The 57671-nt window shown below is 49.4% G+C and carries 50 protein-coding genes, 1 tRNA gene and 1 pseudogene (1 of these 52 running past the window's edge); 47 read left to right on the top strand and 5 right to left on the bottom strand.

The features are described from left to right. The 10 genes and pseudogenes from PG862_RS02725 to PG862_RS02770 all read left to right on the top strand — a co-directional run. Positions 1–531, top strand: a pseudogene (locus PG862_RS02725) (aminopeptidase); the annotation flags it as partial. 518 nt (positions 532–1049) lie between these two features. After that, a complete protein-coding gene (locus PG862_RS02730; protein WP_118472903.1) occupies positions 1050–2066 on the top strand; it encodes an aminopeptidase in 1017 nt (338 codons plus the stop codon). A 518-nt stretch (positions 2067–2584) separates the two neighbouring features. Further along, on the top strand, positions 2585–3571 hold the full coding sequence (locus PG862_RS02735) for a LysR family transcriptional regulator (protein WP_106999740.1): 987 nt from the start codon (positions 2585–2587) through the stop codon (positions 3569–3571). Positions 3572–3871: 300 nt separating this feature from the next. Then, a complete protein-coding gene (gene ispH / locus PG862_RS02740; RefSeq protein WP_118467777.1) occupies positions 3872–4723 on the top strand; it encodes a 4-hydroxy-3-methylbut-2-enyl diphosphate reductase in 852 nt (283 codons plus the stop codon). Beyond that, positions 4704–5786: a 30S ribosomal protein S1 gene (gene rpsA, locus PG862_RS02745; RefSeq protein WP_022360427.1), complete on the top strand. Its 1083-nt coding sequence runs from the start codon at positions 4704–4706 to the stop codon at positions 5784–5786. Before ispH ends, rpsA begins: the two co-directional genes overlap by 20 nt. A 52-nt stretch (positions 5787–5838) precedes the next feature. After that, complete coding sequence (locus PG862_RS14350; protein WP_333490962.1) at positions 5839–5988, top strand: hypothetical protein; 150 nt, start codon at positions 5839–5841, stop codon at positions 5986–5988. 288 nt (positions 5989–6276) lie between these two features. Beyond that, positions 6277–6591, top strand: coding sequence for a PadR family transcriptional regulator (locus tag PG862_RS02755; RefSeq protein ID WP_022360428.1), 315 nt, complete (start codon positions 6277–6279; stop codon positions 6589–6591). Positions 6592–6604: 13 nt separating this feature from the next. After that, positions 6605–7426, top strand: coding sequence for an HAAS signaling domain-containing protein (locus tag PG862_RS02760; protein WP_270706417.1), 822 nt, complete (start codon positions 6605–6607; stop codon positions 7424–7426). 12 nt (positions 7427–7438) lie between these two features. Beyond that, positions 7439–7699, top strand: a complete 261-nt coding sequence (locus tag PG862_RS02765) for a hypothetical protein (RefSeq protein WP_270706421.1) — start codon at positions 7439–7441, stop codon at positions 7697–7699. Positions 7700–7753: 54 nt separating this feature from the next. Further along, complete coding sequence (locus PG862_RS02770; protein ID WP_106999744.1) at positions 7754–7948, top strand: small, acid-soluble spore protein, alpha/beta type; 195 nt, start codon at positions 7754–7756, stop codon at positions 7946–7948. 75 nt (positions 7949–8023) lie between these two features. Here PG862_RS02770 and PG862_RS02775 read toward each other — a convergent pair. Next, positions 8024–8106 (bottom strand) — tRNA-Leu (locus PG862_RS02775). Positions 8107–8313: 207 nt separating this feature from the next. Here PG862_RS02775 and PG862_RS02780 point away from each other — a divergent pair. The 7 genes from PG862_RS02780 (at position 8314) to PG862_RS02810 (ending at position 16226) form a co-directional block, all read left to right on the top strand. Continuing rightward, positions 8314–8652 (top strand): zf-HC2 domain-containing protein, encoded by a 339-nt coding sequence (locus PG862_RS02780; RefSeq protein WP_022360432.1) that lies wholly within the window; start codon positions 8314–8316, stop codon positions 8650–8652. 38 nt (positions 8653–8690) lie between these two features. After that, the gene (polA, locus tag PG862_RS02785; protein ID WP_118522357.1) at positions 8691–11363 is read left to right on the top strand and encodes a DNA polymerase I; all 2673 of its coding nucleotides are present in this window, start codon (positions 8691–8693) and stop codon (positions 11361–11363) included. 19 nt (positions 11364–11382) lie between these two features. Further along, the gene (coaE, locus tag PG862_RS02790) at positions 11383–11964 is read left to right on the top strand and encodes a dephospho-CoA kinase (protein ID WP_118637542.1); all 582 of its coding nucleotides are present in this window, start codon (positions 11383–11385) and stop codon (positions 11962–11964) included. A 7-nt stretch (positions 11965–11971) separates the two neighbouring features. Next, positions 11972–12769 (top strand): MBL fold metallo-hydrolase, encoded by a 798-nt coding sequence (locus tag PG862_RS02795; RefSeq protein WP_022360435.1) that lies wholly within the window; start codon positions 11972–11974, stop codon positions 12767–12769. Positions 12770–13133: 364 nt separating this feature from the next. Continuing rightward, entirely contained in the window at positions 13134–13406 is a 273-nt protein-coding gene (locus PG862_RS02800; protein ID WP_022360436.1) for an ACT domain-containing protein, read from the top strand. A gap of 30 nt (positions 13407–13436) precedes the next feature. Continuing rightward, entirely contained in the window at positions 13437–14801 is a 1365-nt protein-coding gene (locus PG862_RS02805) for a PFL family protein (protein WP_106999746.1), read from the top strand. 12 nt (positions 14802–14813) lie between these two features. Beyond that, a complete protein-coding gene (locus tag PG862_RS02810; RefSeq protein WP_270706423.1) occupies positions 14814–16226 on the top strand; it encodes a class I SAM-dependent methyltransferase in 1413 nt (470 codons plus the stop codon). A 44-nt stretch (positions 16227–16270) separates the two neighbouring features. Here the strand turns inward: PG862_RS02810 and PG862_RS02815 are convergent, their stop codons facing one another. Continuing rightward, complete coding sequence (locus tag PG862_RS02815; RefSeq protein WP_147353321.1) at positions 16271–17164, bottom strand: selenium metabolism-associated LysR family transcriptional regulator; 894 nt, start codon at positions 17162–17164, stop codon at positions 16271–16273. A gap of 341 nt (positions 17165–17505) precedes the next feature. Between PG862_RS02815 and yedE the strand changes: the two genes are divergently transcribed. Genes yedE through PG862_RS02830 form a run of 3 tightly spaced genes read left to right on the top strand, consistent with a single transcriptional unit; the run spans position 17506 to position 19164 of the window. Then, positions 17506–18654 (top strand): YedE family putative selenium transporter, encoded by a 1149-nt coding sequence (yedE, locus tag PG862_RS02820; protein ID WP_329750968.1) that lies wholly within the window; start codon positions 17506–17508, stop codon positions 18652–18654. A gap of 19 nt (positions 18655–18673) precedes the next feature. Beyond that, complete coding sequence (locus tag PG862_RS02825; RefSeq protein ID WP_270706424.1) at positions 18674–18895, top strand: sulfurtransferase TusA family protein; 222 nt, start codon at positions 18674–18676, stop codon at positions 18893–18895. Positions 18896–18924: 29 nt separating this feature from the next. After that, entirely contained in the window at positions 18925–19164 is a 240-nt protein-coding gene (locus PG862_RS02830) for a DUF3343 domain-containing protein (protein ID WP_242995693.1), read from the top strand. A gap of 223 nt (positions 19165–19387) precedes the next feature. Here PG862_RS02830 and udk read toward each other — a convergent pair whose 3' ends face one another. Together udk and PG862_RS02840 are read right to left on the bottom strand one after the other, a co-directional pair. Then, positions 19388–20023: a uridine kinase gene (udk, locus tag PG862_RS02835; RefSeq protein ID WP_270706426.1), complete on the bottom strand. Its 636-nt coding sequence runs from the start codon at positions 20021–20023 to the stop codon at positions 19388–19390. 218 nt (positions 20024–20241) lie between these two features. Further along, on the bottom strand, positions 20242–21660 hold the full coding sequence (locus tag PG862_RS02840; RefSeq protein WP_118481754.1) for a tRNA(Met) cytidine acetate ligase: 1419 nt from the start codon (positions 21658–21660) through the stop codon (positions 20242–20244). Positions 21661–21958: 298 nt separating this feature from the next. Here PG862_RS02840 and pta point away from each other — a divergent pair, with 298 nt between their 5' ends. The 15 genes from pta (at position 21959) to PG862_RS02915 (ending at position 40247) form a co-directional block, all read left to right on the top strand. Next, complete coding sequence (pta, locus tag PG862_RS02845; RefSeq protein WP_270706427.1) at positions 21959–22954, top strand: phosphate acetyltransferase; 996 nt, start codon at positions 21959–21961, stop codon at positions 22952–22954. Positions 22955–23185: 231 nt separating this feature from the next. Beyond that, positions 23186–24376 carry an acetate/propionate family kinase gene (locus PG862_RS02850; protein ID WP_022360442.1) on the top strand — a complete coding sequence of 397 codons (1191 nt, stop codon included), beginning with the start codon at positions 23186–23188 and terminating at the stop codon, positions 24374–24376. A 98-nt stretch (positions 24377–24474) separates the two neighbouring features. Then, entirely contained in the window at positions 24475–24993 is a 519-nt protein-coding gene (locus tag PG862_RS02855) for a YceD family protein (protein WP_022360443.1), read from the top strand. Between the two features lie 2 nt (positions 24994–24995). Further along, entirely contained in the window at positions 24996–25178 is a 183-nt protein-coding gene (gene rpmF / locus PG862_RS02860) for a 50S ribosomal protein L32 (protein ID WP_003499726.1), read from the top strand. A gap of 789 nt (positions 25179–25967) precedes the next feature. After that, entirely contained in the window at positions 25968–26969 is a 1002-nt protein-coding gene (locus PG862_RS02865; RefSeq protein WP_022360446.1) for a hypothetical protein, read from the top strand. Between the two features lie 408 nt (positions 26970–27377). Continuing rightward, the gene (locus tag PG862_RS02870; protein WP_118570521.1) at positions 27378–28730 is read left to right on the top strand and encodes an ArsB/NhaD family transporter; all 1353 of its coding nucleotides are present in this window, start codon (positions 27378–27380) and stop codon (positions 28728–28730) included. A gap of 12 nt (positions 28731–28742) precedes the next feature. After that, positions 28743–29357: a cytidylate kinase-like family protein gene (locus PG862_RS02875; RefSeq protein ID WP_106999766.1), complete on the top strand. Its 615-nt coding sequence runs from the start codon at positions 28743–28745 to the stop codon at positions 29355–29357. A gap of 326 nt (positions 29358–29683) precedes the next feature. Beyond that, a complete protein-coding gene (locus PG862_RS02880) occupies positions 29684–30550 on the top strand; it encodes a patatin-like phospholipase family protein (protein ID WP_106999767.1) in 867 nt (288 codons plus the stop codon). Between the two features lie 176 nt (positions 30551–30726). Next, the gene (gene plsX, locus PG862_RS02885) at positions 30727–31716 is read left to right on the top strand and encodes a phosphate acyltransferase PlsX (protein ID WP_270706430.1); all 990 of its coding nucleotides are present in this window, start codon (positions 30727–30729) and stop codon (positions 31714–31716) included. 101 nt (positions 31717–31817) lie between these two features. After that, a complete protein-coding gene (gene acpP, locus PG862_RS02890; RefSeq protein WP_106999769.1) occupies positions 31818–32048 on the top strand; it encodes an acyl carrier protein in 231 nt (76 codons plus the stop codon). A 185-nt stretch (positions 32049–32233) separates the two neighbouring features. After that, positions 32234–32926, top strand: a complete 693-nt coding sequence (rnc, locus tag PG862_RS02895; RefSeq protein WP_107000387.1) for a ribonuclease III — start codon at positions 32234–32236, stop codon at positions 32924–32926. A 2-nt stretch (positions 32927–32928) separates the two neighbouring features. Then, a complete protein-coding gene (gene smc / locus PG862_RS02900) occupies positions 32929–36510 on the top strand; it encodes a chromosome segregation protein SMC (protein ID WP_270706433.1) in 3582 nt (1193 codons plus the stop codon). 40 nt (positions 36511–36550) lie between these two features. Continuing rightward, positions 36551–37501, top strand: a complete 951-nt coding sequence (gene ftsY, locus PG862_RS02905) for a signal recognition particle-docking protein FtsY (RefSeq protein ID WP_270487052.1) — start codon at positions 36551–36553, stop codon at positions 37499–37501. Between the two features lie 166 nt (positions 37502–37667). Continuing rightward, positions 37668–38945: a threonine ammonia-lyase gene (gene ilvA, locus PG862_RS02910; RefSeq protein ID WP_270487053.1), complete on the top strand. Its 1278-nt coding sequence runs from the start codon at positions 37668–37670 to the stop codon at positions 38943–38945. 48 nt (positions 38946–38993) lie between these two features. Continuing rightward, positions 38994–40247 (top strand): chloride channel protein, encoded by a 1254-nt coding sequence (locus PG862_RS02915; protein WP_270706435.1) that lies wholly within the window; start codon positions 38994–38996, stop codon positions 40245–40247. A gap of 128 nt (positions 40248–40375) precedes the next feature. On the opposite strand, the gene PG862_RS02920 is transcribed toward PG862_RS02915, so the two are convergent. Then, complete coding sequence (locus PG862_RS02920; RefSeq protein WP_022360458.1) at positions 40376–40669, bottom strand: helix-turn-helix domain-containing protein; 294 nt, start codon at positions 40667–40669, stop codon at positions 40376–40378. Positions 40670–41197: 528 nt separating this feature from the next. Here PG862_RS02920 and pyrH point away from each other — a divergent pair. The 12 genes from pyrH to PG862_RS02980 form a co-directional block, all read left to right on the top strand. Next, positions 41198–41899, top strand: coding sequence for a UMP kinase (pyrH, locus tag PG862_RS02925; protein ID WP_106999774.1), 702 nt, complete (start codon positions 41198–41200; stop codon positions 41897–41899). Between the two features lie 13 nt (positions 41900–41912). Beyond that, complete coding sequence (frr, locus tag PG862_RS02930; RefSeq protein WP_022360460.1) at positions 41913–42467, top strand: ribosome recycling factor; 555 nt, start codon at positions 41913–41915, stop codon at positions 42465–42467. 125 nt (positions 42468–42592) lie between these two features. Then, entirely contained in the window at positions 42593–43318 is a 726-nt protein-coding gene (locus tag PG862_RS02935) for an isoprenyl transferase (RefSeq protein WP_106999775.1), read from the top strand. Between the two features lie 12 nt (positions 43319–43330). After that, positions 43331–44131: a phosphatidate cytidylyltransferase gene (locus PG862_RS02940; RefSeq protein ID WP_106999776.1), complete on the top strand. Its 801-nt coding sequence runs from the start codon at positions 43331–43333 to the stop codon at positions 44129–44131. A gap of 42 nt (positions 44132–44173) precedes the next feature. Continuing rightward, positions 44174–45316: a 1-deoxy-D-xylulose-5-phosphate reductoisomerase gene (locus PG862_RS02945; RefSeq protein ID WP_022360463.1), complete on the top strand. Its 1143-nt coding sequence runs from the start codon at positions 44174–44176 to the stop codon at positions 45314–45316. A gap of 1 nt (position 45317) precedes the next feature. Beyond that, positions 45318–46445: an RIP metalloprotease RseP gene (gene rseP, locus PG862_RS02950; RefSeq protein WP_106999777.1), complete on the top strand. Its 1128-nt coding sequence runs from the start codon at positions 45318–45320 to the stop codon at positions 46443–46445. Between the two features lie 228 nt (positions 46446–46673). After that, a complete protein-coding gene (gene ispG / locus PG862_RS02955) occupies positions 46674–47750 on the top strand; it encodes a flavodoxin-dependent (E)-4-hydroxy-3-methylbut-2-enyl-diphosphate synthase (RefSeq protein ID WP_117795284.1) in 1077 nt (358 codons plus the stop codon). A 4-nt stretch (positions 47751–47754) separates the two neighbouring features. Continuing rightward, positions 47755–52281 carry a PolC-type DNA polymerase III gene (locus PG862_RS02960; RefSeq protein WP_270706440.1) on the top strand — a complete coding sequence of 1509 codons (4527 nt, stop codon included), beginning with the start codon at positions 47755–47757 and terminating at the stop codon, positions 52279–52281. A 72-nt stretch (positions 52282–52353) separates the two neighbouring features. Next, positions 52354–53628, top strand: coding sequence for an O-acetylhomoserine aminocarboxypropyltransferase/cysteine synthase family protein (locus tag PG862_RS02965; protein WP_117795288.1), 1275 nt, complete (start codon positions 52354–52356; stop codon positions 53626–53628). Positions 53629–53891: 263 nt separating this feature from the next. Continuing rightward, a complete protein-coding gene (gene cls / locus PG862_RS02970; protein ID WP_333563184.1) occupies positions 53892–55433 on the top strand; it encodes a cardiolipin synthase in 1542 nt (513 codons plus the stop codon). Positions 55434–55539: 106 nt separating this feature from the next. Further along, complete coding sequence (locus PG862_RS02975) at positions 55540–56100, top strand: DNA-3-methyladenine glycosylase I (RefSeq protein WP_270706442.1); 561 nt, start codon at positions 55540–55542, stop codon at positions 56098–56100. A 188-nt stretch (positions 56101–56288) separates the two neighbouring features. Beyond that, a protein-coding gene (locus PG862_RS02980) for an ATP-binding protein (RefSeq protein WP_270706444.1) crosses the window boundary here: on the top strand, positions 56289–57671 show its 5' end (the start). 1797 nt of this gene lie beyond the right edge of the window; the window shows 1383 of its 3180 coding nt (coding positions 1–1383); it begins with the start codon at positions 56289–56291; its stop codon lies off the right edge, out of view.

Raw genomic sequence — 57671 nt, forward strand, 5'->3', positions numbered from 1 at the left:
CTGTACATGGAAATGAATCAGATGGAGCCGATCATCGAGTGTGGTATCGCGAGAAATCCGGGCGATGCAATGGCATGGTCTGACGGAGAGGTTTCCTTAGGACCGGTGATCGACACAACCCATGGCAAACTGGTAATTGATGGACCTATCTGCTACTATGGATGCCCGACCACACCGGTTGAGTTAAGAATTGAAAAAGGACGTATCGTAGAGGTAGTTGGCGGCGATCCGAAGATTTGTAAAGAAATCCGCCGTCAGATCGCAGAAGTTAAAGATTCCGACAACATCGCAGAGATCGGACTTGGACTTAATCCGGCTTGTATGTTTAACGGAGACTTCGAGGAAGAGAAGAAGGCAAGAGGAACCTGCCACATCGCAATGGGCAACGGATTCTACTATGGACAGCCTGCACGCTCGACCGTACATATCGACATGGTACAGTACAATCCGACCGTTATCTTCGACGAGGGAACACCAGAAGAGGTTCTGATTGTAAAAGACGGCAAGGTTGTTTGTTTGGGCGACAAATAAAACTATTGCATCCAACTAGACAGTTCACCCCAATTATAACCATATAAATATACCTTACTGTTTTGTATGACGCCAGGAATCCCCGTTCAGCCAGTGTATCGGCTGAACGGGGATTCTTGGTATTTTTAAGTCTGATTTGGATGTGAAGTACCGCCTCCCGAGCAAGAAAAACAGGTGACATTGAGCCGGTATGGAACTGCGGCTGGATGGCAAGCAAGCCGATGCAGGCGATTATCGTCCTGCTGTACGGCAGTACCGTATTCTACGCAATTTTCAGCGCACTGGGAATGCTTCCAGCAGGATGGTAAACCCCTTATCACGAAATATTTATAACATATTCGCAAATGGGTATATTTGTTTATAAGTGTGTGCGGGTTTGATAGTATATAGTCAAACCTCATGAGGAACAGAAAAAACTAAATAAACAGCTATGAAACAGAGAACAATGACAGGCAGATAGCTTAAATCGGCTGGATGCAGAGACTGTCAAATAATAACAAAAGCGAGGAGAATGAGTTATGAGTGATAACAGAATTATCGAATGTATGGAACGTGCACAGTATCTTCTTGGCAACCTGATGGCTGTTAAACCGGGCGAGGAAGTTTTGATTGTCGTTGACCCTCAGACCGATGAGAGAATGACCCAGGCGATGGCAGCAGCCGCTTTAAACTGCGGCGCTGAGTACGGCGTATACATGATGCCGATTCGTGGAAAAGACAAAGCAACCATCTTCCCGAAATCTCTGGAACTTGGCATGGATGCCTGCGATGTATTTGTCGGCATGACCACCGCATCCGGTGCAGCTATCTACAATAACCACCTGAAAGAGCTCATCAACCAGAAGAAACTTCGCGAGGTTTCTATCTGCTTAAGAAATATCGACAACTTCACACGAGGCGGCGCTCTGGCAGACTACGAAGCAGTTTACGCAGATGGCGAGAAACTGCAGGCTATCTGGAGAGGTCATAAGATGGCTCACATCACCACACCGGCTGGTACCGACCTGTACATGGAAATGAATCAGATGGAGCCGATCATCGAGTGCGGTATCGCGAGAAATCCGGGCGATGCAATGGCTTGGTCTGACGGCGAGGTTTCCTTAGGACCGGTGATCGACACAACCCATGGCAAACTGGTAATTGATGGACCTATCTGCTACTATGGATGCCCGACCACACCGGTTGAGTTAAGAATTGAAAAAGGACGTATCGTAGAGGTAGTTGGCGGCGATCCGAAGATTTGTAAAGAAATCCGCCGTCAGATCGCAGAAGTTAAAGATTCCGACAACATCGCAGAGATCGGACTTGGACTTAATCCGGCTTGTATGTTTAACGGAGACTTCGAGGAAGAGAAGAAGGCAAGAGGAACCTGCCACATCGCAATGGGCAACGGATTCTACTATGGACAGCCTGCACGCTCGACCGTACATATCGACATGGTACAGTACAATCCGACCGTTATCTTCGACGAGGGAACACCAGAAGAAGTTCTGATCGTAAAAGACGGCAAGGTTGTTTGTTTGGGCGACAAATAATATGGCTATATATTAAGAAATATCAAGAACGAATTGTCAATGAAAGACTGCACGAATTGCGGCTGTGATTTCCCCTTGAGCAGCCGCAATATAAAACATCAGGAATTTGTAAAAGCTTAGGAATTGAATAAACCTCCATATTAAAAATGGAAGCTGTGGACGCAGGTTAGCTGCCTTAGATGTGTAGAGCGCAGGCGTTCGCAGCTTCTTTTGAGTGCTGATTCACGCACCTGGAAGTTTTGTAAAATAAGCTGGATTCTGCCTGAAAACGGACGGAAAATACAGTTTATTTGTTTACAGATATAGAAATCTTATGATAAAATAATAACAATAAAAAATAACTGTTAGATATGGCGGTTATATTCGTTTATAGCAGATTTTAGCATAGAGATATGGGAAAGTGGATCAGCCATATTTAAGTGCAGAACCATGGCAGAATTCGTTACGGGTCATGTGTGCAAGAATCGTAACATCATTTAAGCAAAGCAGGATGGAAAATGGACAGGGGGAATTGACAAATGCTGAATGAAATGAAGTACGTGTATGAGGTTTACAAAGAAAAGAGTTTTTCCAAAGCGGCGAAGAAGCTTTTTATCAGCCAGCCAGCACTCAGCAACATGGTGCGGAAGGCAGAGAAAGAGATGGGAGCGCCGATTTTTGATCGCAGTACGATTCCGCTGACGGTGACGAAGGAGGGCGCGTATTACATCCGTACCGTTGAAAAGATTCTTTTTCTGGAACGGAATTTGGAACGGTATTTTCAAGATATTGCGGGGCTTCAGGGCGGCACGCTGGCGCTCGGCGGTGCATCTTATTTCTGCTCGTTTGTGTATCCGGATCTGATTGCCCGTTTTCAGACAAAATATCCGCAGGTTACGATTGACCTAACAGAAGGAAATACGCGGGAGCTGAAAGCGGGGTTGGAAAATGAGTCGCTGGATCTGGTGTTGGAGACGGCGATGGAGAAGGACGATACTTCGATCAAACGGTATTTATTCCGGAAGGAAAATCTGATTCTGGCAGTTCCGGAAAGTTTTCCGGTTAACCGGAAGCTGCAGCCATACCGACTGTCCAGGCAGGAGATTCTGTCCAAGTCCTTTTTAAAACCGGAGGTGGAGGCAGTTCCGTTAAAGGAATTTAAGGATGTGCCGTTTATCACGATGAAACCGGGCAATGATATGTATAAACGAGGCGCGAAAATGTGCCGCAACAGCGGTTTTACGATGAAAACTGTGATGATGGTGGATCAGGTGCTGACTTCTTTAAATATCGTCTCCAATGGGGTTGGAGCGATGTTTGTGCGTTCTGATATTGTACAGTGGCGTCCGGAGGACCCGAGGCTGGTCTATTATAAGATAGACGACCCGTTGTCTGAGCGGGAGATCACATTTTCGGTCAAGCGGGGGCGTTATGTGACGGCGGCGATGCGTGAGTTTATGCGTCTGGCAGGCATCCGGTCGGATGATCCGGACGCCGATCCGGCTGCCGGGAGGCAAAAGGAGTAACGGCAATTTCCGAAGACAGGGACTGAATGCGGCGTAAATTCCGGAATGTGGTTGCAAAATCAGTTAATCGTGTAAATTTTATATAATTTTACGTCGATTTAGACTTTACCAGCAGTCTAAAGTATGATAGACTATAACAATGAGGGTAAATGAGTTGCCGATTAAAGGCGGGAGTATTTCTATTCTGGAGAATTCGCGGGATGCTATGAGAGACAGGAGCAAAGGTGGATTTTATGAAGGAGACAGAGGGGATTTATTTATCCAAGACGATGAGGAATAGGAGGAATAGCGGGCAGGAACATGGAAATCACAGTTGCGAAGACGGCTGGCTTCTGCTTTGGCGTGAAGCGGGCAGTCGAGAAGGTATATGATCAGATAGCGACGGGGAAGAAGCCGATCTATACCTACGGTCCCATCATCCACAATGAAGAGGTGGTGCGGGATCTGGAAGAGAAGGGCGTACAGGTCATCAATTCGAAGGAGGAACTGGAAGCCCTGAAAGAAGGCGTGGTCGTCATCCGTTCCCACGGCGTAGGCAGGGAGATCTATGAACTCCTGGAACGCCAGGGACTGGAGCTTGTGGACGCGACCTGTCCATTTGTCAAAAAGATCCACAAGATTGTCCGGGAACAGTGCGAAGCCGGACGCCGCGTGATTATCGTGGGAAATGAGCACCACCCGGAGGTCGAGGGTATCAAAGGCTGGGGAAATGAGTATACTCTGGCAGTCGAGTCACTGGAGGAATTTGAAAATCTGGCACTCAGACCGGATGAAAAGCTCTGTATCGTGGCGCAGACGACATTTAACTACAATAAATTTCAAGATTTAGTTGAAAAAATTTCAAAAACGTATTATGATATACTTGTTTTAAATACGATTTGCAATGCAACACAGGAGAGACAGGTTGAGGCGAGGCAGATAGCTTCACAGGTTGATGTTATGATTGTGATTGGAGGCAAGAACAGTTCTAACACACAAAAGTTGTATGAGATTTGCCGCAGGGAATGTAAACACACTTACTACATTCAGACACTGGAAGATTTCAAGCCTGAGATAACAGGTACTGTGCGCAGCGTAGGTATTACAGCCGGGGCATCGACCCCAAATCAAATTATCGAGGAGGTTCATACTAATGTCAGAATTAAGTTTTGAACAAATGTTTGAAGAATCATCATTCAAGAGATTACGTACAGGAGAGGCTGTTACCGGTCAGGTTATCGGTGTCAAGGAAGACGAAATCATTCTCAGCATCGCTGGAAGCAAATCCGAAGGCATCATCACAAGAAGCGAATTCACCAATGAGCCGGGCGTAGATCTTAGAACCAAAGTTCAGGTTGGCGACGAACTGGAAGCAAAAGTTCTGAAAGTAAACGACGGAGAGGGCATGGCTGCTTTATCTTACAAGAGACTGGCTGCTGATAAGGGTCTGAAACGTCTGAAAGAAGCTTTCGAGAACAAGGAAGTTCTGAAAGAGAAAGTTACACAGGTTATGGAGAAAGGCCTCGTAGTAGAGGTTGAGGGAACCCGTGTATTCATTCCGGCAAGCATGGTTTCTGATACTTATGATAAAGACTTATCCAAGTACGCAGGTCAGGAGATTGAGTTCGTAGTTACCGAGTTCAATCCGAGCGGAAGAAGAAGCCGTATCATCGGCGACCGCAAGCAGATCCTGCTTGAGAAGAAAGCTGCTATGCAGAAAGAATTATTCGAGAAGATCGCTGTTGGTCAGACCGTAGAAGGTGTTGTTAAGAATGTAACTGATTTCGGTGCATTTATCGACCTTGGCGGCGCTGACGGTCTGCTTCACATCTCTGAGATGTCCTGGGGCAGAGTTGAGAATCCGAAGAAGGTTTTCAAAGTAGGCGATAAAGTAAAAGCTCTGATCAAAGATATCAACGGCGAGAAGATCGCTCTGAGCTTAAAGTTCCCGGAGAGCAATCCGTGGGCAAACGCAGCTGAGAAATATGCTGTAGGCAACGTAGTAGAAGGCAAGGTAGCACGTATGACTGATTTCGGCGCATTCGTTGAGCTGGAGCCAGGTGTAGATGCACTTCTTCACGTATCCCAGATTTCCAGAGAGCATGTTGACAAACCATCCGACGTACTGAGCGTAGGACAGGTTATCACTGCTAAGGTAGTTGATTTCAACGAGGCAGACCGCAAGATCAGCCTGAGCATGAAAGCTCTTGAGAATCAGGAAGCAGAAGAAAACTAATCAAACGGTTGACGCCAGTTTCTCATCGGACAGATAGTGCGTCAGACGGAGGATGAAAGAATCATCAGGCTGTCACTTCCACAGGAAGAATGTGGAGGTGGCAGCCGTTTTTGCGATGGCGTGGGGCATGGTATTCTTGACCGGAACGCAGTTGGGTATTTCTGGGATTGGAAGAAAGAGCTGGCTGTTTCTGGCGCTGTAGAAAGCTATTTGGTGATTTTATTAAGATAAAAATGAAAACAGGCAGTATGGCGTATGTGATGGAACATAGGTTGTACGGTCTGTTTTTTGCGTGATGAGGAGCGGGATACGGCGTGGTGAAGGGTTGTGGGAGCAGAAAGATGGATTGGAGTGAGTCATAAGGATATTTGGAAAAATATTGACAAAGAAGGTACACTGATATATAATTTAGATACAATATTATATAACATATAATATTAAACAAGAAAAAATATTATATTTTGAATTAGTGAATCTTAGGAGGGATAAGATGGTTTTTAATACAGGAGCTGCGCTTCTGGATGCGATCGTCCTTTCAGTTGTATCAAAATCTGCAGAAGGAACATATGGGTATAAGATCACGCAGGATGTCCGTCAGGCAATCGAAATATCGGAGTCCACGCTTTATCCGGTGTTGCGGCGGCTTCAGAAGGATGACTGCCTGGAAACATATGACCGGGCGATCGACGGCAGAAACCGACGGTATTACAAAATAACGGAGGCGGGACGGATTCAGCTGAATCTTTACCGGGGTGAGTGGAACGTGTATGCAGGAAAAATTTCAGAGATACTGAAAGAGGGATAAGGAGAGGCAGATCATGAAAAAAGAAGCATTTTTAGAGAGGCTGGAAGCGCTCTTGCAGGATATTCCGGAAGAAGAAAAACGGGATGCGATTGACTATTACCGCGATTATCTGGAGGAGGCAGGACCGGAGAAGGAAGAAGAGGTACTTGCAGAATTTCAGAGTCCGGAGCATATTGCCGAGGTAATCCGGATGGAGCTGCAGAGTGAATGGAGTGGCGGCGAATTTACAGACCGGGGGTACAATGACAGCCGGTTTGAAGAAAGGCGGACGACTTTATCCAGAAGCGGTGGGGCAGAACAGGGAGAACGAGAAAAAGAAGCAGGATTTCAGGCTGGAACCGAGGATGCCCCATTCCGGGAATTTCGGGATGAGGAAACGGGAGAAAATGCGGCATCCAATGAGAATCAAAGAAGCCGTCTGAGCGAGATGCTGCATTGCTTAAAAGAAAAAATAACCGGTTCCAAGATTGGAATGGTTGTGGCAGTTCTGGTAGTGCTTGCAGTTCTTCCGTTTATCTTTAAGCTGGTGACGGGAACCGTGGGAGGTTTTTTTGGGCTGGCGGTCGCACTGGCAGCGATACTTGTGGTGCTGGGACTGATGACGGTGCTGGTATTTGTTGGCGGAATTATGCTGTTCGTTCTGGGTGCGGCGAGTCTGTTTGAACATTTTGCGATGGGACTGATGTTCATCGGATTGGGTATTGCGGCAGAGGGCAGCTGTCTGCTTCTGATATGTGGTTGTGTCCTGTTTTACGGTGTATTCCTACCGTGGGCAGTCAAGGAAATCATTCGGCTTTGCCGTCAGGCAGCAGGTTATCTGTCAGCCAGGGCATAGGAGGATAGGAAAATGAAAAAATGGATGAAAAAAATGGCAATCATTGGCGCTGTCCTCTTTGTGGGTGGAATCGGTGTGACATCGATCGGGGCTGCCATTGGAGGCGCAGCTGCCGGACTGGATTTTCTGATCGATCAGGAAAAAAAATTTCAGGATAAATATAATTGGGGTGATTCGGAGGAAATATGGGATGATACGGAGCAGCTGCCGGAAGAGCTTGATGAGTCGGATGAGGTAAAAGAGCAGCTGAACGGAGAAAGACAATACGAATAGATTTCCAGAAAATGGACATACTCTGAGTACACAAGGTGGAAAGGAGTATTTTTTATGGATGAAAATAAGGTGGATTTTGAGAAAATGACCCCGGCAGAGCGGCTGAAATATGAGGTGGCGGAAGAAATTGGGCTGGCAGACAAGGTACGGCAGTATGGCTGGAGAAGCCTGACTGCCAAGGAGAGCGGGCGGATTGGCGGTCTGATGACGAAGAAAAGGCGGGAGATGAAACAGGATAAGAAAGGCTGATAGATATTTGCTTGAAAACACCAAAAGCCCTTGAAAATAAAGGAAAAATCCAATATTTTCAAGGGCTTTCAAATCTGCCGGCTGCGGGACTTGAACCCGCACGGTGTTGCCACCAATGGATTTTGAGTCCACCTCGTCTGCCATTCCGACAAGCCGGCTGTCTATCGACGCTTTTTATCTTACCAAAATTGGAGACAGATTGCAACTGTTTTTTTGTTTGTTTTGAAATTAAGAAGCGAAGCATTCGCAGGGGCTTGCGTGTTTCATTAAAATAAGGTATGATTAGGTTCAAATGGGTTTATGAACGCGTCATGCGTGAATGATAATTCATATGGAATGACAGACTGGAAAAGGAGGTGGCGTCTGTGACCTGTCGGGAAGCGGAGCGTCTTGTGACGCCGTATATCCAGGATAAACTGAGCGGGGATGAGCTGGAAGCGTTTCTGGAGCATCTGGAACATTGCCGCAACTGTCAGGAAGAATTGGAAATTTATTTTATGGTGGATGTCGGACTGAAACAGCTGGACACCGGATCGGGTACTTTTGATATCATGGGCGCACTGCAGAAGCGGATCGCTGAGTCATATGCCCGTGTGCGCCGGATGTGGCGCTTCCGGAAAATGGAGTATGCGGTCAATACGCTGGGCGTGATGGCGGTATTGGTGACGGTGATGCTGCAGGTCAGGATTTGGCTGGCACCATAGAAAAAAGCAACAAGTGATAGAACAGGAGACGGAAACAGATGGGCAAATTAGTGCTGATAGATGGTCATAGTATACTCAACCGGGCATTTTACGGGGTGCCGGAGTTGACAAATTCGAAGGGACTCCACACCAATGCAGTGTACGGATTTTTAAATATCATGTTCCGGGTGATCGAAGATGAGGGGGCAGACTATCTGGCAGTGGCATTTGACTTGAAAGAGCCGACATTCCGTCACAAAATGTATGCGGCATACAAGGGAACGAGAAAACCGATGCCGCAGGAGTTGCATGAGCAGGTTCCGGTGATGAAGGAAGTGCTGACAGCGATGGGCGTGCCGATTCTTACCAAGGCGGGGTATGAGGCAGACGATATTCTGGGAACGATCGCGAAACGCTGTGCGGCGGAGGGCGTGGAGGTTTCTATCGTATCAGGAGATCGTGATCTGCTGCAGCTTGCAGATACGCACATTAAGATTCGGATGCCGCGTACTTCGAAAGGTACGACGGAGATACGCGACTATTACCCGGAGGATGTGAAGGCGGAGTATCAGGTGACGCCGATCGAATTTATTGATGTAAAGGCGCTGATGGGCGATACTTCGGATAATATTCCGGGCGTGCCATCGATCGGTGAAAAGACGGCAACCAGCCTGATTACCACCTACGGAAGCATTGAGAATGCGTATGCACACATTGATGAGGTAAAGCCGCCGCGCGCACAGAAAGCGCTTCGGGAGCATTATGACATGGCGCAGATGAGCAAGGATCTGGCAACGATCCGCATCAATTGCGAGATTGGTTTTTCGCTGGAGGAGGCGAAGCTGGATTCGCTTTATACGCCGGAGGCATATCAGTATATGAAGCAGCTGGAATTTAAGTCCATTCTGCAGAAATTTGGTGAGGACGCCTTTGCGTCATCAGAAATGGAAAAATCTTTCCGTCTGGTAAATGATTTTGGCGAGGCACAGGTGATTTTTGACCGTGCACAGTGCGCGGAGGAGATCGGCGCGCAGCTGGTGATTGAAAAAGGAAAGGTTGTGGCATTGGCACTCTGCCTGGACGGGACATCGATCTATGCGATCCCGGCGGTTGGGTTCCTGACCGGACAGTATCTGGCGGAGGAGCTGGAACGCCTGATGGAGGTGGTTCCGTCTGTGACGGTTCTGGATCTCAAGATCCAGCTTCCATTTCTTAAAAATCACAGCCGCCGGATCGTGGACGGCATCCGGAATGCAGAAGGAAACCGTGCGGTTATGGACGCAGGCGTGGCGGCATATCTGTTAAATCCGCTCAAGGATACCTATGGATATGATGACCTGGCGCGCGATTACCTGGATATGACCGTGCCGTCACAGGTCGATTTGCTTGGAAAAACGGCGCTGTCGGATGCATTTGAGACAATGCCGGAGAAAGCGTTGAATTGTGTCTGCTACATGGCATATACGGCGTGGAAATCGCGGGAAATCCTGCTGGGGCAGCTTCGAAGACATGGAATGCTGCATCTCTTTTATGAGATAGAGATGCCGGTTATTTACAGCCTCTACCATATGGAAGAGGAAGGTATTCAGGTGCGCCGGGAGGAATTGAAAGCCTACGGCGAACGCCTCCAGACGCAGGTAGAGAAACTGGAGCAGGAGATTTACGCCGAGACGGGCTGTGAATTTAATATTAATTCCCCGAAGCAGCTTGGTGAGGTTTTATTTGAAAAAATGTCCCTGCCGGGCGGCAAAAAGACGAAGACCGGCTATTCGACGGCGGCGGATGTGCTGGAAAAACTGGCGCCGGAGTATCCGGTTGTGCGGAAAGTATTAGACTATCGCCAGGTGGCGAAACTCAAATCGACCTATGCGGACGGGCTAGGTGCATTTATCCGGGAGGACGGACGAATCCACGGAACTTTTAACCAGACGATCACAGCGACGGGACGTATCAGCAGTACGGAGCCGAACCTGCAGAACATTCCGGTGCGTATGGAGCTGGGACGCGAGATCCGGAAGCTGTTTGTACCGCGCGAGGGCTGTGTGCTGGTTGACGCCGATTATTCCCAGATTGAGCTGCGTGTGCTGGCTCATATGTCGAATGACAAAAACCTCATCCAGGCATACCGACAGGCGGAGGACATCCACGCGATCACGGCATCGCAGGTATTCCATGTGCCGCTTGAGGAAGTGACACCGCAGCTTCGCCGCAATGCAAAAGCAGTCAATTTCGGTATCGTATATGGTATCAGCGCGTTTGGGCTGGGCGAAGATCTCGGTATTTCCCGCAAGGAAGCGACCGAGTACATTGAGCGCTACTTTGAAACCTACCCGGATGTCAAACGTTTTCTCGATGGTCTGGTAAAAACGGGCAGGAAATACGGCGAGGTCAAGACTATGTATGGGCGTGTGAGACCGATTCCGGAGCTGAAATCCGGCAATTTTATGCAGCGTTCGTTCGGTGAGCGTGTGGCGATGAATTCCCCGATTCAGGGAACTGCAGCCGACATTATCAAGATTGCGATGATCCGCGTCGATCAACGCCTGCGCCGCGAAGGACTGCGTTCCCGCATTGTCCTCCAAGTGCACGATGAACTCCTGATTGAAACCTGGAAAGAAGAGCTGGAACAGGTGCAGTCGATTCTGGCGACGGAGATGAAACGTGCGGCGCAGCTGCAGGTGGAGCTGGAAATCGATATGAAGATGGGAAATTCGTGGTTTGAAACGAAATAATGGAAAGGTACAGATAAACATGAAGATAATCAGTATTACCGGAGGCGTTGGTTCCGGTAAGAGTGAGGTCCTGCGTGTGCTGCAGGAGGAATTTGACGCGGAAATTATTAAGGCAGATGAAGTGGCTCACCAGCTCATGGAGCCGGGTAAGAAAGGCTATCAGCATGTGGTAGAGGCGTTGGGTGATTCCTTTTTAAATAAGGACGGCAGCATTGACCGCAAAAAGCTGGCGGCGCTTATTTTCCAGAATAAAGAGGCGGTGGAGACGATGAACGCCATCATCCACCCGATGGCGTGGGAGGAGATCCGCTATGCGATCAACCATTCCGACAAGGAGATCATCGTTGTGGAGGCAGCTCTCTATGATGACGACCACAATGCGATGTTTGATGAAATCTGGTATGTATACACATCGGTGGAAAACCGCATCAAGCGTCTGATGGCAAGCCGCGGCTACAGCGAGGAAAAATGCCGGGACATCATGGCAAATCAGGCATCCGAGGACGATTACCGGAGTTTTGCGACGCGTGTGCTGGACAACAACGGCGGGATTGAGGATATTCGGAAGCAGATAGCGTCATTTTTAGGAAAAGAGGATTAGGATACATATGCGGATGGTTAGTATTGCCAGCGGCAGCAGCGGGAATTGTATTTATATAGGAAGCGACAACACCCACGTTCTGGTGGATGCGGGGATCAGCAACAAGCGTATTGAGATGGGGTTAAATGACCTGGGGCTGAATGCGCGGGAACTGGATGGAATTCTCATCACGCATGAACATTCCGACCATATCAAAGGGCTCGGCGTGCTGGCGCGCAAATATGGCACACCTATTTACAGCACAAAAGAGACATTAGAGGAAATTCAGGATTCCAAGAGTCTTGGCGAGATTCCGGAAGATCTGATGCACCCGATTACGCCGGATGTTGATTTTATGGTAGGAGATCTGGAAGTCAAACCGTTCCGGATCGACCATGATGCAGCGAATCCTGTTGCCTACCGGGTTCAGAATGAAAAAAGATCGGTGGCGGTGGCGACGGATATGGGGCATTATTCCCAGTACATCATTGACCATCTGCAGGGGCTGGATGCGATTTTGCTGGAAGCCAACCACGATGTCAAAATGCTGGAGGCAGGACCGTATCCGTATTACCTGAAGCGTCGTATTTTAGGCGATTACGGACACCTTTCCAATGAAAATGCGGGGCGGCTTTTAAGTTCCATTCTGCATGACAATTTGAAGCACATTTTCCTGGGGCATCTGAGTAAGGAAAATAATTACGAAGAGCTGGCATATGAGACGGTGCGTCTGGAGATCACAGAGGGAGATACGCCGTATAAGGCGAATGATTTCCCGATCACAGTGGCAAAACGCGATGCAGTGTCGCAGATTGTGACGGTGTAGAAGACGTAAAAGTATTAAAATTGGTTATACAAAGTCTGAAAACAAGCCAGAAGATATATTTGGGGTTATGGCTTGGAGGCATGGACAAACGTGTGGGGTTGACAGAAATATCGTTACTGTATACGCATACGTGTCCAGTAACGGAATTTGCCGTGGCTTCGCATTTAAATACGGCAAATTCCTGCTGGCACCACGTTTTCTTACGGCACTTTCGGTTCCAAAAGTGCCTACCCGTGTACAGTAACGAAATATCATTTTAGGCATAAAAGTCAGCAGCCGGATGGCAGTTGAATTTTTATAGAAATTAGTAAGTCATAAAAATATTTCCGCCATAGGACGGAGAGCACACAGGAGGATGAAAGCTATGAGTAAGATTATTATTACTATCGTTGGACAGGACCGCGTCGGTATCGTTGCAAAAACGTGTAACTATCTGGCTGACCACAACATGAACATTCTTGACATCACGCAGACGATCCTGCAGGAATATTTCAACATGATGATGATCGTGGATATTTCCGGTTCCAAGACATCCTTTGATGATATGGCGCATGAGCTGGACAAGCTGGGACAGGAGATCGGCGTAAAGATTCTCTGTCAGAGAGAAGAGATTTTTACCAGTATGCACAGAATCTAAGCAAATATTTTCAGAAAGGACGTATAACCAATGATTAACATGCAGGAAGTTCTGGAAACTAATAACATGATCGCGCATGAAAAACTGGATGTGCGGACGATCACGATGGGTATCAGCCTCTTAGACTGTGTGGACAGTGATCTGGCGAAGATGAATGAGAAGATCTACAATAAGATTACAACTTATGCGAAAGATCTTGTATCGACCGGCGATGCCATCGGACGTGAATTTGGTGTTCCGATCGTCAATAAACGTATCTCGGTTACTCCGATCGCGCTGGTAGGTGGAAGCGCCTGCAAGAAGAGCGAGGATTTTGTAGAGATTGCGAAAACACTTGATAAGGCAGCGAAAGAAGTGGGCGTCAACTTTATCGGCGGCTATTCCGCATTGGTTTCCAAGGGAATGACACCGGCGGAAGAGCTTCTGATCCGCTCGATCCCGCAGGCACTTGCCTGCACCGACCGTGTGTGCAGCTCCATCAATGTCGGTTCTACCAAGACAGGTCTTAACATGGATGCGGTCCGTCTGATGGGCGAGATGGTTGTGGCAACCGCAGAGGCAACGAAGGACAATGATTCCCTCGGCTGTGCGAAGCTGGTTGTATTCTGCAACGCGCCGGATGATAACCCGTTCATGGCAGGTGCATTCCATGGCGTGACTGAGGCGGATGCGATCATCAACGTCGGCGTCAGCGGTCCGGGAGTTGTAAAGACGGCTCTGGAAAAGGTACGTGGCGAGAACTTTGAGGTGCTGTGTGAGACGATCAAGAAGACGGCGTTCAAGATCACCCGTGTTGGACAGCTGGTAGCACAGGAGGCGTCCAAACGTCTGGGCGTTCCGTTTGGCATCATTGATCTGTCGTTGGCACCGACTCCGGCAGTCGGAGACAGTGTGGCGGAGATTCTGGAAGAGATCGGCTTAGAGCGCAGTGGTGCACCGGGTACAACAGCAGCGCTGGCAATGTTAAATGATCAGGTTAAGAAGGGCGGCATCATGGCGTCCTCCTATGTTGGCGGACTCAGCGGTGCGTTTATTCCGGTCAGCGAGGATCAGGGCATGATCGATGCAGTTTCTGAGGGTGCGCTTACGATTGAGAAGCTGGAAGCAATGACCTGTGTCTGCTCTGTAGGTCTTGATATGATTGCGATCCCAGGCGATACGAAAGCGACCACGATCGCCGGTATCATCGCGGACGAGGCGGCAATCGGCATGATCAACCAGAAGACAACGGCAGTCCGCCTGATTCCGGTCATCGGAAAAACAGTGGGCGATACGGCAGAGTTCGGCGGTCTGCTTGGCTATGCGCCGATCATTCCGGTCAATCGTTTCTCCTGCGACAACTTTGTCAAACGTACCGGACGTATCCCGGCACCAGTACACAGCTTTAAGAACTAATAGGAGTTTCATATGGATAAATCACAGGAACTGAGAGAGGTGCTTCTGCGGTATCTCGATGCCGATCTGGAGCGAATCATTTTCAGCAACCCGAGAACCCGTGAATCCTATCTGAAATTAACCGTGCGTCCTCTGCTTCTGCGGGGGGCGCTTGCTTTTCAGACGGAAGAATTTACGGAAAAACAGGCATTTCAGAAAAATCAGAACGCAGAAAAGACTGCCGAGTATCTGCTCGGAGAGCTGGAAAACCATTACCGCAATGCGGAGATCGCGTCGCTTCACGGGATTGTCAATATTCTGATCAGTAAGAAGGGGACGGTGACGATCAAAGAGAAGAAGGTGGGGGTTAAAAAGGCAGAGAATCGGACGGTATCGGTGGCAGCAGGTGATGTGCAGAAAGCTGGAAAGCAGATGCCGGCGAAGAGTTATGCAGATGTGAAAGAAAATTCGCTCGAAAAATCGGGTCAGAGTCAGTCAAGTCACGAAAACGGAAAGATGCAGAGAAGTGCTAAAATACAGGGAAATGGTAAACTGCAGAGCAATGCGAAACAGCAGAAAAATGCCGGAACAGGACTGTCGGTTGGCATGGATGCCGCAGCGTTTTCAGAACGTCTGGCTTCGTTATCCCATAACCGTACTAAAAAATACGTCCTTCAGGAAGGCGTCCCAGTCCCATTTCTGGTAGATCTCGGTGTCATGACGGCAGAAGGCAAAGTTGTGAAATCCCGCTACGACAAATTTCGCCAGATCAACCGTTTCCTGGAATTTATTGAAGATGTACTTCCGAATCTCGATCCGAACCGGACGAATACGATCATTGATTTCGGATGCGGGAAATCATATCTGACGTTTGCGATGTATTACTATCTGCATGTGCTGAAAAAATATTCGATCCGTGTCATCGGTCTGGATTTGAAAAAAGATGTCATTGCGCTCTGCAACCGCCTGAGCAAGAAGTTTGGATTTGAGAACCTGACCTTCCTGCACGGCGACATCGCCGGATATGAGGGCGTCGATCAGGTCGATATGGTCGTGACGCTGCACGCCTGTGATACAGCGACCGATTATGCGCTGGCAAAAGCGGTCAAATGGGGCGCAAAAGTCATTCTTTCCGTTCCGTGCTGTCAGCATGAGATTAACAAGCAGATTCAGAACGACCTTCTGTCGCCGGTTTTACAGTACGGCCTTCTGAAAGAACGTATGTCGGCGCTTCTGACCGACGGAATCCGAGGGCAGCTCCTCGAAATGTCCGGCTACCGGACGCAGATTCTCGAATTCATCGACATGGAACACACACCGAAAAACATCATGATCCGTGCGATCCGCCAGGGCAAGAAAGCAGACGGGGCGGCATTAGAGACAATGATGAAGGAATTGCATGTGAAGCCGACATTGTATGGATTGTTGGTGGGGGAAGAGGCGTAGGAAATTTAGAAAGCACTTTTATGGAGGTTGATAATGCTGGACAGTTATAGCTGATAAAACCTCTTCGCAAATTCCAAAAACACCCCGCCTTCCTCTGCCATATACTTAACCGGCGAATACACCAGATAGAGTTTCCGGAGAAAGGCAGCTTCCCCAAGCGGAAAGAGAAGCAGTTTCCCCTGCCGTGCATCTGCCTGTACAGTTGCTTTTGAGAGAATGGAGATGCCCATTCCCAGCATGATACACTGCTTGAGGGCGGCGGCATCGTCCATCACGGCAATAACATTTAAATCATCGAGTGAAAGCCCTTTATTTTTCAGGAAATAAAGGGTTTCCTGTTTTGTGCCGGAATTATCTTCCCGGAGCAGAAATGGTTCTTTTAAGAGGGCATCCAGCGGTGATGGAATAGACTGGTAAGCCTGATAATGCGGTGTGGCGGGGGCGGCGATCACAAGCTCATCGGAGGCAAAGGGGAGAAATTCGCAGGAGGTGTCTGAGGTAGTAGTTCCGACCAGACCGATGTCGCAGATGCCGTCATCCACCTTATGTACAACGTCCAGGCTGTCTGAGCAGGAGGCATAGACACGGATATCAGGATGAACTGCGTGATAAGCGCTTAAAAGTTCCGGCAGAAAATAAAGGGACGGAACGGAGGATGCGCCGATCCGAAGCTGCGGTTTCGTCTCGTTGGCGAGTTCCACGATTGCTTTCTGCTGCAGGGTCAGAATCTCCGTGGCATAGGAATATAATTTTGTCCCGGCAGGAGTCAGGGAGAGCGATTTGGTGGTGCGCTTTAAAAGCTGGGTGTGAAATTCCTCCTCCAGACTGCGGATGTGGGCGCTGACAGTCGGCTGTGAGATGTACAGCTTCTGGGCGGCAAGCGAAAAACTCTGATATTTGACGGTGTACACGAAAGCTTCTAATTGGCGGATGTCCATATATTTAAAATCCTTTCTATAGATAAAATCAATTTTTAATGATTCTGTGATAAAATCCAAAATTAAAATGAATAGTAGACAGGTGAAAACAATCTCTAAAGAAGAGTGTAGCTTTATTTATTGAAAATATCAATAAGTTTATAGCAAATATCAATATAAACGATTTTACCATAAAAATACAGGATGTTATACTTGTCTGCGGAAAGTATGGATAGATCCATGAAATGTACGCGCTTGAAATTTTTCTTGTTTGATTTTGTGAGATGATTTTTTTGCCAGATGCACTCAAATTTCTGATATGTATTGATGAAATGCGAGTGTGGTGCGTGAAATCACCCACAATGACGAGTGTGAGAAAAACTTTAAGAGTACATGAAATAAAAAAGGAGGCAGGTATGAAAGTATTTGACAAGACATGGAAGCTGGCAGTGGCAGGCGCGCTTGTGGGTGTGCTGGCAGCATTGCTGGCGTATTTTGGAAATCCGGCCAATATGGCGATCTGTATTGCGTGCTTCGTACGTGATACGGCGGGCGCGCTGAAACTTCACTCAGCAGCACCGGTTCAGTATTTCCGTCCGGAGATTGTAGGATTTGCAGTGGGAGCATTTGCGATCTCACTGGCGACGAACGAGTATAAGGCGACGGCAGGCTCTTCACCGATGATCCGCTTTGTTCTGGGTGCGATCATGGTAATCGGCGCGCTGGTATTCTTAGGGTGTCCGCTGCGTATGGTTCTGCGTATGGCAGCCGGTGACCTGAATGCGTATGTAGCGCTGGTTGGATTTGCAGGCGGTATTGCAACTGGTTCGTTCTTCCTGAAAAAGGGATTTTCGCTGGGCAGAGCGTATGAGACGCAGAAATCAAGCGGATATGTGCTTCCGGTGCTCCTTCTGGCGCTTTTTATCATTGGAGCAGTAACAGGCGTATACGCAGCCAGCACGGAAGGACCGGGAAGCAAGCACGCACCGGTTCTGATTTCCCTGGTTGCGGCTCTCCTGATTGGTGCATTGGCACAGAAGAGCCGTATGTGTTTTGCAGGTAGCATCCGTGATGTGATTCTGATGAAAAACTTTGATCTGCTCAGCATTATCGGCGCACTGTTTGCAGTCATGCTGATTTTTAACCTTGCAACTGGCAATTTCCATTTGAGCTTTTCCGGTCAGCCGATCGCGCACTCCCAGCATCTCTGGAATATTCTGGGTATGTATGCCGTTGGATTTGCAGCCGTTCTGGCTGGCGGATGCCCGCTGCGTCAGATCATTCTGGCAGGGCAGGGCTCCTCGGACAGTGCGGTAACCTTTCTGGGAATGCTGTTAGGGGCGGCACTTGCACACAATTTTAACCTGGTTGGTGCGGCAGCAAAAGCGGCAACCGAGACAGAGGCAGCCGTTTTGGGTGGTCCGGCGATGCCGGGCAAAATTGCCGTAATTGTATGTATTGCCCTGTTATTCGTGATTGCAGCGGCAAATATGAAACGTAGAAAGAAATAAAGAAAAGAGGAAACGGAAAATGTCAGATTTTGTTGAGGTAGATGTGCGGGGACTCTCCTGTCCGGAACCGGTTTTGATGGTGATGGATGCGATGGATGAACATCCGGGAAAACAGATCCGTGTGCTTGGCGATGAGACACACACCCGGACGAATATTGAGCGCACGTTGGAGTATCATGGAAAAGAGGGGCACACCGAGGTGCTGGAAAACGGCTGTTTCACCATTACCTTTGAAGCGTGATGCTGCTCTGGAATATTAAATAGGTGGAAATGATGAGGCAGAAACGGGAATATCGGATTTTTACCTTTCACACGACGGCTGCGGCGATGGAGATGGAGGCATTCTGCCGGGAACAGGGAATCAGAGGGCGCCTGGTGCCTGTCCCACGCGAACTCTCAGCAGGCTGTGGAATTGCCTGGCGGATGGAACCGGCGGAATATGAACGGTTTCAGGGAGTGATTGCGGAGAGCCAGATTGAGATCGAGCAGAGCTGTGTGATGATGAATTAAACAAAATGTTATGTTAGAGCAGATATCATAGAAAAAGTATATAGGAAAAAGCGGCGGTATCGGCAGTGGCGAGACATTCAAAAAAGAATGGAGCGCTGACAGTGTGATACCGCTGCTTTTTGGTGTGTAAATCGAGGTCAGAATGAGGTCATTGAGGTCAGAAATCAAATCATGACCTCGATGACCTCATTTGTGACCTCGATGATCCCAATATTTTGAAATATTATTCTCCCGCCTTCGCCTCATCCAGCAGCCGTGCAATCTCCCCGCGCACCAGCGAGAATGCAACCTCATTCCGCCCGCTGTTGGTAACCACATCCGCATAGGCGCGGGTCGGTTCTACAAAGAGGGCATGCATCGGTTTGACGGTGGTCAGGTACTGATCGATGATGTTTTCGATATCGCGTCCACGCTCTTTCGTGTCACGTAAGATTCGGCGGAGAATTCGCTCATCGGCATCGGCATCGACGAAAATGCGGATGTCGAGCAGATTGCGGAGTGCTTCGTCATAGAGAACGAGAATGCCCTCCAACAGGATAACCGGGCGCGGCTCGATGTGAATGGTTGCTTCGGCGCGGTTGTGGTTGGCGTAGTTGTAGGTTGGACAGTCGATCGCCTCCCAGTTTTTCAGTTTATTAAGGTGCTCAAGAAGCAGCTCTGTCTCAAATGCATCCGGGTGGTCGTAGTTCAGCTTTTTGCGCTGTTCAAATGGCATGTCATCGTGGGCGCGGTAGTAGTTGTCGTGGTAAAGCACGGTTACCTGATCACCAAATGCGTCTTTCAGACGGTTTGTAAAAGTGGATTTTCCTGAATCGGTTCCTCCGGCAATTCCGATGATAATAGGTGATTTTCTATTCACTATGTTTTCCTCCATTTGTAAGTTTTATCTCAGTCGAGAAGAGTCCCACCTCTTTAGGTGGCGAGTAATAGCAAATTTGTCTCAGTGGGAGGTGGGTCTCCGACTGAGATAAACGCTCCGCGGGGATGCGCAGTGATTCTGTATGGAATATGTCAGCTTTGCTGACCAGAATCACGCGCCAAGTCTCACGGACGTTCGACTTGAAAATTGGTTCATTTTTATACAAAAACCAGTCCTTCTGTATATTCATTTTGAAATACGCCGCTGCGCTTCATCCGCACCGTCTGGTATAAATGCGAGGCGTACACCTCCTGCTCCAGCAGCGCGAGCGCCGACGGGGAGAGGTTCTGGGCGGCATCTGCCATTTTAGTGATGAGGGGGATGCTGCTTTTTTTATGCAGACAGGAGAGCAGAGGGCTGCTCTGCCTGCGAAAACCGAGAATCCGTGCATAGAGTGCATAGCCCTCGTCCTTCCACCGGGAAATATCTTCCTCGCGCATACCGAGTACCAGATGCAGAAGCGCCCGGCTGACACGCGTGTAGGTAAGCTGGCGCGTCTTTAACGCCTGAATCCGTTCTTCAAAAGAGAGAGGAAAGTAAGGTGGTTTTGCAAGACGGGCGGCAAGCTCCGGGGAGAGATCTGCGATGCGGGATATAGCCTGCGTATTGGTATCAACAGACAAAGTGCTGGAAGGCATAACGACGTTTGTGGCAGCAATGGAACCTTTCGCTGAAGATTTCTGCATCTGTAAAACAGCCATATTTAAAAGTTCTGAAAAGTCATCCGTAAAAACGGGAAGTGCACCTGCGTATGCGGGATGCGTCACGGCTGGCAGATGAGGTATTAAAATATTAAATAAAATCTCACTTTTTGAATCAGAACCCGGTTCCTGTTTTAGTGAAGCTGGACTATCTGCTGACAGATTTTCATAGCTCTTCCGAACTATCCCGCGAATTGCCGAAGCGGATGGAAACTTTGCTTCAGACAGTGCATCCTCATGATATCCGCTTCCCTCCCGCGAAATCGTATAAAATTCCATCGGGCTGTGCAGATCTTCCGCCGCCCGCAGATATTCAATCCCAAGGATATTATTAGGGGAGTTTAAAATGGAAGACCATATATGAGAGTTCGACACATCTGTATTTGCGTGAAAATCTTCTACATTTTCAACTCTTGTCCCGCCCGCCTGTGTTTCTCCCAGCGCCTTCGCCCGTGCCTGCGGATAAGTCAGTCCCGCCTTCAACCCTTTCCGCAGCCGTTCCTGAAATTCTGCCGATTCGTGGTTCAGCGCAGAAGCAGCCTGCTTAAGGAATTCAATCTGCCCGCATTCACTGCCGAACACAACGGCATCCACACCGATCGCCGACAGAAGCGCGACTCCATAGGCGGCAAATTCATGCGCCGAAGCGGTAGAAAAAGCGACCGGCATCTCAAGTACCAGGTCGGCACCGGCGAGAAGAGCGGCTTTTGTACGACGGTACTTATCAAAGATGGCGGGTTCGCCGCGCTGGACGAAGCTGCCGCTCATCAGGACGACGCAGTAGTCTGCGCCGGTCAGTTCCCTTGCCTGCTGCATATGATACAGATGTCCGGCATGGAACGGGTTATATTCGGTAATTAAACCTACGATTTTCATAAATTTCAATCCTGTTTTTTGCATTTTTGCGAGGAATTTTGTAGCAGCCTATTTATAATAGAAATAAAAATAAAAGACTGTTGCTGTTGCGGCAGAAAAATCTGTAAAAAATAGCAGCCATTTTCTGCTTCATTTACATTATATAGTGGAAGTGCGGGAGCGTAAAGGAAAAATTATAGTGCATCTTGTTAAAAATTTAATTAATCAAAAATTTGAAAATCGCTCTTGTATACAATAAACAACTGGTATATAATGTTAGCAGTAATAGACACACACTTATGAAAGGGGTTTTATAACCATGGCATTTATTGACAAGATTAAGGAAAGAGCAAAAGCAGACAAGAAAACCATCGTTCTTCCAGAGTCAATGGACAAGAGAACATACGAGGCAGCTGAGAAAATTCTGAAAGAGGGTATCGCAAATCTGATCATCATCGGTACTCCGGAAGAGATTGAGAAAAACGGCAAAGGCTTCGACATTTCCGGTGCCACCATCGTTGACCCGTACAATGATCCGAATAAGCAGAAATACATCGACAAGTTCGTTGAATTAAGAGGCAAAAAAGGTGTTACTCCGGAAGTCGCAAAAGAGCAGATGGAGAAAGACTATATGTACTATGCTTGCCTGATGTGCAAGTGCGGCGATGCTGACGGCGCTGTATCTGGTGCATGCCATTCTACCGGCAACACCATTCGTCCGGCTCTGCAGCTTCTGAAGACCAAACCGGGTATTAGCTCTGTATCTGGCTTCTTCCTGATGGAAGTTCCGGATTGCGAGTTCGGTGAGAACGGTCTGTTCGTATTCGCTGACTGTGCAGTAAACACTGACTTCGATTCCAACAAGCTGGCTGAGATCGCTGGTCTGTCCGCAGAGAGCTTCAAGATGTTGGTTGGCGCAGAGCCGAAGGTAGCTATGCTGTCCTATTCTTCTATGGGTTCCGCTAAACATGATGATGTTACCAAGGTAGCAGAGGCAGTTAAGATTGCTCATGAGAAGTTCCCGGAACTGAAACTGGATGGCGAGCTTCAGCTTGATGCAGCACTGGTTCCGTCTGTAGGCGAGGCTAAGGCACCGGGCAGCTCCGTAGCTGGACATGCTAACACCTTAGTATTCCCGTCCCTGGAAGCAGGCAACATTGGTTACAAACTGGTTCAGAGACTTGCAAAAGCTGGCGCTTATGGTCCGGTTCTTCAGGGTCTGTCCATGCCGGTAAACGATCTGTCCAGAGGATGCTTCGCAGACGATATCGTAGGCGTAGTAGCTATCACAGCTGTACAGGCTCAGCAGGCATAATTAATACCAATTGGAATCAAATGGATGGAGAACTGGCACCGCGTCAGAGAATCTTAAATCCGTTTAATTAAGAATTAAAAGTGATAATTACAGTTCAGCCCGGTATTCATACATAATCCTGCAGTTCACAACAGGGCAGTGCAGACGTTTTTGCAGATGCTTCCGTGTGAACCGCATATAGAGAATACCTGTGGCTGAATTGTGATGTTATAAAGAAAGGAATCTATTACCATGAATATTTTAGTTATTAACTGCGGAAGTTCTTCCTTAAAGTATCAGTTAATCAACTCTGAGACAGAGGGCGTTCTGGCTAAGGGTCTTTGCGAGAGAATCGGCATCGACGGTATGCTGACTTACCAGCCGGAGGGCGGCGAAAAAGAGAAATCTGAGATCGCTATGCCGACCCATACAGAGGCTATTAACGCAGTTCTGGCAGCCCTGACTAACGAGAAGAGCGGCGTTATCAAGAGCCTGTCTGAGGTAGGTGCAGTTGGACATCGTGTCGTACACGGCGGCGAGAAATTTACTTCTTCCTGCTTAATCAACGACGAGTCCATGAAAGCGATCGAAGAGTGCAACGATCTGGCACCGCTTCACAACCCGGCAAACCTGATCGGTATCCGTGCCTGCCAGGAACTTATGCCAGGCGTACCGATGGTAGCTGTATTTGATACCGCTTTTCATCAGACCATGCCGGATGTTGCTTACACCTACGGTATTCCGTATGAATACTATGAGAAATACAAAGTTAGACGTTACGGCTTCCATGGTACTTCCCACAGCTACGTATCTAAGAGAACCGCTGAGATCGTTGGAAAACCGTATGATCAGATGAAGATCATTGTTTGCCACCTGGGTAACGGCGCCAGCATCTCCGCTGTAAACTGCGGCAAATCTGTAGACACCAGCATGGGTCTGACTCCACTGGAAGGTCTGGTTATGGGTACACGTTCTGGTGACCTCGATCCGGCTATCATCGATTTCGTAGGTAAAAAAGAAGGTCTGTCCCTGGATGAGATGAACGAAGTCCTGAATAAGAAATCCGGTATGCTCGGTATCTCCGGCGTATCCAGCGATGGTCGTGATCTGGAAGCAGCAGCTGAGACTGGCAACAAGAGAGCACAGCTGGCCCTGGACGTATTCGATTACCGCGTAATCAAATATATCGGTGCATACGCAGCAGCTATGAACGGTGTAGATGCAATCGCATTTACCGCTGGTATCGGCGAGAACAACATCAAGATGAGAAAAGATGTTTGCAGCAGCCTGACCTACTTAGGCGTTAAACTGGATGAGGAGAAGAACAACGTAAGAGGTGAGGAGAGAATCATCTCTGCTGACGACTCCAAGGTTCAGGTTCTTCTGGTTCCGACCAACGAAGAGCTGGCTATCGCCCGCGAGACTCTTGCACTGGTAAAATAATTAAATATGAATTAAAATTTGCAAAAATATGTAAAATTAATCATTGACAAACGCGCTCGACCTTTGTATAATATCAAAGTGCGTATTAGGAGATTAGTATGCTGATTCATTTATCAGAACTTTTTAACTGCGAGGGTAGAAAGAAAGTCTATACAGTCGAGACTGCGCTGGACTCTGTTGATTTTGACGGAGAGACGTTTCAGATTGAGAAGGCTGAGCCTTTTGAACTGGAACTGACGGCTAAGACACGGCATAAGTATACGATGAGTGGTCATGCGACGCTGACGGTGGGAGGTCACTGTGCGCGTTGTCTGGAGCCAGTATCTTTCGACTGTGAACTGGATTTTGGACGAGAGTTTGAGGTGCAGGACGGTCAGGAGGAGAGTTTAGATGATGAACCCTTTATGAAGGGGTACAATCTGGATGTAGACCAGTTGGTTTGCAACGAACTGCTACTGAGCTTGCCTATGAAAGTCCTGTGCAGAGAAGACTGCAAGGGGATTTGCAATAGATGTGGTACAAATCTTAATCTTCGGACTTGTACCTGTGACACTAGGTCGCTCGATCCAAGGATGTCGGTTATCCAGGAGATATTCAATGAATTTAAGGAGGTGTAACCATGTCTATCTGTCCTAAGAACAAATCTTCCAAAGCAAGAAGAGACAGCCGCAGAGCTAACTGGAAAATGAGTGCTCCGAACTTAGTAAAGTGCAGCAAGTGCGGTGCTCTGATGATGCCTCACAGAGTGTGCAAAGCTTGCGGAAGCTACAACAAGAAAGAAATCGTTAAAGTAGAAGACTAAGCTACAAGTATTGAAAAATAAGGGGTTAAGCGATTTTTGCTTAACCCATTTTTCGCATTTTAGCCCATTTTTAGCCCATTTCAAGAGGGTGTTTAACAGGTGTTTTTGGGTAGATTTTAGCAACTATAACTTATGGCTTATAAAATGTGGTCAAAAACAGGAGAGATTATTAATTTGCAATAATCTCTCCATTTTTTATATTTCGTGAATATTATCAAATCTGTGATTTTTATTAGTAAAAATGTAAAAAATGGGGATAGAAGAGCATTAAGCTCAACTATCCCTATAAGAATGTTATTTAACAAAGTATTTTATGTACTGTTATTTGTTATTTAACTTTTACTAGCAAAAGTCATATATGTGCCTCCTGTAAATGAAAATATATTTCTAATTACAGGGGCCGCTCTCGCTACTTCTGAAAAAGATCAATAGCGAGAGCGGTCGCATATTTTGACATTTTTGTCAAGTATCAATTTAAAAATATGTTAGACTCCTATAGGGGATTTAACGCTAAAGCTTAACTTACTGATATTGGTTCATGGGTAGGCACTTTTGGAACCGAAAGTGCCGTAAGAAAACGTGGTGGCAGCAGGAATTTGCCGTATTTAAATGCGAAGCCACGGCAAATTCAGTTACTGGACACGTATGTGTGTACAGTAACTGAGATACTATGTAGATGGCGGTGTTGTATGCAAAAAGGTGTACAATGCCGCTATTTTTTGTTAATATAGAGAAGAAGAAAAAAAGAGGGATAATGTTTTATGAATATCACGTTAGGAGGTTTTACATATGAAAAAGGGAAAATATTTACTTTTGACCGTCACAGCCGCCGCGCTTCTGGCGGCGATCCCATTTCAGGCATTTGCGTCGAAGGATACGGAGGACCGCAGCCCGGTTGGCTCGATCGGCTTAAATGTTTCGTCCTCGATCCATGTCGGTGATGAGAGTTCAGATGTGGATGTTTCGCTCGATTTCGGTGATTGCGATATTTCCAATGTTGATGTGATCAACGAGCCGTCCGGTAAATGGGTGGACAAGGATAAGCCAAAGCTGGAGGTTACTCTGGAGGCGGACGATGATTATTATTTTAAATCCGGTTATGCGAAAAAGAATGTAACCCTGAGCGGTGACAGTGCGACGGTTACTTCTATCAAGCGCAAGGGCGATGAGGAACTCCGGGTCGTGATCACCCTGAAAGCTTTAAAAGGAACCTCCAGTGATTACAGCCTGGATGTTGATGAGGCAGAGTGGGATCAGATGGATGGCGTTGCAGAGTGGAACGGCAGTGAGGATGCGAAATACTATGAGCTGCGCGTTTACCGGGATGAGAAATTTTTAAGTACGGTAAAACCGGGAAAAGAAACGAAATACAATCTTGGACGTTATCTTACGCAGGCGGGAACCTACACGTTTGATGTGCGCGCGGTTTACAGCGATTCACGGCACGGCGAATGGCAGACATCGGATTCCTTCACAATCACGGCGGAGCAGGCGCAGGAAATTCAGAAGACGCTTGTCTTCAAGGAAGCAGGCAGCGGTCCGGCAGCCGGTGCGTGGGAACAGGATGCGCTTGGCTATAAATACCGCAATTCCGATGGAAGCTATGTGACCAATAACTGGCAGCAGATCGGCGGTGTGTGGTATTTCTTCGATGAAAATGCATATTGCAAGACGAATACCTGGGTGTTCTGGAATGGAAAATGGTATTATCTGGATGTAAACGGCGCGATGTTAGTTAATACGACGACGCCGGACGGCAAGCAGGTCGGGGAAGATGGGGCGCTTCTGTAAAATTTTTAAGAAACAATTTTGATGAAAATCCGCCAGGGAAGATGGAGACAGAATTGTAAAATAGATGTGAGAAGAGACAGGTTGCACGGAATATGCGGTCTGTCTCTTTTACATTTAAAAACAGAGAAAAATAAAGAGAATATTTGCAAACAGAACGATGATAGAATGAAAATACATACATGAAAAGAGTGCTGAAGGACAAGCTGGCAGTTATTTCTGATGGAATAAAAAAATTAACAAAAAGAATACTTGCATATTGTGAAATAAGTAGTAAGATAGAGGTGGTATCTCATGACTGCCTATTTTTTAACAATCTAGGGGAAGGGGCGGTCTGAGAAGAGACTGCAAGGGGTTCTAAGCCAGTATGGAGGATGGCAGAAAAAGGACTGACAAAGGAGGGGCACAAAGATGGCAGCACAAATTTTGGCTGTGATTATTTTTATTGTAATGTTTGGACTTATCATCTGGGATCACATTGAGAGGCATATCGTATCGCTCGGATGCGGGCTTCTGACGCTGGTGCTGGTGTTTGGCGTCTGTATGCACAGTGAGGCGGCAGCGGCGGAGACACTGAGCCTGCACAGCTTCATGGTTCCGAACTTCTGGTTTCAGACCGAGGCGGCGGCAGAGTCCTCGAGCGGCATCAACTGGGCGACGATTCTTTTTATTGCCGGTATGATGCTGATGGTGGAGGGCATGGAGCGCGCGGGATTTTTCCGGTGGCTGTGCCTGACAATCGCCAAGGCGGTACATTATAAGACGATCCCGATTTTTATTTCATTTATGCTGATGTCGGCGTTTCTGGCGATGTTTATCGACAGTATTACCGTTATTCTTTTTTTGGCAGCGGTCACGGTAGAGCTGGCGCATCTTCTGCATTTTGATCCGATTCCGATGATCATTTCAGAGATCTTCTGTTCGAATCTGGGCGGCTCTGCGACGATGTGCGGCGATCCGCCGAATATCATCATCGGAACCTCGCTCGGATATTCATTTAAAGATTTTATTTTAAATACAGGTATGATGGCGGGTGTTTCGCTGATTTTTGTCGTACTGTTTTTCTATTTTTCCTTTAGGAAAGAATTAAAGGCGAGTGAAAAGCATGACGAAGCGGTTACATATCCATCCCCACAGGAGGCGATCACGGATCGGAAACGGTTTGCGGTCAGCGTGGTGATCTTTGCGGCGGCGATCGTAATGCTGGTGACGCATGCACAGACGGGACTGACAGTTGCGACGATTGGCGTATTTATCGGTGCTTTTTCGCTGCTGGCATCCGGCGGTGAGGCGCTCAGCATGATTAAGAAGCTTGACTATAAGACGCTGCTATTCTTCATTGGTCTTTTTGTCGTGGTCGGCGGCATGGAGCAGACGGGCGTCCTAAATTCTTTAGCAGGGATCATTGACGCAGTCAGTGGAAATAATGTAAAATGGGTAGTAGCGATTGTGCTGTGGCTGTCGGCGCTTGCGAGTGCATTTGTGGACAATATCCCATTTGCGGCGACGATGATCCCGGTTATCCGGAGTCTGGCGCAGGCAGGCGGCATGGATCTCTCGGTTCTGGCGTGGGCGCTTTCGATGGGTACGGATATTGGCGGCTGCGGAACTCCGATCGGAGCCTCGGCAAACGTAGTTGGTATCTCAGTGGCAGCGAAAAACGGACATTTTATCGGCTGGGGGAAATATTGCCGGTATGCAGCTCCGGCGACGGTGCTGGTAATCCTGATTTCCATGGTTTGTATATATGTGAGATACTTTTAAGGGGGCTTTTATATGGAGGAGAGGAAAAACAGAGTGATCATCTCGGTCAGCAGACAGTTTGGCAGCGGCGGACACAAGATAGCGGAAGCGCTGGCAGAGCATTTTGAACTTCCGATTTATGATCATAGGATGCTGGACAGTATTGCCAAGGAAAAGGGTGTGGATCCGCGTGTGCTGGAAAAATACGACGAGAAGCCGCTAAACCGTTTTCTGGCGCGCAATGTCAGCGGATTTTCAAGCTCTCTGGAGAACAATCTGGCGCAGATGCAGTTCAGTTACCTGAAAGACAAGGCCGATTCAGGGAAATCGTTTGTGGTAGTTGGACGGTGTGCGGAGACGGTTTTAAAGGAATATGACGGACTGATCACGATCTTTGTGCTAGGCGATGAGGAAACACGGGTGAAGAGAATCGAGCAGCTGCACGGACTTTCAGAGGACGAGGCGAAACGTCTGGTAAAGACGAAGGACTGGAGGCGGAAATCCTACCACAACTGTTACAGCCGCGGACGCTGGGGAGATTCCAGAAATTATGACCTTTCGATCAACAGCAGCCGGCTGGGAATTGAGGGAACGACGAAGATGCTGGAGGAGTATGTGCAGGCGCGGATGGACGCGATGCAGAAATAAAATAATAGAGATATCGAAGGAAAAGAGAAAGGGGAACGTGTGCATAGGCGGCGCACGTCCCCCTTTCCCTTTTTCTGCCGAGGTGTTATACTGTTACTGTTTCCGGGTGGGCACTTTTGGAACCGAAAGTGCCGTAAGAAAACGTGGTGGCAGCAGGAATTGGCCGTATTTAAATGCGAAGCCACGGCAAATTCCGTTACTGGGCACGTATGTGTGAACAGTAACGTTATACTAAAAAATATGGAATTAGATAGAAAAATCGTATTTGCTATCTGTTCGATCTTGTTTTATAGTATATAAGATATTTAATAGGAGTTTGATGATATATGACAGAGTTAAAAAAAGAAAAAAAGACCGGTCTCGTTCTGGAGGGCGGCGGGATGCGCGGTATTTACACAGCGGGCGTCCTGGATGTGTTTTTGGATCATGATATTTCATTTGACGGCGTGATCGGCGTCTCGGCGGGGGCAGTGCATGGGGCTTCGTTTGTGTCGGGGCAGAAGGAGCGGAGCATCCGCTATTATAAAAAATACTGCAATGACAAGCGTTTTATGAGCTTTAAAAACTGGCTGCGGACGGGAAATCTGGTGGACGAGCAGTTCTGTTTCCATGATATACCGGAACGACTGGATCCGTATGATTACGAGGCATTTGACCGGGGAAATACACGGTTTTATGTGGCATGCAGCAATGTGGAGACAGGGAAAGCAGAGTATCTGGAGATCAAAGATATGTTCAAAGATGTCGAATATTTCCGTGCGACGGCATCCCTTCCGTATGTGTCCCATATGGTCGAGGTTGGTGGAATGAAGCTTCTGGACGGCGGCTGCACGGACAGCATTCCGTTGCGTGCCTTCGCTAAGATGGGGTATAAAAAATGCGTCGTTGTGCTGACCCGTCCGGCGGGCTACCGCAAGAAACCGGGCAATTTCTGGCTGCCGGAGGCGGCATATCACAAATATCCGGCGTTCGTGAGGGCGCTTCGCAGCCGCTATTATTTCTATAATAAGACGGTGGAATGGATCGATCGCCTCGAACAAGAGGGAAAAATTTTTGTTATCCGTCCGAGCGTGGCGCTTCCAATCGGCAGAACCGAACATAGTGTTGAAAAATTGCAGGAGACGTATGATATCGGCAGGAAGGATGCTGCCAATCAGATGCATGCAATGGAAAATTGGTTCAAATCTTATTGATTTATAGATTGATCTCTAGTATAGTAAAGATTGATGTAATGTGGCTGTGGACAATAAAAAGCGGGACAGTTGCAGCGTGACGATGAAAGAGCGATTCGTTCAGACCACATATGCCGCAGTGGCGGAAGACAGGTTTGGTATGTGTATCGCTATAAATTATAGAAGGAGAACACGCAATGGTTAAGATAGCAGTAGATGCCATGGGGGGCGACAACGCACCGGGTGAGATCGTGGCAGGTGCCGTGATGGCAGTCCAGTCGAGGGAAGATATTCAGATTTTCCTGATCGGCAAGGAAGAAGTCGTATCAGAAGAATTAAAAAAGCATACATATAAGAAAGAACAGATCGAGGTTGTCAATGCGACTGAGGTCATCGAGACGGAGGAACCGCCGGTCAATGCGATCCGCACGAAGAAAGATTCGTCCATCGTGGTCGGCATGAATATGGTCCGCAGGGGTGAGGCGGATGCATTCTGTTCCGCGGGCAGCTCCGGCGCGATTCTGGTCGGCGGACAGGTGATCGTCGGCAGAATCAAGGGCGTTGAACGTCCGCCACTGGCTCCATTGATTCCGACAGAAAAGGGCGTATCCCTGCTGATCGACTGCGGCGCCAATGTCGATGCAAGACCGTCCCATCTGGTACAGTTTGCAAAGATGGGCTCCATCTACATGGAACACGTGGTTGGCATCAAGAATCCGCGTGTGGCGATCGTCAACATCGGTGCGGAGGAAGAGAAGGGCAATGCGCTGGTGAAAGAGACATTCCCGCTCTTAAAAGAATGTAAGGACATCAATTTCATCGGCAGCATCGAGGCACGCGAGATTCCGCACGGCGGCGCGGATGTCATCGTTTCTGAGGCATTTGTCGGAAATGTCATCCTGAAACTCTATGAAGGTGTCGGTGCAACCCTGATTTCCATGGTAAAACAGGGCATGATGACGAGCCTGCGCTCAAAGATCGGCGCATTGCTTGTAAAACCGGCGTTGAAGACGACGCTCAAAGCATTCGATGCGAGCCAGTACGGCGGCGCACCGCTTCTGGGATTGAAGGGGCTGGTTGTCAAGACGCACGGAAATTCCAAGCGCATCGAGGTGTGCAATTCGATTCTTCAGTGTGTGACCTTTAAAGAGCAGGCGATTAATGAAAAGATCAAGGAAAGTCTGTGAAGCTTTCGTGAAATTATAAAATGTAGCGAAAAAACGATATGTTTTTAATCAATCTAGAATTCTAAATATTTTAAAATAAGTTCATAGAAAGGAAGAAAATTATGGAATTTGAAAAATTACAGAACATTATCGCGGAGGTACTGAATGTTGAAGCAGATGAAATTACGTTAAATACGACGTTTGTGGATGATCTGGGCGCTGATTCGCTGGATATTTTTCAGATTATCATGGGAATCGAGGAGGCGTTTGATATCGAAATTCCGACTGAGGAGGCAGAAAAGATTGTATCTGTGGGCGATGCAGTAGAGCAGATCAAGAACGCACTGAACTAATTCAATGTTTGTTAAAAAGTTATAGAGAAGTCTGTCAGGCAAAGGGGCTGGGCGGGCTGCCGAAGGGCAGGATCGCGACAGCTCCTTTCCAAAAAGAACGGATGTTTGACTCTGGCTCACAGACACAAATAGCAATGATTGCCGGAATCAGTCAGCAGCAGGACAGGCTGGAAAGAGAGAAATATATGGAGTATACATTAAATAAATTGGAAAAACGGATTGGCTATTCGTTTCAGGACAAGAAGCTTCTGGAACACGCGATGATACACAGTTCGTATGCCAATGAGCACCATCTTGGAAAACTGGGATGCAACGAGCGTCTTGAATTTTTAGGCGACGCGGTGCTGGAAGTGGTATCGAGTGATTTTCTGTTCCGCACGTTTCCGGAGATGCCGGAGGGCGATATGACAAAGACACGTGCGAGTCTGGTCTGCGAGCCGACGCTTGCATTCTGCGCACAGGAGATCGATCTGGGTGGATTTTTGCTGCTTGGAAAAGGCGAGGATGCGACCGGCGGACGGGGGCGCGATTCGGTGGTGTCGGATGCGATGGAGGCACTGATCGGTGCGATTTATCTGGACGGTGGTTTTGCTAATGCAAAAGAGTTTATTCATCGATTTATTCTCAACGATATGGAACACAAAAAGCTCTTTTATGATAGCAAGACTATCTTGCAGGAGATTGTGCAGGGACACACAGACGAGACACTTACATACGTTCTTCTGAAAGAAGAAGGACCGGATCACAACAAGAGCTTCGAAGTGTCCGCGATGCTGGACGGTCAGGAGATCGGCCGCGGCATCGGACGGACGAAAAAATCAGCGGAACAGCGTGCGGCGTACCGTGGGATCCTCACTATCAGAAAACCGCAGGAGTAGGTATGTATTTAAAGAGTATTGAAATACAGGGTTTTAAGTCATTTGCCAATAAAATTCTGTTTGAGTTCCACAACGGAATCACGGGCATCGTCGGGCCAAACGGCAGCGGCAAGAGCAATGTCGCCGATGCAGTGCGCTGGGTGCTCGGTGAGCAGAGAAGCAGGCAGCTGCGCGGCGGCACGATGCAGGACGTTATTTTTGCTGGTACGGAGCTTCGAAAACCGCAGGGATTTGCCTACGTGGCGATCACACTGGATAATGCCGATCACAAACTTCCGATTGAGTACGACGAAGTCACGGTTTCAAGACGTCTTTACCGTTCTGGTGAGAGTGAATATAAGATTAATGGAACGAGCTGCCGTCTAAAAGATATCAACGAGCTCTTTTACGATACGGGTATCGGTAAAGAGGGATATTCCATCATCGGACAGGGGCAGATTGATCAGATTTTAAGCGGGCGGCCGGAGGAACGGCGCGAGCTGTTTGACGAGGCGGCTGGAATCGTGAAATTCAAGCGGCGCAAGGCGATCGCACAGAAGAAGCTGGAAGATGAAAAACAGAACCTGATCCGCGTGACGGATATTTTGTCCGAGCTGGAAAAACAGGTAGGACCGTTGGAACGGCAGTCGGAGGAGGCGAAGGAGTATCTGCGTCTGCGGGAAGAGCTGCGCTGCCTGGACGCCAACCTGTTTTTGGCAGAATCGGAGGAATTGAAGCGCCAGATCCGGGAAGTGGAGCAGAAGGAGATGATTCTGACCGGCGATCAGGAGAGTGTGCGGGCGGAATCGGAGACACTGAAATCGGAGTACGAATTGCTCGGAACCGAGCTGGATGCGCTGGATGCGGCGATTGCCGCGGATCGTGAGGCGTGCAGCCGGGAAGACCTGGAACGCCAGGAGAAGACCGGACGGATCGGAGTTCTCAGAGAGCAGATCCGGACGGAGCAGATGAACGAAGAACATATCCGCAGCCGGATGGTGTCGATCGACGGCGAAATGCATCAGAAAGAGGAAGAACAGGCGGAATATGAGTCTGAAAAACAGGCACTAAATGCATCGGTGCAGACAATCGAGGCAAAACAGCAGGAAGCGGAGGCAGCAGTCCGTTCGATGGACGAGGCGGTCAGCCGGACGGAAACCTTGATCGAGACGGCAAAAGCCGAGATCATGGACGCTTTGAACCAGAAAGCGGAACTTGCCGCCCGCCGTCAGCGCTATGAGACGATGCTGGAGCAGGCGGATGTGCGCCGGGCGGAAGTGACGCAGAAGCTTTTGAAATTCAAGAGCGATGAGTCGGTTCAGGAAGAGCAGAAAAAAGAAGAAGAAGCCAAATTAGGGAAGGTGCAGGAATGTCTGGAAGCGTTTTCGGTGCAGGAAAAAGAGCTGCAGGAGCAGACGCGCACGGAGGAAGAACAGGAACGCCGCCTGAACCAGAAACTTTCGAGCCTTCAGCAGGATTACCACACGAACCGGACGAGGCTGGAATCGATGCGGAATCTGGCGGAGCGCTACGAGGGCTACGGCGGCAGTATCCGCCGCGTGATGGAAGTCAGGAACTGCGTTCCGGGTATTCATGGCGTTGTGGCGGATTTGATCAGCACGACGAAGAAATATGAGACGGCGATCGAGACGGCACTTGGCGGCAGCATCCAGAACATTGTGACGGATTCCGAGGAGACGGCGAAACGCCTGATTGAACACCTGAAAAAGAACCGGTATGGCCGTGCGACGTTTCTGCCGCTGACCAGCATGGAACGCCGCCAGAGTTTTGGACAGCCGGGGGCGCTGAAAGAAATGGGTGTTCTTGGACTGGCAAGCGAACTGGTCTCTGCGGATGAGAAATACAGCGGGCTGGTGTCCTATCTGCTGGGACGCGTGGTCGTGGTGGATCAGATCGATCATGCGATTGCGCTGGCAAAGAAATATCGGCATTCTCTCCGGATCGTGACGCTGGACGGCGAGCTTTTAAGCCCTGGCGGTTCGATGACCGGTGGTGCATTCAAGAACAGCAGCAATCTGCTGGGACGCCGCCGTGAGATCGAAGAACTGGAAGCTGCCTGCAAAAAGGCATTGGAACAGGTAGAGGCGGTACAGAAGGAGCTGGCAGAGACGGGGCGCAGGCTGACGGAAGCGAAGAGAACACTGGCATCCGTCCAGGAGAGGCGCCAGCAGATGCAGATCCAGCAGAATACGTTGGAACTGACGATCTGCCAGTTAGAGGCGAGACGGCAGGAGATTGCAGATTCTTCGCAGGATCTGTCCTCAGAAAATCAGGAACTCGAACTGCAGGTAGGCGATCTGCGCGGAGCGCTGCGGGAGCTGCAGACCGAAGAGACGAAGCTTGAAACGCTAAGCAATGAGAAGAACCAGTACGTGGAAGAGCAGCAGACGAGTCTTGAGACGGCGAAAAAGCAGCGTGGGGAAGCGGCGGCAGCCCTTTCGGAGATACAGCTTGGGTATTCCCAGGCGGAGCAGAAAGGCGCGTTTATCGAGGAAAATCTGCGCCGTGTATTGCAGGAGCAGGAACGTCTCCGGGCAGAGAAAGAGAAACTTTCCGGCGGTCACGCGGACAGCAGCGAGACGATCGCTGCCAGAGAGCGCGAGATTGCAGCGCTGGAAGCCGAGATACAGGCGTCCGGGGACAAGCGGACGCAGATGGAACTGGTAATCCAGAACAAGCAGCGTGAGAAGGAAGAAAAGGCGGGGCGGCAGAAAACTTTCTTTGATAAAAAGGAAGAGCTGAACGAACGTCTCCAGCTTTTAGACCGCGAGAACTTCCGTCTCCAGAATCAGAGAGAACGCCTGAATGAGCGCCTGGAGTCGCAGGTCGATTATATGTGGAGTGAGTATGAGCTTACGTATTCGCGCGCGGAAGAGCTGCGGAAGGAAGAGCTGACCTCGATTCCGGAAATGAAGCGGTCGATCAATGAGAAAAAGATGGAGATCCGCGCCCTTGGGAATGTCAATGTCAACGCGATCGAGGACTACAAGGAGATATCCGGCCGCTACGAATTTATGAAAAACCAGCATGAAGATCTGGTAGCGGCACAGGCGGCGCTGGAAAAAATTATCGAGGAGCTCGATGAAGGAATGCGGCGTCAGTTCCGGGAAAAATTTGGTGAGATCCGCCGCGAGTTTGATAAAGTATTTAAGGAATTATTTGGAGGCGGAACGGGTACGCTGGAGCTGTCGCAGGAAGAAGATATTCTGGAGGCAGGCATCCAGATTATTTCACAGCCGCCGGGCAAAAAACTGCAGAATATGATGCAGCTCTCCGGTGGGGAGAAGGCATTGACGGCGATCGCACTGCTTTTTGCAATTCAGAACTTAAAACCGTCGCCATTCTGCCTGCTTGATGAGATTGAGGCGGCACTCGACGATTCCAACGTAGACCGGTTTGCCGGGTACCTGCATAAGCTGACGCGCTACACGCAGTTTATCGTCATCACCCACCGAAGAGGCACGATGGTGTCGGCAGACCGCCTGTACGGTATCACGATGCAGGAAAAAGGTGTGTCCACGCTGGTATCGGTCAGCCTGATCGAGGCGCAGATGGAGCGGGAAGAGGAAAAAGCAGAATTATAATTGCAAAAAAGAGTTCAGAAATAGAAAAGGAGGCGCAGCCATGGGAGATAAGAAAAAGGGTTTTTTCGGCCGTCTGGTAGAAGGGCTGACGAAAACGAGAGATTCCATTGTAAGCGGAATTGATTCCGTATTCAGCGGTTTTTCCGCGATCGATGATGATTTCTATGAGGAGATCGAAGAGACGCTTATCATGGGCGATCTAGGTATCCAGACGACGATGGCGATCGTCGAGGATCTCCGGAAAAAGGTAAAAGAAAACCACATCAAGGATCCGGCAGAGTGCAAGGATCTTCTGATTGCCAGCATCAAGGAACAGATGGATCTGGGCGAAAATGCCTACGAATTTGAAAACCGCAAGTCGGTTGTGCTGGTGATCGGCGTTAACGGCGTCGGGAAGACGACCTCGGTCGGCAAGCTGGCGGGTCAGTTAAAGGATCAGGGCAAGAAGGTCATTCTGGCGGCGGCGGATACATTCCGTGCGGCAGCGATTGAGCAGCTGACGGAGTGGGCAGGACGCGCGGGCGTTGAGCTGATCGCCCAGCAGGAAGGTTCTGATCCGGCAGCTGTTATCTACGATGCGATCGCGGCGGCAAAATCAAGAAATGCCGATGTGCTGATCTGCGACACGGCAGGTCGTCTGCATAACAAGAAAAACCTGATGGAAGAGTTAAAGAAGATCAACCGGATCATCGACAAAGAATATCCGGACGCCTACCGTGAGACATTGGTTGTTCTTGACGGAACGACCGGTCAGAACGCGCTTGCACAGGCAAAACAGTTTATGGAGGTGGCGGATATCACCGGCATCATCCTGACGAAGCTGGATGGCACGGCAAAGGGCGGTATCGCGGTTGCGATCCAGTCCGAGCTTGGTATTCCGGTTAAATACGTCGGAATCGGCGAAAAAATCGACGATTTACAGAAATTCGATGCGAATGATTTCGTCAATGCACTGTTTAAGAGAAATGAAGCATTGACAGAGAATGAATAAAGCTAAAAATAGCTGAGCATGCCACGGCTGAAACTGGTTTGGCGGAGAACAAATCTGCTTAAGCCGTAGATTCAGATAAACAGGACACACCCGGCAGATTGTCTGGTCAGAGAACCGGCAAAAGTAGGGCGCATTCTGAGAAATACGGATAAATGGAGGAAAGACAATGAGTGAGACAATAAAGGAAGAGACAGCAGAGGCAGTACAGGCTGAGCCGCAGGGACTGACGCTGGAGAAATTCGAAGAAGCAACGGAGGTTGTCAGCAAGGTTATTTCCGAAACAAAACTGGTTTACAGTGAATATTTTTCGAATTTGACTGGCAATAAAGTATATTTAAAACCGGAAAATATGCAGTATACAGGTGCTTACAAGGTAAGAGGTGCATTTTATAAGATCAGCACCCTGAGCGATGAGGAGAAACAGCGCGGTCTGATCACCGCATCGGCTGGAAACCATGCACAGGGCGTTGCATACGCGGCAAAACTGGCTGGCTGCAAGGCAACGGTTGTTATGCCGACGACCACGCCGCTCATGAAGGTAAACCGTACCAGAAGCTATGGCGCAGAGGTGGTTCTTCACGGCGATGTATTCGATGAGGCGCTGGCATATGCAAATGAGCTGGCAGCGGAGCACGGATATACCTTTATCCATCCCTTCAACGATCTGGACGTAGCCACCGGTCAGGGAACCATCGCGATGGAGATCATCAAAGAGCTTCCGACCGTTGATTATATTCTGGTTCCGATTGGCGGCGGCGGACTCTGTACCGGTGTTGCAACGCTGGCAAAACTGCTGAATCCGAAGATCAAAGTGATCGGTGTAGAACCGGCAGGCGCAAATTGTATGCAGGAATCCCTGAAAGAAGGAAAGGTAGTGACTCTCCCGAGCGTCAACACAATCGCAGATGGTACTGCAGTTAAACGCCCGGGCGATCTGCTGTTCCCGTACATCCAGATCAATGTGGATGATATCATCACCATCGAGGATTCCGAGCTGATCGTGGCATTCCTTGATATGGTAGAAAACCACAAGATGATCGTTGAGAACTCCGGTCTTCTGACTGTGGCTGCTCTGAAACACCTGAATGTGAAGAAGAAAAAAGTCGTATCCATCCTGAGCGGCGGCAACATGGACGTGATCACAATGGCATCCATCGTACAGCATGGTCTGATCCAGAGAGACCGCATATTTACCGTATCGGTACTGCTGCCGGATAAGCCAGGAGAACTTGCAAAAGTCGCAACCCTGATGGCAGAAGAACAGGGCAACGTCATCAAATTGGAGCATAACCAGTTTGTCAGCATCAACCGCAACGCAGCAGTGGAGCTGCGGATCACCGTTGAGGCGTTTGGTACGGATCACAAGAATAAGATAGTGGAAGCACTCAAGGAAGCAGGCTATCGTCCGAAGCTGGTAAAATCCAAAAATATCTATGATGTCTAAGATGGAAATGAAAAGCAGTGTGGATAGAGCAGATAGGGGAGAGTTGAAATGAAGCGGGAGAAATATGAGCCGGTGTTAAAAAATATTTCCTATTTTATAAAATGGGCGGAAGGCGCGATTGTGATTGGAATTGTGAGCGGCTGCATCGGCACGGCATTTGGAAAATGCGTCCTATGGGTGTCGGCATTCTTTCAGAGCCACCCGTGGATGGTCTTTCTGCTGCCGCTCAGCGGTCTTTTGGTTCTGGGCGTTTACCATGTGCTGGGAGAGGATAATAACCGGGGCACAAATATGGTGATTGAATCGATCTATTCGAACACAGAGATCAGTTTTGCGACTGCCCCGGCAGTCTTTGCAGGAACGCTTCTGACGCATTTGGGCGGCGGTTCTGCCGGACGCGAGGGCGCGGCGCTGCAGATGGGAGGAAGCATCGGAACCCAGATCGGAAAATGGCTGAAATTTGATGAGAAAGATAAGAAGATTGCGGTCATGTGCGGCATGAGCGGTGTATTTGCCGCCTTGTTTGGCACACCGATGGCGGCGGCGCTCTTTTCAATGGAGGTTATCAGCATCGGCGTTATGTACTATGCAGCGCTGGTTCCGTGTGTCTTTTCTGCCTTTACGGCGGCGGCGCTGGCGAGGTTCTGGGGACTGATGCCGGAGCGGTTTGCGATTGGTGCGGTTCCGGCGTGGAGTATTGAAACAGCGATCGTGGCTGTCGGTCTGGCGGCTGGCTGCGCGCTGGTGTCGGAGCTTTTCTGCATCACGCTTCACACAACGGAACATCTCTACAAAAAATATCTTCCATCGCCGGTCTGGCGGATTCTATCCGGTGCGGCGATTGTGATTGTTTTGACGCTTCTGACCGGTTCGACCCGCTACAACGGAAGCGGCGTCTCCCTGATTGAAAAATGTTTCGAGGGCGAGGGACTTCCATGGGATTTCCTGATGAAAATTCTCTTTACGACGGTTACGCTGGAGGCAGGCTTCAAGGGAGGCGAGATCGTGCCGACCCTGACGATCGGCGCGGCGTTTGGCAGTTTCTTTGCATTTCTCTTTGGACAGCCGGTCGGTCTTATGACCGCCTGCGGTATGCTGGGACTCTTCGTGGGAGTCACAAACTGCCCGATCTCAACGCTTCTGCTGGGCTTTGAGCTTTTTGGCTATGAGGCGATGCCGTTTTTCGTGCTGGTGATTGCAGTCAGCTTTAGTTTCTCTGGTTATTACAGCCTGTATGCGAGTCAGAAATTTATCTACTCGAAGACGAGGACGGAGTTTATTAACCGGAAGACGAATAAATAGATGGAAAATGCTCACCATAATTTTGATTTTTTACTTTTGAATACCACAAAAAGGGTTCCAATTTATCTTTGGAACCCTAAAATGTCATGCTTTAAAGAAATTCATGAATTTACGTGCTCTATCATGATTTATTCATGAAAATCCTGCGGTTTCTCATCACGGAAATCAAGCAGGGCGCGCGGTGCAACCTGCAGAACACCTGCAATATCAAAGAGACTCTCTAAGGAAAGACTCGTTTTCATGTTCGGTGCCTCGATGTTGGATATATGAGTCCGGCTTAAATCGGTCGCCTCTGCTAAAGCCATCTGGCTCATGCCACGGAGTTTGCGGTAATAAGCGATGTTGAGACCTATCTGACGGTAATATTTTTCATAACGGTTTGTCTGCTGCTTGTTAATTTGTTTTTGATCGATTGCTGTCATATTTTTCAAGTGCCTCCCCGATCCGAAAGAATCATGCGTTATTGTTATTTCAGAGATAATAAATAATTACAACTGATATAACTATTGTAGCTGGAAATTGATTTTTATCAAACAATATAATGATTCAAATTTGCAATGTTATAAAATGCATATCCAATAAAACAATGCACATACATGGATTGCACCTAGGAAGGCTGTTAAATAATGCACAGAAAAAGATTGCAGAGGATAAGTGCAGATAAATAATGAGAAACTGGGGGCAGAATGAGAGCGGCGGGAAAAGGTGAAATAGAAAAAAAGTAAAACGGGCGCTAAAATTTGAGAAAAAATGAAAAATAGGGCGAAGAATCCGTATACAGAAAGACGTTTGGGGAAAATGCATGAAAGGATGCACAGGATTTACGAAAATTCTATCGCACATTCGGATTTTTTGTGGTAGAATATCTTTGATAAGGTGACGCAGCTTTTTACGGTCATCACAGATAAAATGTACATCAGAACGTACATATAGACAGGGAGAACCGAATTATGGAATTAAAGCGGGTATTACTGAAGCTGAGCGGAGAAGCGCTGGCAGGCGACAAGAAAACCGGGTTTGATGAAGCAACGGTCAAGGAAGTAGCCAGACAGGTTAAGACGGCGGTCGATGACGGAATCGAAGTAGGTATCGTGATCGGCGGCGGAAACTTCTGGAGAGGCCGCCAGAGCAATGCAATCGATCGGACCAAGGCGGATCAGATCGGAATGCTGGCAACGGTCATGAACTGTATTTACGTGTCGGAGATCTTCCGGAGCGAGGGTATGATGACACAGATTCTGACACCATTTGAGTGCGGTTCCATGACGAAGCTGTTTTCAAAGGACAGAGCCAATAAATATTTCTCAAAGGGTATGGTCGTATTTTTTGCAGGTGGTACAGGCCATCCGTATTTCTCAACTGATACCGGCGTAGCGCTGCGTGCGATTGAGATGGATGCAGACTGCATTCTTCTGGCCAAGGCGATCGACGGCGTCTATGACAGCGATCCGAAGATCAACCCGGATGCAAAGAAGTATGATACGATCACGATTCAGGAGGTGATCGATAAGCAGCTGGCGGTCGTAGACCTCACAGCTTCCATCATGTGTATGGAAAATCACGTTCCGATGGCAGTATTCAGCCTGAATGAAAAAGACGGAATTGTAAATGCAATGCGCGGAAAAATTAACGGTACAGTGGTTACCGCATAACTAGGAGGATTTTATGCAGGAGAGATTAAAAGTTTACGAAGAGAAGATGAATAAGTCCTATGACGCACTGCTGAATGAGTATACATCCATTCGTGCTGGACGTGCGAACCCGCATGTACTGGACAAAATCAAAGTAGATTACTACGGCGCACCGACCCCGTTACAGCAGGTGGCAAATATCTCTGTACCGGAGCCGCGTATGATTCTGATCCAGCCGTGGGAGAAGAAGCTCATTAAGGACATCGAGAAAGCGATCCTGACTTCCGATCTGGGTATCAACCCGAACAACGATGGAAGTGCAGTACGCCTGATTTTCCCGGAGCTTACTGAGGAACGCCGTAAAGATCTGGCAAAGGATGTTAAGAAAAAGGGCGAGGGCGCGAAGGTTGCAGTCCGCAATATCCGCCGTGATGCAAACGACCTGTTAAAGAAGCTGGAAAAAGGCGGCGAGATCACCGAGGATGAGCTGGCAGATGGCGAGGATCAGATCCAGAAGCTGACTGACAAGATGATCGCAAAGGTTGATAAAGCAGTAGAAGAAAAAACAGCTGAGATCATGACTGTATAAAAATACAATAGAGTTTAAATGTAAAAATCAGGCTGCCTCAAGCAGGGCTGGCCGGCATTGCAGATGCGGATGGCCGGCTGGTCCTGTTTTCTGGCTATTAAGGGAATATTATGGAGGAAAACTGGATGGAAAGGGACATCGAAAACATGGTAATTCCGCAGCATGTCGCCCTCATTCTGGATGGCAACGGCAGATGGGCGAAGAAGAGAGGTCTTCCGAGAACCGTAGGTCATAAACAGGGGTGTGTGACGGTTGAACAGACGGTTGAGGATGCAGCGAGACTGGGAATCCGTTATCTGACGGTATATGGTTTTTCAACGGAAAACTGGAAGCGTTCTGCTGAAGAAGTAGGGGCGCTGATGCAGCTCTTCCGTTTTTATCTGAAACGGCTTTTAAAGATTGCCAAGAAAAATAATGTAAGAGTCAAAATGATCGGCGACCGCACGCGCTTTGACAGCGATATCATCGAGGGCATCAACCGCCTGGAAGACGAGACGGCGGCAAACACGGGCATGACCTTTGTGATCGCAGTCAACTACGGCGGCAGAGATGAGATCACGCGCGCGGTGCGCCATATGATGATGGACTGTCAGGACGGAAAGCTGGTGCCGGAGGACGTGACAGAGCAGACCGTTGCGTCCTATTTAGATACGGCGGGTATCCCGGATCCGGATCTTCTGATCCGCACCAGCGGCGAGATCCGCCTGTCCAATTATCTGCTGTGGCAGCTTGCCTACAGTGAGATTTATATCACGGACTGCCTGTGGCCGGATTTCAACCGCGACGAGCTTATAAAGGCAATTGAGCAGTTCAATCAAAGAGACAGACGCTTTGGCGGAGTCAAGGCATAAGGAGGAGTTGCCATGTTCAGAACGAGGCTGATAAGCGGGATTGTGCTTGTAGCACTCGCGATTTTACTGGTTACAAAGGGCGGTGTCCTTCTGTACTGTGTGACCGCCGCGATCTCCCTGATCGGTATGTTTGAGCTTTACCGGGTTATGGGGATTGAGAAAAAAGCGCCGGGCATCGCCGGGTATCTGGCGTGTCTGGGATATTATGGGCTGGTGTGGTTTGAAGGGCAGCATTATGTGACGCTGCTTGCGATTGCAGCCCTGATGGTGCTGATGAGCATTTACGTGTTCACGTTTCCGAAATATGGGACCGAGCAGATTACAGTAGCATTTTTCGGCATTTTTTATCTGGGAATTATGCTTTCCTACCTGTATCAGGTGCGGGCAATGGCGGACGGAAAATACCTTGTCTGGCTGATCTTTTTAAGCTCCTGGGGCTGTGACACCTGCGCATACTGCGCGGGAATGCTCCTTGGAAAACACCGTCTGGCACCGGTTTTAAGCCCGAAAAAATCGATCGAGGGCGCCGTCGGCGGTGTGGTCGGATCGGCTCTGTTAGGCTGCATTTATGCGTATTTCTTCGGTGCGAAGATGGACGAGGTCAGCAATCCGATGGTGGCATGCGCGGTGGCGTGTGCGATTGCGGCGGTCATTTCCCAGATCGGGGATCTGGCGGCGTCGGCGATCAAGCGGAACCACAATGTCAAGGATTACGGAAACCTGATTCCGGGACACGGCGGCGTGCTGGATCGGTTCGACAGCATGATTTTTACGGCACCGGCGATTTATTTTGCACTGACGTTTTTACGATAAAACGAAAGCATGTATGAAAATACAGAAACAGGAGAATAAGAAATGAAAAAAATTGCGATACTTGGATCAACCGGATCGATCGGAACACAGACATTGGAAGTGGTCCGGGCGAATAAAGATATAGAAGTAACGGCTCTGGCGGCTGGAAGCAATATTGATCTTCTGGAGAAACAGATCCGGGAGTTTTCTCCGAAGATCGCGGCGGTCTGGAACGAGGAAAAAGCAAAAGAACTGAAAGACCGTGTGCGCGATCTGGATATCCGTGTCGAGAGCGGCATGGATGGACTTCTCGCAGTGGCAACGGAGCTGGGTGCGGAGATTGTGGTGACAGCGGTAGTCGGAATGATCGGTATCCGCCCGACGATCGCAGCGATGAATGCTGGAAAAGATATTGCACTTGCAAACAAAGAGACCCTGGTAACGGCCGGGCATATCATTATGTCGCTGGCAAAGGAGAAGCATGTCCGCATTCTGCCGGTGGACAGCGAGCACAGCGCGATTTTCCAGAGTTTGAACGGTGAGACGGGAAATAAGATCCACAAGATTCTCCTGACAGCGTCTGGCGGACCGTTCCGCGGATGGACGAGAGAGCAGATGAAAGGTGTTCAGGTCGAAGATGCGCTGAAACATCCGAACTGGACGATGGGGCGCAAGATCACGATCGACAGTTCCACGATGGTAAACAAAGGTCTGGAAGTTATGGAGGCAAGATGGCTCTTTGGCGTGGAGATGGATCAGGTGCAGGTGGTTGTGCAGCCGCAGAGTGTGATTCATTCAATGGTAGAATACGAGGACGGCGCGGTGATAGCGCAGCTCGGCACGCCGGATATGAAGCTTCCGATCCAGTATGCGCTGTATTATCCGGAACGCCGCTTCCTGGCGGGCGACCGGCTGGATTTTGCAAAGCTGGCACAGATTACCTTTGAAGCGCCGGATTTTGAGAATTTCCACGGACTTTCCCTGGCATACAAAGCCGGACGGCGCGGCGGCACGCTTCCGACCGTGTTCAACGCGGCAAATGAGCGGGCAGTCCAGAAATTCCTCGATCGCGAGATCGGATATCTGACCATCACTGATATGATTGAGGCGGCGATGGAACACCACACCGTGAAAGAGAATCCGACGGTCGAAGAGATTCTGGCAGCAGAACAGGAAACCTATGATTTTATAGAGAGCAGGTGGTAGATTGGTAAGTTTGCTGGCGGCGCTGATTGTATTCAGCCTGATCGTGCTGTTTCACGAATTTGGACATTTTTTATTGGCAAAACGGGGCGGAATCTGCGTCGTTGAGTTTTCGCTCGGCATGGGTCCTAGACTTTTCAGTTTTGTGAAAGGCGGGACGCGGTACTCGCTGAAGCTGCTTCCGTTTGGCGGTTCTTGTATGATGCTGGGGGAAGATGAAGGGTATGATGCGCCGGATGAGACGGAAAAAGGGAGTTCCTGCGATCAGAACCAGAGTCTGACAGATGGAAAAACGGATCGGCTCCTGTTGCCTCCGGGTGCAACGGGGACTTATTTTAATGCGGTTTCTGCCTGGACACGTTTTAAAGTCGTGGTGGCAGGACCTGTATTCAACTTCATTCTGGCATGGTTTTGCGCCTTTTTCGTGATTAGCTGTGTGGGATTTGATGCGGCGTCGGTTGTCAGTGTTGAGGACGGCTATCCGGCACAGGAGGCGGGGCTGCAGGCGGGCGATACGATCGAGCGCTTAAATGGTACGCGCACCTATCTGTACCGCGATGTGCAGACGTATCTGCAGTTTCATCCGGGAAAGAGTGTCACGGTGGAGTATGTGCGGGATGGGAAATCCTACACGACGCAGATGGTTCCGCGCTATTCTGAGGAAGCGGGACGCTATCTTATTGGAATCAGCGGTGGTGTTTACCAGAAACCGGCGTCCGTGATTCAGACGGCGCAGTATAGCTTCTATGAAGTGCGCTATTGGATCCGTGTGACGTTCAGCAGCCTTGGCATGATTCTGAAGCGGCAGGTCAGCTCGAACGATATCGCGGGTCCGGTGCGGATTGTGTCGATGATCGGCACGACGGTCAAGGAGAGCCAGAGCTACGGACTTATGATTGTGCTTGTCAATCTGGCCAATATGTGTATTCTGCTCAGCGCCAATCTGGGTGTCATGAACCTGCTTCCGGTTCCAGCGCTGGACGGCGGACGGCTTGTATTTATCATTCTGGAGATGCTGCGCGGCAAGCCGGTTGATCCGGAAAAAGAGGGCATGGTCCATATGGCGGGCATGGCGGCGTTGATGACGCTGATGTTATTTGTATTGTTTAATGATATTAGAAATTTATTGTAATAATTCATGTAACTGTTCAGTAGGTCTGCGCATTTACTGCGCTGACCGTACGAAAACATGGGCCAGCAGGCAAAAATCCTATTGCCGTAGGCAATTTTTGATGGATTTTTGCGCGTGACTGTGAAGGTACTGAACAGTTACTAATTCATTTGATTCAAAGGCATGAAAGATTCGCTCGAAAAAGGCCGGAAATTTTGTGTCGGAGAAGAATGGTTTGGGAGGAACGATATGGGATACCGGGACGAGACGAAAGTGGTGCAGATTGGAAAACGACAGATCGGCGGCGGCAATCCGATTCTGATCCAGTCGATGTGTAATACGAAAACAGAGGATGTGAAGGCGACCGTCGAGCAGATTCTGGCGCTGGAGCACGCGGGCTGCGATATTATCCGTGTGGCAGTGCCGACAATGGAGGCGGCGGCTGCCCTGACGGAGATTAAACGCCAGATACATATTCCATTGGTGGCGGATATTCATTTTGACTATCGTCTCGCGATCGCGGCGATCGAGTGCGGCGCGGACAAAATCCGTATCAATCCGGGAAATATCGGTTCCAGAGAGCGGATCCAGGCGGTGGTTGACAAGGCAAAAGAGTATGGCGTGCCGATTCGTGTCGGCGTCAACAGCGGTTCTTTGGAAAAGCCATTGGTAGAGAAATATGGCGGCGTGACAGCGGAAGGACTCGTTGAGAGTGCGCTGGATAAGGTTGCTCTGATTGAGCAGATGGGTTATGACAATCTGGTTATCAGCATCAAATCTTCGGATGTTATGATGTGTGTAAAAGCACATGAACTAATTGCAAAAAAGACTCATTATCCGCTGCATGTCGGTATCACAGAGGCGGGAACTGTGATTGCGGGCAATATCAAGTCAGCGGTCGGTCTGGGACTGATTTTGAGTCAGGGAATCGGTGATACGATCCGCGTGTCCCTGACAGGCAGCCCGCTGGAGGAGATCAAGTCGGCAAAGCTGATTTTGAAGACGCTGGGCCTTCGTCGGGGAGGCGTGGAAGTTGTTTCATGTCCGACCTGCGGACGCACGCAGATCGACCTCATCGGTCTGGCAAACCAGGTGGAGACGCTGGTACAGGGATATCCGCTGGATATCAAGGTTGCCGTCATGGGCTGCGTGGTCAACGGACCGGGCGAGGCGAAGGAAGCCGATCTCGGCGTAGCCGGCGGTATCGGCGAAGGACTTCTGATACGCAAGGGCGAGATTGTGAAAAAACTGCCGGAGAGTGAACTTTTACCGGCGCTCAAAGCGGAGCTTGACCGGATGGTGGAAGAGAAAAAAGCAAAGGAATGATAGAATGAAAACATTTCTGGAGGTATTTCCAGATTTACATATTGCGGAAAATGTGCGGGGACTGCTTGAAATGGTCGGGATCGAGAAGATCTCGACGAACCGTGACCGGAGCGTGATCCGCGTCTACATCGACAGCCCGCGCCTGATGCACAAGCAGAGTATCTACGATCTGGAAAAAGGCATCAAGGAGCAGTTATTTCCGGGCAAACGGGTGACGATCAAGATTTTGGAGAAATACCATCTGTCCAGCCAGTATACGCCGGAAAAACTCATGAATGTGTATCGGGACAGTATTTTGATGGAGCTGAAAAATTACAGTATCCTTCTTTATAATATGTTCCGTAAGGCGGAGATGGATTTTGAAGAAGAAGGATACCTGAAGCTGTCGCTGGAGGACACGATGATCGTGCGCGATAAGGCACCGGAGTTGGTGCGGATTCTGGAGAAAATCTTCACCGAGCGCTGCAATGTGCCAATGGTTGTGAAGACTTCCTACCGTCCGGTTGAGAAGAAGAATACTGAGCCGGAGATCATCTACATGAAGCCGCAGGCGGCAGGCGAGAGTGGCGTGGCAGGCGGAAGCGGCGCGGCTGCTGGAGCAGCAGGTGCCAATGAGGCGTATATGGAACCGTCGGGGGCAGAACCTGCCTCTGGCGGTGTCGATCTGCCATTTGACGAGGGAAAGACTGTTTTAAAACCGGTTGGTAAGCTGAAAGCCGGGGGGAATCCGGCAGGAGGCAGAAACCAGGCAGGCAGCGCAAATGCTGGATCTGGCAAGGGCGGCGAGTACCGCCGTTCGGGCTATATGAAGAAATCCGACAATCCGGATGTGCTGTTTGGGCGCGATTTCAATGAGGAGGCGAGCCCGATCGAGGAGCTGGAAGGCGAGGTTGGGCAGGTTGTCATCCGCGGAAAGATCCTGACCTGCGAGCTAAGGGAGCTCCGCAGCGGAAACACGCTTTTTTTATTTTCGGTGACCGACTTTACCGATACGATCGGCGTCAAGATCTTTGCACGGGAAGATACGCTGGATGATTTGAAGACAGCGACCAAGGCGGGACAGTTTGTCCGCATTAAGGGTGTTGCCAATATTGATAAATTTGACGGCGAGCTGACGATCGGTTCGGTTTCCGGCATCAAGAAATGCGAAGATTTCACCAGCAAGCGGATGGACAACAGTCCGGTCAAGCGCGTGGAACTTCACTGCCACACGAAGATGAGCGATATGGATGGTGTTTCCGAGGTCAAGGATATCATCAAACGTGCCAAACAGTGGGGCATGGACGCGATCGCTGTCACCGACCACGGCTGTGTGCAGGCGTTTCCGGATGCGAACCATGCGGTCGATAAGGGCGAAAACTTCAAGATCCTCTATGGTGTTGAGGGCTATCTCGTCGATGATATGAAGGAACTGGCGGAGAATGAGAAAGGACAGACGTTAGATCACACCTGCGTTGTATTCGATATCGAGACGACCGGTTTCAGCCCGATCAAGAACCGCATCATCGAGATCGGCGCGGTGCGTGTGACGGATGGAAAGATTGTGGACAAATTCAGCACATTTGTCAACCCGGAAGTGCCAATCCCCTATGACATTGAACAGCTGACAAGCATCAACGACGGCATGGTAATCAGCGCGCCGACGATCGAAGAGGTTCTGCCGGAGTTTCTGGCATTCTGCGAGGGTGCGGTCATGGTCGCGCACAACGCGTCGTTTGATATCAGTTTCATCAAAGAAAATGCGAGACGGCAGGGACTCACATTCCAGCCGACGGTTCTCGATACGGTTTCGCTGGCGCGTGTCCTGCTGCCGAACCTGAACCGCTTCAAGCTCGACACGGTAGCGAAAGAGCTTAAAATTTCCCTCGAAAACCATCACCGGGCGGTCGATGATGCGGGGGCGACGGCAGAGATTTTTGTCAAGTTCATCGAGATGTTAAAGGCTCGTGATATCGAAAACCTGACGCAGCTCAACGAACTCAGCAAAATGACACCGGAAATGATCCGGAAGATGCCGACCTACCATATTATTATTCTGGCGAAGAATGATGTCGGGCGAATCAACTTGTACCGGTTGATTTCCCAGTCAAACCTGACGTATTTTGCAAAACGTCCGCGGATTCCAAAGAGTCTGCTGGCGAGCCACCGCGAGGGGCTGATTCTTGGATCGGCGTGCGAGGCGGGCGAGCTGTTTCAGGCGATCCTGCGCGGGGTTCCGGAGGAGGAACTGGGAAAAATAGCGAATTTCTACGATTATCTGGAAGTGCAGCCGCTTGGAAACAACGCATTTATGCTGCGGGATGAGAAAAGTTCAGTCAACACCTGGGAGGATCTGCAGGATCTGAACCGCAAAGTGATTGAACTTGGCGAACAGTGGAACAAGCTGGTCTGCGCGACCTGCGACGTACATTTTCTCGATCCGGAGGATGAGGTCTACCGCCGTATCATCATGGCGAGCAAGGGCTTTAAGGATGCAGACGATCAGGCACCACTGTATCTGCGGACCACCGAGGAAATGCTGGGGGAATTTGAATATTTAGGCAGCGATAAGGCGGAGGAGATCGTTATCACAAACACGCGCAAGATCGCGGCGATGTGCGAGCGCATTTCCCCGGTACGCCCAGACAAGTGTCCGCCGGTTATTCCGAATTCGGATGATACGCTGCGTACCATCTGCTACAACCACGCGCATGATATGTACGGCGATAAGCTGCCGAAGGTGGTAGTCGATCGGTTGGAGCGTGAACTTCACTCGATCATTTCCAATGGATTCGCCGTTATGTATATCATCGCGCAGAAGCTGGTTTGGAAGTCGAATGAGGATGGATATCTGGTTGGTTCGCGAGGATCCGTTGGTTCCTCGCTGGCGGCGACGATGTCTGGTATCACGGAGGTAAATCCGCTGAGCCCGCATTATTACTGCCCGAACTGCCATTATTACGATTTTGATTCCGAAGACGTAAAGAAGTTTTCGGGTATGGCGGGCTGTGATATGCCGGATAAGATATGTCCAAAGTGCGGAAAACCGCTGAAAAAAGACGGGTTCGACATCCCGTTTGAGACGTTCCTGGGATTCAAGGGCGATAAGGAGCCGGATATCGACTTAAACTTCTCCGGCGAGTACCAGAGCCGGGCGCACAGCTATACGGAGGTCATCTTCGGAAAAGGACAGACCTTCCGTGCGGGGACGATCGGTACGCTGGCGGATAAGACAGCGTATGGTTTTGTGGCGCATTATTATGAGGATAAAGGAATCCGTAAGCGCCGGTGTGAGATTGAGCGCATCGTGTCCGGCTGCGTTGGCGTGCGGCGTACCACCGGACAGCATCCGGGCGGTATCATCGTGCTGCCCCTCGGAGAGGAGATTGACACGTTTACACCGGTGCAGCACCCGGCGGATGATATGACGACACGTACCGTCACGACGCATTTCGATTACCACTCGATCGACCACAACTTGTTGAAACTCGATATTCTCGGACACGATGATCCGACCATGATTCGTATGCTGCAGGATTTGACGGGACTCGACCCGGTTAAGGATATTCCACTGGATTCGAAGGAGGTCATGAGTCTCTTCCAGAACACAGAGGCGCTCGGTGTCACGCCGGAGGATCTCGGCGGCTGTAAGCTCGGGGCGCTTGGCATTCCGGAGTTTGGTACAGACTTCGCGATGCAGATGTTGATCGACGCCAAACCGAAATATTTTTCGGATTTGGTGCGGATTTCCGGTCTGTCCCACGGTACGGATGTATGGTTAGGAAACGCGAAAGACCTTATCCTGAGCGGACAGGCGACGATTCAGACGGCGATCTGTTGTCGAGACGATATTATGATTTATCTGATTCAGAAAGGACTCGAAGAGGGACTCTCCTTCACTATCATGGAGTCTGTCCGAAAAGGAAAAGGACTGAAACCGGAGTGGATTGAGGAGATGAAAGCTCACGATGTGCCGCAGTGGTATATCGATTCCTGCCTGAAAATCAAGTATATGTTTCCGAAGGCGCACGCGGCGGCTTACGTTATGATGGCGTGGCGTGTGGCGTACTGTAAGGTATTTTACCCGCTGGCGTACTATGCGGCATATTTCAGCATCCGTGCGAGTGGATTTACCTACAAGCTGATGTGCCAGGGGCGCGATAAGCTGGAGTATCATCTGGCGGAATACAAGAGCCGGTCGGATTCTCTTTCCAAGAAAGAGCAGGACACGCTGCGCGATATGCGTATCGTACAGGAAATGTACGCGCGCGGATTTGAGTTCATGCCGATCGATATTTACCGGGCAAAAGCCCGCAATTTCCAGATCATAGACGGAAAGCTGATGCCGTCGTTAAGCAGTATCGACGGACTTGGCGAGAAAGCGGCAGACGCGATTGTTTTTGCGGCGGAGGACGGAAAGTTCTTGTCGAAAGAGGACTTTATCAACCGTACCAAGGTTACGAAGACGGTGTGCGATCTGATGGCAGAGCTGGGAATTCTGACGGGGCTGCCGGAGAGCAATCAGCTTTCGCTGTTTGATATGGTGATGTAAAAGAGCCGTACTAAAAAATGGGCTCAATTACTATATAATTATTTAAAAATAAACATATGAAGGAGAAGAAAAATGAAACGTTCAATGGAAACAACGTGCATCCAGGGCGGATGGCAGCCGAAAAATGGCGAGCCGAGAATTCTGCCGATCTACCAGAGCACGACCTTTAAGTATTCAACCAGTGAGCAGATGGGAAGACTCTTCGATCTGGAGGAAAATGGATATTTTTATACCCGTCTGGCAAACCCGACCAATGATGCAGTCGCAGATAAGATCCGTGAGCTGGAGGGCGGCGCGGCAGCAATGCTGACATCCTCCGGACAGGCGGCAAACTTTTATGCGGTATTTAATATCTGTGGCGCGGGCGATCATCTGGTCTGCTCGGCAACCGTATACGGCGGCACATCGAACCTGTTTGTCGTTACGATGAAAAAAATGGGCGTTGATGTTACGTTAGTTGACCCGGATGCGCCGGAAGAGGAGATCGAGAAGGCGATCCGCCCGAACACAAAGTGTATCTTCGGTGAGTCGATCGCAAACCCGGCTCTGGTAGTGCTGGATCTGGAAAAATTTGCCCGGATTGCACACAGAAATGGTATTCCATTTATTGTAGATAATACGTTTGCAACTCCGATCAACTGCCGTCCGTTCGAGTGGGGCGCAGATATTGTAACGCATTCTACTACAAAATATATGGATGGACATGCGATGACCGTCGGCGGCTGCATCGTGGACAGTGGCAACTTTGACTGGGAGGCACATGCAGATAAATTCCCGGGTCTGACGACGCCGGATGAGTCTTACCACGGCATTATTTACACGAAGAAATTCGGTAAGGCGGCTTATATCACCAAGGCAACCGCACAGGTAATGCGTGATCTCGGTTCCATCCCGTCCCCGCAGAATTCCTTCTTATTGAATATCGGTCTGGAGACACTGCATCTGCGTGTGCCGCGCCACTGTGAGAATGCACAGAAGGTCGCCGAGTATTTACAGAGCCGTGAAGATGTGGCTTGGGTTAATTATCCGGGACTTGAAAATGATAAATACCATGCACTGGCGCAGAAATATATGCCGAACGGTACATGCGGCGTTATTTCTTTCGGCTTAAAGGGCGGTCGTCAGGCAGCTGGCGAGTTCATGGATAAGCTGAAACTGGCAGCCATCGTAACCCATGTTGCCGATGCGAGAACCTGCGTTCTGCATCCGGCAAGCCATACTCACCGTCAGCTCTCCGATGAGCAGCTCAGGGAGGCGGGCGTTGATCCAAGTCTGATCCGTTTGAGTGTCGGAATTGAGAATGTGGATGATATCATCGAGGATATCCGTCAGGCACTGGAGGACTAAAATTCCAGAAAATGGCGCTATATAAGCCTTATGCGGAATATCAGTGAGATGTTTCAATGCGGTTGTTAAAATAAGCGCTTGCAATGACAGGTCAGTCGGGATGACACATAAATCTGTGTCAGTCTCTGGCTGACCTCTTGTTTTATTTGCAAAAATCTGTCATACTATGAGAGATGGCACTGTAGTTTTAAATGATATGGCAGATGCCCGATGAACAAGATAGAGAAATGGACTGGTAGAAAATGGAGAAAATACTTAAAAAATTGAAAAAACTGCTGCGTCTGATTTTCGGTCGTACTACGCTGGGAACGCTGTTTCTGCTGATACAGATTCTTGTGCTCTTTGCCGGGTTTGACTGGTTTAGAGAGTACCTGATCTATATGTATGGCGGATCTGCGATACTCAGTGCCCTGATATTGATCTATATTATCAGCGATGAAGGAAACAGCACGATCAAGCTGTCCTGGGTTGTGCCGATTCTGGTATTTCCAGTGTTTGGAACGCTGTTTTATCTGTTTTTGACGCTGCAGCCTGGCACGCACCGTATTAACCGGCGGATCGAGGAAGTTGGGACAAAACTGCGTCCGTACCTTTTACAGGATCCGGAGGTGCTGGCACACTATGAGAGCATCAGCGCCAGTGGCGGCAATCTCGTCCGCTATATGAACCAGTACGGACGTTTCCCGGCGTATGAAAATACGGGGGTACGCTATTTCCCGCTGGGAGATGATATGTTTCCAGTATTATTGGAAGAACTCAAAAAAGCGGAACATTTTATATTTATGGAATATTTTATCGTAGAACACGGAGTGATGTGGGATGCGATTTTACAGGTGTTAGAGACGAAGGCCGCCGAGGGCGTGGAAGTCCGGTTTATGTATGACGGCATGGGAAATCTCTTCACGCTGCCGCACGGCTATGAGAAAGCGATGCAGGAGAAGGGGATCCAGTGCAAGATTTTTGCGCCGGTGCGTCCGGCTCTCTCGAGTTATCAGAATAACCGCGATCACCGGAAGATCTGCGTGATTGATGGTCATACTGCGTTTACCGGAGGCGTGAACCTGGCGGATGAGTATATCAACCAGCGGGTGCGCTTTGGACACTGGAAGGACACGGCAGTCCTGATCAAAGGAAAAGCCGTGGATAGTTTTACGATGATGTTTCTGCAGCTCTGGGATGTGACGGAGCGGGATGGAGAGGAGTACCGCCGATTTTTATGTCCGCCGGAATTTCATATGCCGGAGGGGATGGATTACGGCGGCTTTGTGATGCCGTATGCGGACAGCCCGCTCGACGGGGAAAATGTCGGCGAGTCGGTGTACCTCGATATTTTAGGGCGTTCACGCCGGTATGTGCACATCACGACCCCGTATCTGATTCTCGATGATACGACGCTGGCGGCGCTCAAGTTTGCGGCAAAGCGCGGCGTGGAGGTTATTATTATCATGCCGCATATACCGGATAAGTTATATGCGTACCTGCTGGCTCGCAGCTATTACGCGGAGCTTCTGCGGTCTGGTGTCCAGATCTTTGAATACACGCCGGGCTTTATCCATGCGAAGATGTTTACGAGCGACGATGAGAAGGCGGTGGTCGGAACGATCAACCTTGATTTCAGAAGCCTGTATCTGCATTTTGAGTGCGCGTCCTATTTCTTCCGCAATGCGGTTGTGATGGATGTGGAAGAAGATTTCCAGAAAACACTTGCAAAGAGCGAGCGGATCACTCTGGAAAACTGCCGGAAGTATCCGTTTATCCGGCGGTTTGCGGGGAAGGCGCTGCGGATTCTGGCGCCGCTTATGTAGAACTTCAAAACGAGAGATATGGCATAGTTATGTTTTCTTGAATGAAAAACAAGGATAAATAAGCAAAAAATGTGAGAGCAAATGACGAACAGGGAGAGATAAACGTATGGAATGGCACGATGGAAGACACCGCTGCCGCTGGGCGAATCCAAAGAATGAATTGTATATCCGTTACCACGACGAGGAGTGGGGAAAGCTGGTTCGGGATGATGCGAAGCTCTTTGAGATGCTGATCCTTGAATGCTTTCAGGCAGGGCTTTCGTGGGAGTGCATCCTCAATAAGCGGGAGGCGTTCCGCGCCGCGTTCGATGAATTTGACCTGGACAAGGTGTGCGGTTACGACGAGGCGAAGGAGGAAGCGCTCCGGACCGCCCCGGGAATTGTACATAACCGGCTGAAAATTCATGCCGCTGTCACGAATGCACGGATATTCCGGGAAATTCAGAATGAATATGGGAGTTTTGACGCGTATCTGACTCACTGGACAGGAGACGCGGTGATTCATGAGACAGGCAAGGTCAGCTCGCCGCTCTCAGATGCAGTGTCGGCAGATCTCAAAATGCGCGGGATGAAGTTTGCCGGGACGGTGATTATTTATTCGTATCTGCAGGCGGTCGGGCGGATTGAGTCGTATGAGGATGGATGCTTTCTGGGATATAAGATGTAAAATAACAAGATGGCAGGTGCAGGGAAAAGGGCGTGCCAGGGTTTTTGCTTCATAGGAAATTACGTCCTATGAAACAAAAAACGCTCCGCGAGGATGCGCACTCGCGCGAAGCAGAAACATGTCGCAAGCGACCGCGCTTGGCGCGAGAATGTGCCAAGGCACATTCTTTTTCACGGGAGGACGGAGCGATGGATTCCGAGAATGCGAATAAGAGTAAGAAGAAAAAGACTTCAAACATAATACAGATCTGCATCGGCGTGCTGGCGGTTATGCTGGCGGCACTGATTATCGTGATGATGGGAATTGTCTCCAGTATTCAGGGAACGGCGCGTGTGGTCAATTATGCGGGACTGGTGCGCGGAAAAACACAGCGTATCATTAAATTGGAAATTTCCGGTCAGCCGGAAGATGGTATGATTCAGGATATTGAGGCCCTTGTCGACGGTCTGCGGAATGGCAATGGAGAACTGGGGCTGGTGCGCCTCGATGACGGGGCGTTTCAGAGTAAGATGCAGGAGCTGGATGATTACTTTGCCGCGCTTCACGATGAAATCCTGCGTGTCCGAGAAGTCGGCTATGAGAATACAGAGATCATTGATAAGAGCGAGCGGTTCTTTGAAATCTGTGATGAGGCGACGGGACTGGCGGAGGCGTATTCCCAGCGGAAGGCATCCTCGCTGACGGTAATTGAAAAATATATCACGATTGATATTATTGTTCTGATGCTTCTGATTGGATATGAATTTATCAAGGCGGTGCGCTATGCGGCGATGAACCGTGTGCTGCAGAAAAAGGTTTATCTGGACAAGGCGACCGGACTTCCAAATAAGAATAAATGTGAAGAATTGCTGGATGATCCGGAACCGGCGGAAGAGGATGTGGGAGTATGCAGTTTTGACCTGAATAATCTCCGCCGAATCAACAACAGCATGGGGCATGAGGCGGGGGATGCCTACATCAGGCGGTTCGCCGTCTGTCTGCGCGCGTCCATGCCTGCGGAACAGTTCGTAGGGCGGGACGGCGGCGATGAATTTATTGCCGTTACGCATGGTCTGGATGAGGAGGCCATGCGGGAATGCCTCACCCATGTGCGGGAGGCGATGACAGAGGAGTCAAAGGGATATCCGGATATGCCGCTCAGCTATGCGGCCGGGTATGCACTTGCCAGTGATTTTCCGGGCAGCACGATGCGGGAGCTTTTCAGTTTTGCCGATAAAAATATGTATATCAACAAAAACCATGTAAAGCGCGAGGAAGCGGCAGCGGAAAAACGGCTGGATTTCCACCTGCTCAAGCTTTTAAACCGGTACGGGAGAAACTTTTCGGATTGTCTCTACTGCGACGCGCACATGGATACTTACCGGGCACTCCGTGCCAGTGCTGATTTCTTTCTGGCGTCAGACGGAAGCTATTCCGGTGCGGCGGAGCAGATAGCAGCGGAACGGGTGGCTCGTGCTGACCGCGCCCACATCCGCCAGAGCCTGCAGGTTTCAGAGCTTTCCGGGAAGCTGCAGGCGGAGGGAGATCTACTCGAATTGCAGTATGATACGAACGGTCAGGGACTCTACAGC

Source organism: Clostridium fessum (assembly GCF_027698965.1).
GTDB classification, from domain to species: Bacteria; Bacillota; Clostridia; order Lachnospirales; family Lachnospiraceae; genus Otoolea; species Otoolea fessa.

Coding starts and splice junctions, on each gene's coding strand:
- PG862_RS02935 (WP_106999775.1), top strand. CDS start 42,593: ATGGAAAGGGACATCGAAAACATGGTAATTCCGCAGCATGTCGCCCTC.
- PG862_RS02960 (WP_270706440.1), top strand. CDS start 47,755: ATGAAAACATTTCTGGAGGTATTTCCAGATTTACATATTGCGGAAAAT.
- PG862_RS02825 (WP_270706424.1), top strand. CDS start 18,674: ATGTCAGATTTTGTTGAGGTAGATGTGCGGGGACTCTCCTGTCCGGAA.
- pyrH (WP_106999774.1), top strand. CDS start 41,198: ATGGAATTAAAGCGGGTATTACTGAAGCTGAGCGGAGAAGCGCTGGCA.
- ispG (WP_117795284.1), top strand. CDS start 46,674: ATGGGATACCGGGACGAGACGAAAGTGGTGCAGATTGGAAAACGACAG.
- smc (WP_270706433.1), top strand. CDS start 32,929: ATGTATTTAAAGAGTATTGAAATACAGGGTTTTAAGTCATTTGCCAAT.
- PG862_RS02850 (WP_022360442.1), top strand. CDS start 23,186: ATGAATATTTTAGTTATTAACTGCGGAAGTTCTTCCTTAAAGTATCAG.
- PG862_RS02945 (WP_022360463.1), top strand. CDS start 44,174: ATGAAAAAAATTGCGATACTTGGATCAACCGGATCGATCGGAACACAG.
- PG862_RS02755 (WP_022360428.1), top strand. CDS start 6,277: ATGGTTTTTAATACAGGAGCTGCGCTTCTGGATGCGATCGTCCTTTCA.
- PG862_RS02805 (WP_106999746.1), top strand. CDS start 13,437: ATGATTAACATGCAGGAAGTTCTGGAAACTAATAACATGATCGCGCAT.
- pta (WP_270706427.1), top strand. CDS start 21,959: ATGGCATTTATTGACAAGATTAAGGAAAGAGCAAAAGCAGACAAGAAA.
- PG862_RS02795 (WP_022360435.1), top strand. CDS start 11,972: ATGCGGATGGTTAGTATTGCCAGCGGCAGCAGCGGGAATTGTATTTAT.
- coaE (WP_118637542.1), top strand. CDS start 11,383: ATGAAGATAATCAGTATTACCGGAGGCGTTGGTTCCGGTAAGAGTGAG.
- ispH (WP_118467777.1), top strand. CDS start 3,872: ATGGAAATCACAGTTGCGAAGACGGCTGGCTTCTGCTTTGGCGTGAAG.
- PG862_RS02855 (WP_022360443.1), top strand. CDS start 24,475: ATGCTGATTCATTTATCAGAACTTTTTAACTGCGAGGGTAGAAAGAAA.
- ftsY (WP_270487052.1), top strand. CDS start 36,551: ATGGGAGATAAGAAAAAGGGTTTTTTCGGCCGTCTGGTAGAAGGGCTG.
- rpsA (WP_022360427.1), top strand. CDS start 4,704: ATGTCAGAATTAAGTTTTGAACAAATGTTTGAAGAATCATCATTCAAG.
- plsX (WP_270706430.1), top strand. CDS start 30,727: ATGGTTAAGATAGCAGTAGATGCCATGGGGGGCGACAACGCACCGGGT.
- PG862_RS02760 (WP_270706417.1), top strand. CDS start 6,605: ATGAAAAAAGAAGCATTTTTAGAGAGGCTGGAAGCGCTCTTGCAGGAT.
- PG862_RS02735 (WP_106999740.1), top strand. CDS start 2,585: ATGCTGAATGAAATGAAGTACGTGTATGAGGTTTACAAAGAAAAGAGT.
- PG862_RS02915 (WP_270706435.1), top strand. CDS start 38,994: ATGAAGCGGGAGAAATATGAGCCGGTGTTAAAAAATATTTCCTATTTT.
- PG862_RS02865 (WP_022360446.1), top strand. CDS start 25,968: ATGAAAAAGGGAAAATATTTACTTTTGACCGTCACAGCCGCCGCGCTT.
- PG862_RS02830 (WP_242995693.1), top strand. CDS start 18,925: ATGATGAGGCAGAAACGGGAATATCGGATTTTTACCTTTCACACGACG.
- PG862_RS02880 (WP_106999767.1), top strand. CDS start 29,684: ATGACAGAGTTAAAAAAAGAAAAAAAGACCGGTCTCGTTCTGGAGGGC.
- PG862_RS02975 (WP_270706442.1), top strand. CDS start 55,540: ATGGAATGGCACGATGGAAGACACCGCTGCCGCTGGGCGAATCCAAAG.
- PG862_RS02840 (WP_118481754.1), bottom strand. CDS start 21,660: ATGAAAATCGTAGGTTTAATTACCGAATATAACCCGTTCCATGCCGGA.
- PG862_RS02815 (WP_147353321.1), bottom strand. CDS start 17,164: ATGGACATCCGCCAATTAGAAGCTTTCGTGTACACCGTCAAATATCAG.
- acpP (WP_106999769.1), top strand. CDS start 31,818: ATGGAATTTGAAAAATTACAGAACATTATCGCGGAGGTACTGAATGTT.
- PG862_RS02800 (WP_022360436.1), top strand. CDS start 13,134: ATGAGTAAGATTATTATTACTATCGTTGGACAGGACCGCGTCGGTATC.
- rpmF (WP_003499726.1), top strand. CDS start 24,996: ATGTCTATCTGTCCTAAGAACAAATCTTCCAAAGCAAGAAGAGACAGC.
- PG862_RS02770 (WP_106999744.1), top strand. CDS start 7,754: ATGGATGAAAATAAGGTGGATTTTGAGAAAATGACCCCGGCAGAGCGG.
- ilvA (WP_270487053.1), top strand. CDS start 37,668: ATGAGTGAGACAATAAAGGAAGAGACAGCAGAGGCAGTACAGGCTGAG.
- PG862_RS02920 (WP_022360458.1), bottom strand. CDS start 40,669: ATGACAGCAATCGATCAAAAACAAATTAACAAGCAGCAGACAAACCGT.
- rnc (WP_107000387.1), top strand. CDS start 32,234: ATGGAGTATACATTAAATAAATTGGAAAAACGGATTGGCTATTCGTTT.
- PG862_RS02810 (WP_270706423.1), top strand. CDS start 14,814: ATGGATAAATCACAGGAACTGAGAGAGGTGCTTCTGCGGTATCTCGAT.
- PG862_RS02875 (WP_106999766.1), top strand. CDS start 28,743: ATGGAGGAGAGGAAAAACAGAGTGATCATCTCGGTCAGCAGACAGTTT.
- frr (WP_022360460.1), top strand. CDS start 41,913: ATGCAGGAGAGATTAAAAGTTTACGAAGAGAAGATGAATAAGTCCTAT.
- PG862_RS02965 (WP_117795288.1), top strand. CDS start 52,354: ATGAAACGTTCAATGGAAACAACGTGCATCCAGGGCGGATGGCAGCCG.
- yedE (WP_329750968.1), top strand. CDS start 17,506: ATGACGAGTGTGAGAAAAACTTTAAGAGTACATGAAATAAAAAAGGAG.
- PG862_RS02870 (WP_118570521.1), top strand. CDS start 27,378: ATGGCAGCACAAATTTTGGCTGTGATTATTTTTATTGTAATGTTTGGA.
- polA (WP_118522357.1), top strand. CDS start 8,691: ATGGGCAAATTAGTGCTGATAGATGGTCATAGTATACTCAACCGGGCA.
- PG862_RS02730 (WP_118472903.1), top strand. CDS start 1,050: ATGAGTGATAACAGAATTATCGAATGTATGGAACGTGCACAGTATCTT.
- PG862_RS02765 (WP_270706421.1), top strand. CDS start 7,439: ATGAAAAAATGGATGAAAAAAATGGCAATCATTGGCGCTGTCCTCTTT.
- PG862_RS14350 (WP_333490962.1), top strand. CDS start 5,839: ATGAAAGAATCATCAGGCTGTCACTTCCACAGGAAGAATGTGGAGGTG.
- PG862_RS02940 (WP_106999776.1), top strand. CDS start 43,331: ATGTTCAGAACGAGGCTGATAAGCGGGATTGTGCTTGTAGCACTCGCG.